Consider the following 56,048-nt stretch of genomic DNA (forward strand, 5'->3'; position numbering starts at 1 on the left):
ACGCCGGTCTGGACAACGAACTCTTCTATCTCGACAAGACGATGATGGTCTTCGGCGACGCGAAGAAGGTCGTCGAGGAGATGGTCAAGGCCGTCGACTGACGTTCGTCTTCGCGGTGAGCGCGCCGACGCGGGGTCGCCGAGGGCCCCGCGCCCGAGCGCTCACTGCAACACTCACGTCAACACTCACGTCAACACTCACTGCAGCAATCACTGCCACGCGCGCTACAATGCGCGCTTCGCTTTGCCCTCGGAATCCGCGCCATGACGCTTGGCATCGTCGCCGCCCTGCATGAAGAAATTGCCGACCTGCTCGCCGAGATGGCGCCTGGCGCGCGCGTGGAGCATGTCGGCATGCGCGACTACCACGTGGGCCGGCTGCACGGCCAGGGCTGCGTCATCGTGCTCGCGCGCGTGGGCAAGGTCGCGGCCGCCGCCACGGCCACCGCGCTGATTCATCGCTTCGGCGTCGAGCAGATCGTCTTCACCGGCGTGGCCGGCGGACTGGCCCACGGACTGAATGTCGGCGACGTCGTCGTGGCCGACTCGCTCGTGCAACACGACATGGATGCCAGTCCCCTCTTCCCCCGTCACGAAATCCCGCTGCTCGGACGCGCCGCGTTTTCCGCCGACGTGGCGCTGCGCGACGCCCTCGCGAAGGCCGCCCGCGACTGGCTCGCGCAGCACATGGCGAGCGAGGTGCGCCCGGAGTGGCTGTCCGCCTTGCATCTCGGCGCAGCGCGCGTGCATGTCGGGCAGATCGCCAGCGGCGACCGCTTCGTGTCGAGCGCGCAGGAGGTGGCGCGTCTGCGCGAGGCCCTGCCGAATGCGCTGGCGGTGGAAATGGAAGGCGCGGCGGTGGCGCAGGTGTGCCACGAGTACGGCGTGCCGTTCGCCGTGATGCGCACGCTCTCGGATGCCGCCGACGACACCGCGCACGTCGACTTCCCTCGCTTCCTGCGCGACGTCGCGAGCCACTACTCGCACGGCATTCTCCGCCAGTTTCTGAGCGCGCGATAGCCGCCATGGCCCGCCACGGCGGGCGATGACGTCGAATACACCAGATACGCCAGATAACGAGGGCGCCCCGGAGGCCCCAAGGACCGGCCAACGACCGGTCTTGCCCTGCGGGCGGCGCCCCTCTCGCGAAGGCGTTATGCCCCAGGCGCGCCGTGCGCCGGTTTGCCGTCGGCGTCTGCGCGCCTGCGCACCGGTCCGGCGATCAGATCGAAGCGAAACAGGCGGCATTCGAGCGCGCCGTTGTACAGCGGCGTGCGGCGCGACTCGCGCAGGCGCATCTGCCCCGGCAGGCTCATGTCGGCGGTGAGCAGATACGCGCTCCAGCCCGTGAAACGCTGCTTGAGCACGTCGCCGAAGGCGCGGAAGAATTCGGCGTCGACACCGTCCGGCTGCTTGCGCTGGAAGCCGCCGCGGTTGCCGTGCATGTCGGGCGAGTCGCGCTCGTCGTCACGCCCGTCACGCCCGTCGCGATCGCGCGATGCGCGGCGCCCGCGCACCTCGATGCGCTCGCCGTATGGCGGATTCGCCACGACGATGCCCGGCCGGTCCACCGGCGGCGACATATCGCGCGCATCGACCTGCTTCAGACCGATGTCGCCCACGCCCGCGCGCTCCAGGTTGGCGCGCGCCTTGGCCAGCATGTCGCCCGAGATGTCGCTGCCGAAGATCGTCGGCGGCGCGCCACGCACGCGCGCGTCGCGCTGGGCGTCCATCGCCTGCACCTTCAGGCTCTGCCAGGCGGTGATGTCGTAGCCCCTGAGCTTTTCGAAACCGAAGCGCCGCCCGGCGCCGGCGGGCACGCCCAGCGCGATTTGCGCCGCTTCGGCAAGAAACGTGCCGCTGCCGCACATCGGGTCGTACAGCACCATGCCGGCAGCCGTATCCGCGCGCCAGCCCGCCAGGCGCAGAATGCCCGCCGCGAGGTTCTCGCGCAGCGGTGCCGCCCCCTTGTCCAGACGCCAGCCGCGCTTGAAGAGCGCTTCGCCGGACGTGTCGAGATAGAGCGTGACGTCGGTCGCCGTCAGGAAAGCGAACACGCGCACGTCCGGCTGCGCCGTGTCGATGTTCGGACGCGCGCCGGTCTTCTCGCGCAGACGATCGCAAACGGCGTCCTTGATGCGCAGCGTGACGAACTCGAGGCTGCGCACGGGCGCCTTCACGCCGGTGACGTCCACGCGCAGCGTCTGCTGATACGAGAACCAGTCTTCCCAGCGCTGGGCGAGCGCGAAGGCGTAGATGTCCTGTTCGGTGCGATAGCCCTGCTGTGCCACGCGCAGCAGCACGCGACTGGCAATGCGCGAATGCAGGTTGGCTGCCATGCCGGCTGCCCACGGCCCGGCGAAGTGCACGCCGCCCGGAACCTGCTGGCCGACCGACACCGGGGCAAGGCGGCCCAGCTCTGCCAGCTCGGCGGCGAGCGCCTCTTCCAGCCCACGGGGGCACGGCGCGAAGAATTCGAAGGAAGCCATTTCGATGCGTACAGCCGGCGCGCAACGCGCCGGCAGAGGGAATAAACCGCTATTGTACGCGTGCCGAGGTGGCCGACGTCAGGGGTGCGCCGCCCGGACAGGCGGCGAGCTTGTGCAGCAGCATCTCCACAATCGCCTCGGGCGTCTCGCGGATGTCGATGGTCAGCGCGTCCTGCGGCTCTTCGAGGGTATTGAACTGGCTCTGCAGCAGTGCGGGGTCGAAGAAATGGCCCGAGCGCGAGGCAAGGCGCTCGCCGATCACTTCGGGCGCCCCCTTCAGATAGACAAACACGACGTCGCCGTCGTGCTCGCCAAGGACATCGCGATAGCGGGCGCGCAGCGCCGAACACGCGAACACATGATGACGTCCCGCCAGGCGGCGCGCGACGATGGCCTCGCGAATGGCGGCCAGCCACGGGGCGCGGTCCTCGTCGTTGAGTGCCTCGCCGCGACGCATCTTCTCGATGTTCGCTGCACTGTGAAAGGAATCCGCGTCGGAAAACCCGCAGCCCAGCCGGTCGGCCAGCATCTGCCCGACCGTGCTCTTGCCGCTGCCCGATACGCCCATTACCACGACGATCATGGCTCGTCTCCTTGTAACCTGCTGACTCGCGTCAGTGTGTTGCCGGTGTTGCACGCCCTGCATCGCTGCCTCACACCACCGTTGCGAGGGCCAGCGTCAGCAGCAGCGCCACCACGGAAATGATCGTCTCGCAAACCGTCCAGGTCTTGAACGTCTGCGGCACGGTCATGTTGAAGTACTCCTTGACCAGCCAGAAGCCACCGTCGTTCACGTGCGACAGGATGAGCGAGCCCGCGCCCGTGGCGAGCACCATCAGCTCCGGCTTGACGGTTGCGCCGGCGGCCGCCGCGATCGGCGCGACGATGCCGCACGCGGTCGTCATCGCCACCGTGGCCGAGCCCGTCGCGATACGAATGAGCACCGCCACCAGCCAGCCGAGCAGCAGCGGCGAGAGGTTCGCATGCGTGGCCACGTCGACGATCGCCTTCGACACGCCGCTGTCCATCAGGATACGCCCGAAACCGCCGCCCGCGCCCACCACCAGCGTGATCGTGGCGATCGGGGCGAGACATTCGTTCGTGAACTTGAGAATCTGATCGCGGTTGAAGCCGCGCTGCTTGCCGAACGTGAAGAAGCTCACGAGCGTGGCGATGAGCAGCGCCATCACCGAGTTGCCGATCAGGCGCAGGAAGTCGTTGGCGAACGACTTCGGCGCGAAGAACAGATCGGCCCAGCTGCCCACGAGCATCAGGATCACCGGCAGCAGAATGGTGAACAGCGTGATGCCGAAACCCGGCAGCGCTTCCGTCTTGCGATCGGCTTCGACGAACTGTGCCAGCAGGGGGTTGTCCGGGTTCGGCACGACATAGCGCGCCATGAGCTTGGCGAAGAGCGGGCCGGCGATCGCGGCGGTGGGAATGCCCACGATCAGCGCGTACATGATGGTGTGACCAATGTCGGCGTTGTAGGCGGTCACGGCCAGCAGCGCCGCCGGGTGCGGCGGGATCAGGCCATGCACGACCGACAGGCCGGCGACCATCGGAATGCCCACGAGCACCATCGACGTGCCGGTGCGCTTGGCCACGTTGAACGCGATCGGGATGAGCAGCACGAAGCCGACCTCGAAGAACACCGGCAGACCGACGATGAACGCGATCACGACCATCGCCCAGTGCACGTTCTTTTCACCGAAGAAGCCGATGAGCGTTCGCGCGATGCGCTCGGCCCCGCCGGACTCGGCCATCATCTTGCCGAGCATCGTACCCAGGCCCACCACCAGCGCGATGTGCCCCAGCGTGTTGCCCACGCCCGTCTCGAAAGCCTTGACGATGCCGCCCATCGGCATGCCCACCGCCAGCCCGAGCACGAGCGAGACGACGATCAGCGTGATGAACGGATTCAGTTTGAAGCGCGCGATCAGCAAGATCAGCGCAATTACCGCGACAAGCGCGTACACCAGCAGCAAGTTGCCCTGCACCGCGACCATGGGGGTCTCCTCGTTTGGCTAGATGGGCGGATGCCCGATGGGCCTTGTGGGCCCGATTATTGAAATCCTGTTATTCGATGAATCCTGCGTGGTGTCGGCGGCACGCGCTTCTGCGGCCCCTTGCCTGCACCTTGCCTGCACCTTTCCCGAACCTCTCCGATACGGCTTCCCGGCGCTCGCTCACCCGCGCGGCAACGCGCTCGCCGTGCGCGCCAGACGCGTAATGCCGTCCCAGTCCTTCGCGTCGACGAGCGCCTTGGGCGTGAGCCACGAACCGCCCACGCAGACCACGTTCGGCTGTGCGAGATACGACGGCGCCGACTCCGCGCTGATGCCGCCCGTCGGGCAGAAGCGCACCTGGCGGAACGGTCCGTACAGCGCCTTGAGCATCGGCACGCCGCCCGAGGGCTCGGCCGGGAAGAACTTCACGGTGTCGTAGCCGTCGGCCAGCGCCGTGAGGATGTCCGAGGGCGTGACCACGCCCGGCAGCAGCGGCAGGCCCGCGGCCCTGGCGGCCGCGCCAAGCGCGCTCGTGTAGCCGGGCGAGACGCCGAAGCGCGCGCCGGCGGCCACGGCCTGCGCCATTTCCTCGGGGCGCGTGAGCGTGCCCACGCCGACGATCAACTCGTCCGACAGACCCGCCACGTGACGGATCACGTCCATGGCCGCCGGCGTGCGCAGCGTGATCTCGAGCACCCGCACGCCGCCGGCGAGCAAGGCGCGCGAGACTTGTTCGCCCTGCTCGACGTTGTCGAACTGAAGCACCGGGACCACGGGGCCGGCACGAACGATGTCATTGATGTCCATTACGTTTTCCTTGAATGCATGAGCGCGGCGCCAATGCGGCCTGCACGTCACTCGATACCGAAGAACACGGAAGCGCCCGCCTCTGCCGCGCCGACCGCCGCGCGCATGTGGCCGAAGAGCAGCCGCCCGGTGTCGTCGCCGGAGGCCGGCACCGGCGCGATCTCGCGCGAGGCCCAGTCCTGCGGCGCCACCTCGGCGTGCAACATGCCGGCGTTCGCGTCGAGCACGATCAGATCGCCATCGCGCACGCGGGCGAGCGGCCCGCCGCCGGCCGCCTCGGGCGACACGTGAATCACGGCGGGCACCTTGCCCGATGCGCCCGACATGCGGCCGTCGGTCACGAGCGCCACGGCAAAGCCTTCGTCCTGCAAGACGCCGAGCAGCGGGGTGAGGCGATGCAGCTCGGGCATGCCATTGGCGCGCGGACCCTGGCCGCGCAGCACCACGACCACGTCGCGACGCAGCTCGCCTGCATCGAACGCGGCCTGAACCGCTTCCTGCGAAGCAAATACGCGTGCCGTTGCGGCCACGCGCCGATGTTCCGGCTTGACCGCCGACACCTTGATGACGCCGCGTCCCAGATTGCCGTGCATGAGCCGCAGTCCGCCGTCGGGGGCGAACGGCTCGGCATGGCCGCGCAGGACGTCACGATCACCACTGTAGGCGCTCCCGGCGCGCCACGCCAGCCCCTGTGGCGAAAGCCACGGCTCCTCGCGGTAGCGGGCAAGTCCCGGGCCGGCCACGGTCTGCACGTCGCCATGCAGCAGGCCGGCGTCGAGCAGCTCGCCGATCAGGAACGCCATGCCGCCGGCGGCGTGGAAGTGATTCACGTCGGCCTTGCCGTTCGGGTAGACGCGCGCCATGAGCGGCACCACGGCAGAGAGCGCATCGAAGTCGTCCCAGTCGATGAGCACGCCCGCCGCGCGGGCCATTGCCACGAGGTGCAGCGTGTGGTTGGTCGAGCCGCCCGTGGCGAGCAGGCCGACGATGCCGTTGACCACCGAGCGCTCGTCGACCACATGGCCGATAGGGGTGTATTCGCGCGTGTCGGCGCCGATGGCGAGCACTCGCGCGAGTGCAGCGTCGGTGAGGGCGTCGCGCAGCGGCATGTGCGGATGGACGAACGCCGCGCCCGGCAGGTGCAGGCCCATGATCTCCATGAGCAGCTGGTTGCTGTTGGCCGTGCCGTAGAACGTGCAGGTGCCCGCACCGTGGTAAGCCTGCGATTCGGCTTCGAGCAGCGCGTCGCGCCCGACCTGGCCGGTCGCGTACTGCTGGCGGATCTTCGCCTTTTCGTCGTTCGACAGCCCGCTCGACATGGGGCCCGCGGGGACGAAGATCGTCGGCAGATGGCCGAACTGCAACGCGCCGATCACGAGTCCCGGCACGATCTTGTCGCACACGCCGAGCATGAGCGCGGCATCGAACATGTTGTGCGAGAGCGCCACGGACGTGCTCATCGCAATGACCTCGCGCGAGAACAGCGACAGTTCCATGCCGGCGTTGCCTTGCGTGACGCCGTCGCACATGGCCGGCACGCCGCCGGCCACCTGCACCGTGGCGCCCAGCTTGCGCGCCGCTTCGCGCAGCCGTGTGGGGTACTGCTCGTAAGGCTGATGCGCCGAGAGCATGTCGTTATAGGCGGTCACCACGCCGACGTTGGGCCGGCGCTGCTCGCGCAGCACCAGTTTGTCGTTGGCCGGCATGGCGGCGAAGCCGTGCGCCAGATTGGCGCAGGACAGCGCACCGCGCTGCGGAAACCGGCCGGCACTCGCCGCGATCCGGGCCAGATAGGCGGCGCGCGTGTCGCGGCTGCGCGCGGCAATGCGCGCGGTGACGGCCCGGACGGCCGGATGCAGGGGCTTCGTGGAGTCAGACGTCATGCCGGAAGACGGATTGCGACGCACCCAGGAGGGGTACGATTGGGAGCGGAGTTTAGTAGAAATTCTACATCCCATCAATCGGAAGTACGCCGCATCCGGGGTTTTACTGATTACTTTCCGACAGTTAACTGTATTTGTGCCACATTGAGAAATAACCGCCCATAATGCGAAATGTCGTATTTTTGTAGTTTTTGTACATCTCGCCAGTCGTCCGAGGCGTGCCCGGCGAAAAGCCAAGCGCGCCGTGGCGCGGATGCCGGGTGCTATAGTGGGCGCCTGACAAGCCGACTCGCCGCGCCCCCGGGGCAACATGGGGCAAGGCGTCGAGGCAACACGGGGAATGGCGCGAGGCAGCGACGGCCGCGCGCCTGTTTTTGTTGGTGCCTGCCATGCTGAACCGAATCGAAGCCATGCTGACCCAATTGCGCCCATCCGAGCGCAAGCTTGCGACCTACGTGCTGGACGCCCCGCGCGAAGTCGTCGATCTGTCGATGAACGAACTCGCCGAGCGCGCCAACGTCAGCCAGCCCACGATCGCCCGCTTCTGCCAGGCGGTGGGGTGCAGCGGCTATCGCGAATTCAAGATCCGGCTCGCGCAAGGCATTGCGCAGGGCGTGCCGTTCGTGCATCGCGACGTGCGTCCCGACGAGCCGGTACCGGGCATCGCGAGCAAGGTGCTCGATCGCACCATCGGCAGCCTCATGCAGGTGCGCAACAATCTGTCGCCCGACAGCATCGGGCAGGCCATCGCACTGCTTGCCGCCGCCACGCGCATCGAGTTCTATGGCGCGGGGGCGTCGGGCATTGCGGCGCAGGATATGCAGCACAAGTTCTTCCGCCTCGGCATTCCAGCCGTGGCGTACAACGATCCGCACGTCTACGGCATGTCGTCCGCACTGCTGCGCGAGGGCGACGTGGTCGTGGCCATCTCGAACACCGGACGCACGCAGGACCTGCTCGAAGCGGTGCAGCTCGCGCGCGCCGCGGGCGCGAGCGTGATCGCCATTACACACAGCAACTCCCCGCTCGCGCGCATGGCGAGCGTGGCGCTCTTCGCCGATGTCGACGAGGACACCGACGTGTACTCGCCGCTGACCTCGCGCATCGCGCATCTCGCGATCGGCGACGTGCTGGCCGTGGGCATGGCGCTGCGGCTGGGCGAGCGGCTGCCCAAACAGCTCGCCCGGGCGAAGGAGGTCATCAATCGCCGCCGTATGGCGAGCGACGGCCGTTAGACGTCAAGCCTTGGACGTCGGGGGAACCCGCCGCGCGCGCTCCCCCCACGCTTGAGCGTCTCAACGCTGCTGCGCCTGCGGGTTCACCACGTTGCGCAGCGGCTGGCCCGTGAGCGCGGCAATCAGATTGTCCGCGGCACACGCCGCCATCGCATGGCGCGTCTCGTGGGTGGCCGAGCCAATATGCGGCAGCGCCACCACGTTATGCATCTTCAGCAACGGCGAATCCACCGAAACCGGTTCACGCTCGAACACATCGAGTCCCGCGGCGCGCAGATGCCCCGAGGCCAGAGCGTCGATCAGCGCGGACTCGTCGATCACCTTGCCGCGCGCCGCGTTGATGAAGATCGCCCCGCGCTTCATCTGCGCGAATTCCCTCGCACCGATCAGGCGCTCGGTGGCCGGCGACAGCGGCACCAGCGTCACCACGAAATCGGCCTGCGCGAGCAGCTCCGGCAGCGCGCGGTATTGCGCCCCGTAGGCCTTCTCGGCCGCCTCGTTGCGCGTGCGGTTGCTGTAGAGCACCTGCATGCCGAAGCCGAGCGCGGCGCGGCGGGCGACGGCGCCGCCGATGCGCCCCATGCCGACGATGCCGAGCGTCTTGCCTTGCACGTCGGTGCCGAAGTACGCCTCACCGAGGCTGCCCTTCCATCCGCCCGCCTTGACGAGTTCGGCCAGCTCGACCACGCGCCGCGCGCTCGCGAGGATCAACGCGAACACGGTGTCGGCGGTGGTCTCGGTCAGCACGTCGGGCGTATTCATCAACACGATGCCCCGACGCGTGAGATCGGGCACGTCGAACTGATCGTAGCCGACCGAGATGGTGGCCCATGCCTTCAGTTTCGGGGCCGCGTCGAGCATCTCGGGCGTGACGTTCACGCCGACGCCGATGGCCCCGTCCGCACGCCCGAGCGCCGCGTCGAACGCGGCCCGGTTGGCGTCGTTCACGCCATTGAACTCGGTAAGCTCGAACGCCTCGGCCAGACGCGCGCGCACCTCGGCCGGCACGCCCTTGTACAACACCACCTGGGGACGACTCATTGCTGCAGACTCCTTGGTTTGCCGCCGTCCGGCCACGCCGGCAGCGGGCATCACGAACGCTTCACGAACGATTCGGGAGCGCTTCGGGAACGAAAGAAACGGGCTCAGCGCTGCGCGGCGCGCGCCTGCGCAAAAGCCCGTTCGAGAAAGTCGAGACGATCCTGCCCCCAGTACGGCTCGCCCTCGAACACGAACCACGGCGCGCCGAACACGCCGGCGTTCATCGCGTCTTCGGTATTCGCATCGTAGGCGGCCTGCACGCTCGCACCGCTCGATGCGGCCACGAGCGACTTGCCGTCGAACGACAGGCCGTCCGCAATGGTCTGCAAGGTGGCGTCGTCGGCAATATTGCGCTCCTCCACCCACAGCGCCTTCGAGATCGCGGCGGCCAGATCGAGCGCGCGCCCGGTGCCATGCGCGAGTTGCGCGGCGATGATCAGGCGCGCGGCCGGGTCACCCGCCACGGGAAAGAACTTCGGCTGAAGATTGAGCGGCATGCCCAGATACCTGGACCAGCGCGCGAGCTCCACCAGACGATAGGCCTGCCGCTGCGGCGCGCGCTTGGCCAGCGGCAGCCCGCCCGAACTCGAAAAAATGCGCCCGAGATCGACGGGCTTGAGCTGGATCTGTACGTCGAAACGACGCGCCAGTTCGACGAAGCGCGCGTGCCCCATGTAGACGTAGGGCGACGGCGGCGCCAGAAAGTAATCGCAGGTCAGACTCACGGCATACTCCTCAGGGCAGGACGTTTCGCGACGCGCAACGGCGCGCCGCGGCAGATTCTTATGCTGGACGACGGGCATGACGCCCGTTCAGGCACGCATTCGATCGCAGGCGCGCAGGCGCCCCGGATCGGGAGGCGCAGGACGGGCTCAGGACGATCAGAACGGCTTGACGACCGCGAGAATCGCCGCGCCGAGTAGTCCCAGCACCGGAAATTCGTTGAAGTAACGATACCAGCGGTGCGAACGGGTGTTGCGACCGGTTTCGAACTTGCGCAGCAGGCGGCCGCACGCATGGTGGTAGCCGAGCAGCAGCACGACGATGAGCAGCTTGGCGTGCAGCCAGCCGCCGTGTCGGCCGATGCCGTAATACAGCCAGAGGATCAGTCCGAAAGCGAGTGCCGGTACGGCGAGGATCGTCATGAAGCGGTACAGCTTGCGTGCCATGAGCAGCAGGCGCTGCGTGGCGGCGGCGTCGCTCTCCATCGCGAGATTGACGAAGATGCGCGGCAGATAGAACAGGCCGGCGAACCACGAGGCAACGAAAACGATGTGCAGCGCTTTGATCCAGAGCATCGGCAGGCAGGCGGTCCGGCGACGGACCGTCGAATATTTTGAACAGCAAACAATGTACAACAATCCGCCGCCTCGCGACGCCCGCCGGCCGCCCCCGGCGGGACGCACCCCTGCGGCAAATCGACGCGAGGCGCGCCGGAGCCCCCGTCGGGGGGCGTGCCGCGGCGCCTCTCTGCCTGCGTCATTCCTCCTCTTGCGGTCCGTCCGCTCCTGTCTCGCCCCGGTCTCGTCGCATAAAACACGACATGAGCGACGCCCCGGTCCGGCTGTGCCAGAATACGGGCCATATCCGTTGACTTGCCCCGCGCCGGCGCCATGTGCCGCGCCTCTGGCCTCCGCATGAGAATTCTTGGTATCGACCCCGGCTTGCGCGTCACCGGCTTCGGCGTGCTCGAAAAGCACGGCAGCCGCCTGCAATATGTGACGAGCGGCGTCATCCGCACGGGCGAAGGCACGCTGCCTGCCCGGCTGCGCATCATCTTCGAGAGCGTGGCGGAGCTGGTCGAAACCTACCGTCCCGATCAGGCCGCCATCGAAAAGGTGTTCGTCAACGTCAACCCGCAGTCCACGCTGCTGCTCGGGCAGGCGCGCGGCGCCGCGATTACCGCGCTGTCGGTCGGCGGGCTCGAGGTCTTCGAATACACGCCGATGCAGCTCAAGCAGGCCGTGGTCGGCTACGGACGCGCCCGCAAGGAGCAGGTGCAGGAGATGGTCACCCGCCTGCTCACGCTGAGCGGCACGCCCGGCAAGGACGCCTCCGATGCGCTCGGCGTGGCCATTTGCCACGCGCACAGCGGCGAGATGCTCGTGTCGCTGGCCGAGGCCGGTCCCGTGCGCTCGCCCGCTCTCGCGGCGAAGGGCCTGCGCATGCGGCGCGGACGCCTGGTCGGCTGACGAGCCGCCGCGGGCCCGCACGACGCGCCGCGAAATCCCGCCGGCCCGCCCGGGCAAGCGACGCCTGAAGCGCTACAATGCAGCCATGATCGAAACCGATAAACTCGCCGCCGAGCGCATTATCGCGCCAACGCCCGCCTCGCCCAACGAAGAAGCCTTCGAGCGCGCACTGCGCCCCAAGCTGCTCGACGAATACGTCGGCCAGCGCAAGGTGCGCGACCAGCTGGAAATCTTCATCGAGGCGGCCCGCAAGCGCTCGGAGCCGCTCGACCACGTGCTGCTGTTCGGGCCGCCGGGCCTGGGCAAGACCACGCTCGCGCACATCGTTGCGCGCGAGATGGGCGTGCACCTGCGCCAGACCTCGGGCCCGGTGCTCGAGCGCCCGGGCGATCTCGCGGCGCTGCTCACCAATCTTGAAGCCAACGACGTCCTGTTCATCGACGAAATCCATCGGCTCTCGCCGGTCGTCGAGGAAATCCTGTACCCGGCGCTCGAGGACTATCAGATCGACATCATGATCGGCGAGGGACCGGCGGCGCGCAGCGTCAAGCTCGATCTGCAGCCGTTCACGCTCGTTGGCGCGACCACGCGTGCGGGTATGCTCACCAATCCGCTGCGCGACCGTTTCGGGATCGTGGCACGCCTGGAGTTTTACTCCGCCGACGAGCTGGCGGGCATCGTGCGTCGCTCGGCCGGTCTGCTCAATGCCTCGATCGCCGACGACGGCGCGCACGAAATTGCACGCCGCGCGCGCGGCACCCCGCGCATCGCCAACCGCCTGCTGCGGCGCGTGCGCGACTACGCCGAAGTGAAGGCCGACGGACGCATCACGGCGGCGGTCGCCGACGCGGCCCTGCGCATGCTCGACGTCGACCCGGTCGGCTTCGACGTGATGGATCGCAAGCTTCTCGAAGCGGTGCTGCACAAGTTCGACGGCGGCCCGGTCGGCGTGGACAACCTTGCCGCCGCGATCGGCGAGGAGCGCGACACCATCGAGGACGTGATCGAGCCGTATCTGATTCAGCAAGGTTTTCTGCAGCGCACGCCGCGCGGCCGCGTAGCGACGCTCGCCGCGTATCGCCACTTCGGTCTGGCCGCGCCGGGCAACGCACCCGAGAGCGGCTCGCTCTGGGCGTCCGACGTCAACGGCGGGTAAGCCGCGCGGATCGGGGCTCGCGCCTCTCGCCATCGCCTCTCGCCATCGTCACTCGGTACGGATCGACGCATGTCTTCGCACGACGACCTCCCCACGCCGCCCCCTGCCACGCCGCTGCGGCCGGCCGGCCCGGTCGTGGGCGTGTCGGGGCGCATACGCCATGCGATCGCCATGCGGCTCGTGAGCCTGACGTCCGGTCCAGGCGCCCCGCGCCTGAACTACGACACGCCGCCGGGCGACCCCGGCCTGTTCGGCCCCGGCGCCGCGTGCTGGCATGTGCATGGCGACTTCATGTCGATGATGATCGGCGGGGTCAGCGCCCTGCTGCTGCAGTCGCTCCATCCGCTCGCCATGGCCGGCGTCTGGGACCACTCCACCTTCCGCCAGGACGTGATCGGCCGGCTGCGCCGCACCGCCACGTTCATCGGCGGCACCACATTCGGCAACACCGCCGATGCCGAAGCACTGCTCGAGCGCGTGCGCCGCATCCATCTCCAGGTGAAGGGCACCGCGCCTGACGGGCGTCCATACGCGGCGTATGACCCCGACCTGCTCACCTGGGTGCATGTCGCCGAGACGTCGAGCTTTCTTCGCAGCTATCTGGTCTACAAGGACCCGACGTTCGCGCGCGGCGAACAGGATCGCTACTACGCGGAAGTCGCGCGTATTGCGATCGCGCTTGGCGCGCGCGACGTGCCGACGAGCGTCGCGCAGATCGACGAGTATCTGGCAGCCATGCGTTCATCGCTGCAGACGAGCGAGCGCACGGACGAAGTCGTTCGCGTGCTGCGCAATCTGCCCGCGCCGTTCGCCGGTGCTCGCATGTTCAGTGGATTGTTGTTCAGCGCCGGCGTCGATCTGCTGCCGGAGTGGTCGCAGGCCATGCTCGGGTTCGCCGACGGTGCGGCCATGCGTCGCCTGACGGTTCGTGCGGCCGTGCGGCATACGGCGCGACTCGCCCGCTGGGCCATGCGAAACAGCGTGGCGCATCGCGCGCGACGCCGGGCGCTTGCCACCCCCGATGCCGCCAACGTGCAGCCGTCGCTGGAACGCTGAACCGGCGGCGCGCCGCGCGCGGTGAAACGCTCAATGCTTGCCGCCGGAGCCGGCCGGCGTTACACCACGCGCGGATCGACGCGATCCGTCACCGCTGCAGCGTTCGCTTGCGCCGCCCCTTCCGCTGCCCCGGGCTTGTCGTTGCTCTCGTCGCGCACGGCGTGATCCAGATGCGAGACGTCTGCCCAGCTCAGAACTTGCCAGCGCTCGCCGTCGCAGGCCAGACGATTCACGCTCGCGTTGAGCAGCGGATACGAGCGCGGCTCGCTCAACGGCAAGCCGGTCGCGAAGCGGTAGCAGCAGTCGAGTACGCCGCCGTGCGCGACGAGTGCGAGATGCTGCCCCGCGTAGTCGCGCAACAGTTGCGAAACGAACTCGGTGATGCGGGTGTAGAAGGCGCGCGTCGATTCCCCGCCGGGGATCGTGAAGTCCGGATCGCGGCTCTGCCAGCGCGCGTAGTCCTGCGGGAACTCGGCCTCGATCTCGTCGGGCACGCGCGTCTCGAACACGCCGTAATGCCGCTCACGCAGATTCGCGGTGCGTACCAGCGGCAGGCCGCAGGCACGCGCCACCGGCTCGGCGGTCTGCACCGCACGCCGCAGATCGCTCGTGAGCACATGGTCGAACACGCGCCCATGGGCGGCCACGTCGCGCGCAATGCGCTCGCCCAGCCGCGCCGCCTGACGCTCCCCTTCGGCCGACAGCGGAATGTCCGTATGCCCCTGAATGCGCTTGACGCGGTTCCAGTCGGTCTCGCCGTGGCGAATCAGCGTGAAGGTGGTCGTCGTGCGGTTCATCGATGCAATGGCAGTGTGCGATTGAGAGTGGCGCGCCGGGCGTCAGGCCACCTTCGGATTGAGCGTGTAGGTGCCCGTCACGGTGGCGCTGGCCAGCACGTGCGGCTTGATTGCAGCGAGCACGTCGTCGCCGCCGAAACGGCCTTCGAGCGGCACGCGCGCGATGTCGAGCGCATAGACCGTGAAGTGATAGTGGTGGACGATCGTGTCGTTCCACGGCGGGCACGGGCCGTCGTAGCCGTAGTAGTCGCCCTTCATGGCTTCGTCGCCCGCGAACCACGCGGTGTAGTCGTTCACGCCGTGACGCATGCCGTCGAGCGCGTCGGGCCCGAACTTGCCGCGCGGCGTGACATGATTGCTGTGGCTGGCCGCGGGAATTTCCGAGACCGACGCCGGCACGTCCACCAGCACCCAGTGATAGAAGTCGACGCGCGGCAGGTCGGCCGGCACTTCGCGCCCCTCCTTGTTGACGTCGTCGCCGCGGCTCGGCACGTCGCTGTCGGTGCAGATCACGACGAACGAGCGCGTGCCCGCCGGCACGTCCGACCAGGCCAGATGCGGGTTCTTGTTCTGCGACAGCGCCACGTGCGACTGCGCATCGGGTTTGCCAAAGGCGAACTGTGCATCCATCGCCGCGTTGTCGGCAAACGAGTCACTCCAGACTTTCATCGTTTTCTCCCGTGCTTGTCATTGCGAAACCCGTTGACGGTATCACACCGATGCGAATCGCGTGCAGTCCGGCGGCCGCCCCGCAGCCAATTGCGGCGATTTCAGACGATTCCGAGCAATTTTCGAGATGCCTCCGGGGCGTCCCAGGGCCGCGCCTGCCGCGCCTGCCGCGCGGTCGCATCGATCGCATCGATCGCATCGGTCCGACGCCGCGACGCCCCATGCACGGCAGGGCCGGTGTCCCGCACGAGCGCATGGGTATGGCGCAGAGGGTGCGCGTGGCGTGCACGGCTGGACGTGCGCCGGCGAGGGCGCAATGCGCGACGATGGGTGGCGCCGCGCGAGTTCGCAGCCGTCCGAATCCTCCGGGGAAGCCGCGTTGAGCCGGCCCGGAGCGCTCCAGGCCGCTGGCCCCTTCAGGCGCTTCGAGGCGGATCCCCCCGGTTCAGGCGGACCCGGCGTGCTCAGGCCGGCTCTGCAGCCAGAAAGTCACCGGGCCGTCGTTGACCAGCGAGACACGCATGTGCGCGCCGAATTCGCCCGTCTCCACGATCGGGTGGCGCTCGCGCGCCTGGGCGACGAAGTGGTCGAAAAGACGCTTGCCGTGTGCGGGACTCGCCGCCGGCGTAAAGCTCGGTCGCGTGCCGCTGTTGGTATCGGCCGCCAGTGTGAACTGCGAGACGAGCAGCAAGCCGCCGGCCGCGCCGTTGCCGTCGAGGTTCGACACGCTGCGGTTCATCTTGCCCGCCTCGTCGGAGAACACCCGATAGCCGAGCAGTTTCGCGAGCAATTTGTCGGCGCTCGCTTCAGTGTCGCCGCGCTCGGCGCACACCAGCGCAAGCAGCCCGGGGCCGATGGCGCCGACGGTGCGGCCATCGACCGTCACCGCGGCTTCGAGCACGCGTTGAATGAGCGCGATCATGGCGTGATGCGCGGGAACGGCGCGACGCGCACGCTCAGGCGAGCGTCACGCGGGCAAAGCGGCGCTTGCCGACCTGCACGACGTAAGTCCCGGCCTCGATCTTCGCCCCCTTGTCGGACACCGTCTCGCCATCGACGCGCACACCGCCTTGCTCGATGTTGCGGTTGGCCTCCGAGGTCGACGGCACCAGACCGGCTTGCTTGAGCAACTGGGCAATGCCCAGCGGCGCACCGTCGAGCGAGACTTCCGGAATGTCGTCCGGCACGCCGCCGCGCGCGCGCGCGTTGAAGTCCTCGAGCGCGCGCTCGGCGTCGGCCGGCGAGTGGAAGCGCGCCACGATCTCCTGCGCGAGCAGGACCTTCACGTCGCGCGGGTTGCGCCCGCCCTCGACGTCCTTGCGCAACTGCGCGATCTGTTCGAGCGAGCGGAACGACAGCAGCTCGTAGTAACGCCACATCAGCTCGTCCGAGATGCTCATGAGCTTGCCGAACATCTCGCTCGGCTTCTCGCTGATGCCGACGTAGTTGCCCTTGGACTTCGACATCTTCTCGACGCCGTCGAGCCCTTCGAGCAGCGGCATCGTGAGAATGCACTGCGGCTCCTGACCGTACTGCTTCTGCAGCTCGCGGCCCACGAGCAGGTTGAACTTCTGGTCGGTGCCGCCCAGCTCGAGGTCCGACTCCAGGGCGACCGAGTCGTAGCCCTGCATGAGCGGGTACAGAAACTCGTGGATGGCGATGGGCACACCGCCCTGGAAGCGCTTGGTGAAGTCCTCGCGCTCGAGCATGCGCGCCATGGTGTAGCGCGAGGCGAGCTTGATCATGCCGTCCGCGCCCAGCTTCATCGACCACTCGCTGTTGTAGCGGATCTCGGTCTTGCTGCGGTCGAGCACCAGCGCGGCCTGCTCGAAATAGGTCTTCGCGTTTGCTTCGATCTGCTCGCGCGTGAGCGGCGGACGCGTGCTGTTGCGGCCCGACGGATCACCGATCAGCGAGGTGAAATCGCCGATCAGGAAAATGACCGTGTGGCCCAGGTCCTGGAGCTGGCGCATCTTGTTGAGCACCACGGTGTGGCCGATGTGGATGTCGGGCGCGGTCGGATCGAGGCCGAGCTTGATGCGAAGCGGTTTGCCGGTGGCCTCGCTGCGCGCGAGCTTCTGCAGGAACTCCTCTTCCACTAGCAACTCGTCGCAACCGCGCTTGGCGATCGCCAGTGCGGCCCGCGTGGCGTCGGTCACAGGGTACTGCTTATCCGAGGTGAGTGCGTGTTCACTTGTCATAACATCATTGTCCGGACTGGATCGGGGGTTCCCCCTAATCAGTCAGTAAAGGCGGAGACGGCGATGCGTCTGCTATAATCGCCGCTCAATTCTCGGCTCGGGCCGAAGCGACGCCGGGTTGCCCCGGAAAATCCGACAGGCAATCGCGAAGCGTGTCGCTCCGCCCGGGCTTTTTTGTAAGTTGCGCAGAATTTTACGTGATGTGGCCCAAACTCCGTGATTTTTTTGCGCGTGAACTGCTGACCCTGATCGATCCCACGCAGCCGAAGCACCGCCGAAGAAAGGTGCAAATCGTGGCGACGGTCGGCTCGGCGCTGACGTTGGGAATGGTGACCGCTTTCGGCGTGGCGCCCATGGTGCCGGAATCGGCGCGCAACGGTGCGAGCGTGACGCTGCCGCTCACCTTTCCCGACCTGGCCCGACAGATCCAGCAGCTCGACGCGCAATCCCAGACCTATATCCATCAAGTGGCAATGCGCCGCGGCGAGACGCTGGGCGACATGCTCTCGCGGCTGTCGATCCAGGACCCCACCGCCGAACGCTTCATCCGCGAGAATGCCGTTGCGCGCCGCCTGATCGGCGTGCCCGCCGGTCAGGTCGTGCAGGCCGAGACCGACGACGACGGCAAGCTCGTCTCGCTCTCCACCGTCCTGTCCACCGGCAGCGCCACGGCGCAGCAGCTCGTCATCGACCGCAACGACGACGGGCGTCTGCGCGCGCGCATGGAGCAGCTTGCGAACGACACCGAATGGGCCATGCGCTCGGGCGCCATCACGGGCAACTTCTTCACCGCGATGGACGACGCCGGCGTGCCCGATGCGGTCGTCGCGCAGATGGTCAACATCTTCTCCGGCGTGATCAACTTCCAGCGCGACGTGCGCCGCGGCGATCGCTTCCGCCTCGTCTATGAGGTGATCAAGCAGCAGGACCGCACGGTTCGCACCGGACGCGTGCTCGCCATCGAGTTCATCAACCAGGGCAAGACGCATCAGGCCATCTGGTACGCCGATCCGCAGGGCTCGCCCGAAGGCGCGTATTACGGCTTCGACGGCCGCAACCTGAAGCAGGCATTCCTGCGCACGCCGGTCGAGTTCTCGCGCATTTCGTCGGCGTTCGGCGGCCGTGAGCATCCGTTCCAGCATCAATGGAAGAAGCACGAGGGCGTGGATCTGGCCGCGCCCATCGGCACGCGCGTGTTCGCGGCCGGCGACGGCGTCGTCACGTTCGTTGGCAAGCAGAACGGCTACGGCAACCTGATCGAGATCGAGCACGCCGGCAACTACCAGACACGCTACGCGCACCTCTCCGGCTTCGGCCCGGGGGTGAAGCCGGGCACGCGCGTCACGCAGGGCCAGGTCATCGGCTTCGTCGGCCAGACGGGCTGGGCGACCGGGCCGCACCTGCACTACGAGTTGCGCCTGAACGGGGTGCCGCGCAATCCGTTCGCGACCGACGTCGCCGCCGTCGCGCCGCTCTCGGGCGCCCGCCTGAAGCTGTTCGACATGTACGCGGAAAATCTGCTCAAGCGCATCGACCTGATGCGCACCGTCCAAGTCGCCGAGCGCGATTGAGGTATGCTAGGGGCCGCACGGCGCGGGCTCAGCGAGCGATTGGCTCGCGAGCCCGGGCGGTGCGGCAGCCGATCGGGGCACTTCGTCGTGTCGCCGTTTTGTTGTGTCGCCGTGCCGCCGTGCCGCCGTGCCGCCGTGTCGTCGCCCCGCCGCCGCTATTCGCGCTATCCCTTCGCCCGCGCTTCGCTCATGACTGACCTTTCCGCTCAAGACGCCCGCTCGGGCGCCACCGCGCCCTCCCCGCCGTCCTCGCCGTCGTCCCATTACATCGGCCTGATGTCCGGCACCAGCCTCGATGGCGTGGATGGCGTGCTCGTGGCTTCGCCCGGCGGGCAAGTGCTGGCCGAAGCGTACATTGCGTTTGCGCAGCCGCTGCGCGAGACGCTGATGGTGCTGCAAGCCCCGTCCGACAATGAGCTTCATCGCGAAGCGCTGGCCGCGAATGCGTTGGCTCGACACTATGCCGAATGCGTGGGCGAGCTGCTCGCCAAGGCTGGCTTGCCGGCGTCCGCGGTGACCGCCATCGGCGCGCATGGCCAGACGATCCGTCATCGCCCCGGCGAGTTCGACGGCGTGGGCTATACCCGCCAGCTCAACGCCCCCGCACTGCTCGCCGAACTGACCGGCATCGACGTTGTCGCGGACTTGCGCAGCCGCGACGTCGCGGCCGGCGGCCAAGGCGCGCCGCTCGTGCCGGCCTACCATCAGGCGCGCTTCGCCGAGGCCGGCGAGACGCGCGTGGTCTGCAACCTCGGCGGCATCAGCAACGTCACGATCCTGCCGGCAGCCGCCACGGGCCGACCGGTGTCGGGCTTCGACTGCGGCCCGGGCAATGCCCTGCTCGACGGCTGGGCCGCGCGCCATCTCGGCAAGCCCTATGACGACGGCGGCGCATGGAGCGCAAGCGGACGCGTGGACGAGGCGCTGCTCGCCGCCCTGTTGAGCGAGCCGTATTTCACGCAGACGCCGCCCAAGAGCACCGGACGCGACCTGTTCCACGCCGCGTGGCTCGACGGCAAGCTAGCCGCATTTCCCAACGTCGCCCCCGTTGACGTGCAAGCCACACTCGTCGCGCTCACGGCGCAGTGCGTGGCCAACGACGTGCTGGGTCATGCCTCGGACTGCAGGAGCTTCTACGCCTGCGGCGGCGGCACGCGCAATGCCGCGCTCATGCAGGCGATTGCCGAACGCCTGCCCGGCGTCAGCGTCGCGACGACGCAAGCGCTTGGCGTGCCCCCGCATCAGGTCGAGGCACTGGCGTTCGCCTGGCTCGCCGAGCGCTGTCTCGCGCGCGAACCGGGGAATCTTCCGTCGGTCACCGGCGCGAAGGGCCCGCGCATTCTGGGCGCCATCTATCCCCGCTGACATCCCGTGACCGTGGCGCGACCAGCACCGCGCCACGTTTTGAACGGACAAAAATTTTGAACGGACAAAAAAATACCCCTCCGGGGAGGGGTATTGCGGGATATTGCCTGCATGCCCGCGCGCCTCGTCGCCGATGCGCCCCCGGCATTGCCTCCCGTCAGTCCTGTTCGCTCAGACCGAGAACGACGAGCCGCAGCCACACGTCGTGGTCGCGTTCGGGTTCTTGATCACGAACTGGGCGCCGTTGATATCTTCCTTGTAGTCGATCTCGGCGCCGACGAGGTATTGATAGCTCATCGAGTCGATCAGCAGCGACACGCCGTTCTTGTCGAGCACGGTGTCGTCTTCGTTGACGTCTTCATCGAAGGTGAAACCGTACTGAAAGCCGGAGCACCCGCCGCCCTGCACGAAAACGCGCAGTTTGAGCTCGGGGTTGCCTTCCTCGTCGATCAGTTGCTTGACCTTGTCCGCGGCGCTGTCGGTAAAGACCAGGAACGCGGGCATTTCCGTGACGGCGGCCTCAAGCGGTGCGTTCATCGCAAATCTCCAAAAATCGTTTCGGTACCATTCTAGTCCCTAATCCCAAATCGTGCCGGGTGCCGAAAAATCAAGGGCTTAGAAATGATAAATACCGTTACGGCAGTACGGGAATATGGGTGAGGCCCGTATTCTCCGGCAAGCCGAACATCAGGTTCATACACTGCACGCCCTGACCGGACGCGCCCTTGACCAGGTTGTCCTCGACCACGAGGATGACCAGCGTGTCTTCATTGCCCGGACGATGCACTGCCACGCGCACGTAGTTCGAGGCGCGCACCCAGCGCGTCTCGGGCATCGAACCGGCCGGCAGCACGTCCACGAACGGCTCGCCGGCGTAGTACGTCTCGAACAGCGCCTGGAAGTCGGTGTCGCGCGCTTCGGGAAGGATCGTCGCGTAGAGCGTCGAATGAATGCCGCGGATGGTCGGCAACAGGTGCGGCACGAACGTCAGGCCCACCTCGTAGCCGGCGATCGCCTCGAGCCCCTGCTTGATTTCCGGATGGTGACGGTGCCCCTTCACGCCGTATGCCTTGAAGTTGTCGGCCGTCTCCGCGAGGATCAGCGACGTCTCGCCCTTGCGGCCGGCGCCGCTCGCGCCCGACTTCGCGTCGGCGATCAGATGCTTCGGGTCGACGAGCTTGCGCCCCCCCGCGAACAGCGGTGCATAGCCGAGCTGAACGGACGTCGGATAGCAACCCGGCAGCCCGATCACGCGCGCGCTCTTGATCTGCTCGCGATTGATTTCGGGCAGGCCGTAGACGGCTTCTTCGAGAATGTCCGGGCAGGCGTGCGGCATGCCGTACCACTTCTCGAACGTGGCCGTGTCCTTCAGGCGGAAGTCGGCCGCCAGATCGATCACGCGCACACCGGCGGCGAGCAGCTCGCGCGCCTGCGACATGGCCACGCCGTGGGGCGTGGCGAAGAACACCACGTCGCAGTCGGTCAGACGGGCATCGTCGGGCGTGACGAACGCCAGATCGACACGGCCTCGCAGGTTCGGATACATGTCGGCGACCGGCGTACCCGCTTCCTTGCGCGAGGTAATCGCCGTCAACTTCACTTCCGGATGCTGCGCGAGCAGACGGAGGAGCTCCACACCCGTATAGCCGGTGCCGCCTACGATACCTACCTTGACCATGTCCCACCCCTTTGAATCGGAACCGCGATTCTATCAAGCTTCCACGACACGTGTGACGCGGCGCCACGCCGGCCGTCGGGCGGCGCCGCGCGCGTGAGCGTGGCGCCGTAAATGAAAAAAGGCCGCGCGAGGCGGCCTTTCCTGCATCTGCTTGCGGCAGATGCGAACAAGCACTCGTGCGATTAACGCTTCGAGAATTGCTTGCGTCGGCGGGCCTTGTGCAGACCAACCTTCTTACGTTCGACTTCACGGGCATCGCGCGTGACGAAGCCAGCGGTCGACAGCGTCGGCTTGAGCGTCGCGTCGTAGTCGATCAGTGCGCGGGTGATGCCGTGACGAACCGCACCGGCCTGACCCGTTTCACCGCCGCCCGAGACGTTGACCTTGATGTCGAACGTTTCGGCGTGGTTGGTCAGCTCGAGCGGCTGACGGACGATCATCAGCGACGTTTCACGAGCAAAGTACTCTTTGATCGGCTTGCCATTGACGACGATGTCGCCCTTGCCAGCCTTGATGAACACACGAGCGACGGCGCTCTTGCGACGGCCGGTGCCGTAATTCCAATCGTTTTTGAACATGGCGTGGCCCTTAGATCTCGAGCGACTTCGGTTGCTGCGCTTCGTGCGGATGGTTGCCGTCGGCGTAAACCTTCAGCTTCTTGATCATCGCATAGCCCAGCGGACCCTTCGGCAGCATGCCCTTCACGGCCTTCTCGAGCGCACGGCCCGGGAAACGCTCCTGCATCTTGCCAAACGTGGTTTCGTAGATACCGCCCGGATAACCGGTGTGGCGGTAGTACTTCTTGTCAGTTTGCTTTGCGCCCGTGACTTTCAGCTTGGCAGCGTTGACGATGATGATGTAGTCACCAGTATCAACGTGCGGCGTGAATTCAGGCTTGTGCTTGCCGCGCAGACGGCGTGCCACTTCGCTGGCGACACGGCCGAGGACTTTGTCCGTCGCGTCAATCACAAACCATTCGCGCGTCACCTCTGCCGGCTTAGCGGAAAACGTCTTCATGATCGATCCAAAAAAAATACTGTTTGCCCCATAGACACCAACTTCCTGCTTGTCTGCCGGCCGCGTCCTGGCAACACTTCGGTCGCATGGCGCAGTCCTGTGCTTGCAGGCTCTCCCTGATGCATTTTCCGTGGGCATTTCCGGAAAATGCCGTTGATTATACAGAAAAAAGCTGTCGCTCGGTAAACGCCGTTTCCGGCAACGCAAAAAAAAACCCGAACCTCGAGGGTCCGGGTTAAATCCACCAAAGGAGGAGGGTGGAGGAGACACTTGCAGCGTTGCTGTGAAGCACAACAACCAATGACTGAAGTGTAGCAAACGTCATGGTGCAATGCAAGAAAATTTATAGTGCGAAATACAACACCATAATATGAAATTCAAAACGAAAACCACCAGAACAGAAAAATCGTTAAAATTCAATGACTTGATAGCATTCAACGTCTCGGCATCGATCTCCAACTAGCGGGATCGACCTGAATTTAGGGTTTCTCCTCCTGAAAACCCGATCAAAAAAGCGCCAATATTGCGACGCAGCAACCCGCACCGAAAACGTCGGCGCCCTCGGTTGCGGGACGGTACGCACGATTGCGGAAGCCGCTACAATTTTTGCTTGAACGAGAAATCGGGGTTTCGAGATATGGAATGCAAGGTTAGCTGGATGGGCCAGGACGGCATGGCTTTCGTCGCGCAGACGGGCAGCGGTCACATTGTCGCGATGGACGGGGCGCCGGAGGGCGGCGGGCACAATCAGGCGCCACGTCCGATGGAAATGCTGCTGGTCGGCACCGGCGGCTGCACGGCATACGACGTGGTACTGATCCTGAAGAAGAGCCGTGCCGAGGTAAAGGGGTGCAGCGTGACGCTCAAGGCCGAGCGCGCCAGCGAAGATCCGAAGGTGTTCACCAAGATCCATTTCCATTTCACCGTCACGGGGCGCAACCTGAACCCCGCCACGGTCGAGCGCGCGGTGACCCTGTCGCATGACAAGTACTGCTCGGCGTCGATCATGCTCGCGAAGACGGCGGAGCTCACGCACAGCGTGGAAATCGTCGAAGGCTGATCGCGGCTCGCGCCGCAGATGCGCAAAAGGCTCCCTCGCGGGAGCCTTTTGCATTCATCGGGATGCAGAGCCGGCCGATAAGCCGGATTCTGTGAGCGCGACTTGCGCCGCGCCTGACAATCATTCCTCTAGGCGACGCATCACTGCGCCGCTCAAGCTTCCTACCCGCAGGCTCCCGGGGGCCCCGTTGCCGGCATGCACACGAGGCGCATGCCGCTCACCTGCCTATTTGGAATTGCTCCGGGTGGAGGTTACCGTGCCGTGTGCGTTGCCGCACGCCGCGGTGCGCTCTTACCGCACCGTTTCACCCTTACCTGATCCGCCTGGCTTGCGCCAGGGGCCATCGGCGGTCTGCTCTCTGTTGCCCTGTTCCGCGTCTCACGACGGATGGCCGTTAGCCATCACCCTGCCCTGTGGAGTCCGGACTTTCCTCCCCCTTCCCGAGGGAAGGCGGCGATTGTCTGGCCGACTCTGCGGGCCGAAGTGTATCACGCGTGCCGGCGTCGACGCCGCAACGCTCACGCCCCCACTGACGCCCCGCCCTCCGGCGGCGCCCGCCGCCGCTACGGCTTCCGGCGCCTCCCGGTGCGAAACACCGTCGTATCGAGATAAAAGCCCGGATCGGCGTTGGCAGCCCACCATCCGGGAATGCCCAACACCGGCAGCGGCGCGAAGTCGCGTGTGGCGAGCGGCGCGACCGCGAGCGTCGGGGCGATCCGGTCGTCGAGCCAGCGGCGCCGCTGCGGCGGGGCCCAGCCGAAATAGTCGGCCGGCACGTCGACGATCCACGCGTGCGCGGTGATCGACTTGTACGGTGCGATCAGCTTCTCCAGCAAGGCGTGCCCGAACGGCTGGACTTCGCAGGCGAGGCCCCAGTGGGCGCGGCGTTCGACGAACAACGTGTGCCAGTCGAAAGCGCGCAGCGCCGCCCCGAGCGACGAGTCGCTGCATGCGAAGATGACGGCGTTTTCGTCGAAAAGCGTAGCGGCGTCGCGCGTGGCCCCGCGAGTCGGCTGTACGCCTCGCGCAGCGAGGGCCGCCGCCTGGCGCGCATTGAGCGCCGCTTTGCCGCGCGGATACGTCAGCCAGATGAGTGCGTTGAAGAAATCGTGCAAATTGAGGCGCGTCGGCACGCCCCCCGTCGCGGCAATGAACGCCTCGTAGGCGGTGCCGGCCGGCAGTGCCTCTTGCGCGACGAAACGAAGCGGGCGTCCCTGCCCGCTCGTGAGTCCGGCAGCGGCGGCCTGCGCGGCCAGTGCCTCGCGCCAGTCGGACGCGGCGAGCGCGTGCTGCCCGAGCGCCGACACCGCGGCGAACCACGGTGCGGCCCAGTCGATCTGCGGCAACCCCGCCGTCATGGCAACACCACCGGCGCTCGGCGCCTCGTTGCCCTGCCGCCTGAGCGGCCTGCCGCGACATACGGCAATCTGGCGCGCGCCACTCAGCCCTTGAGCTTCCAGCCGATGACTTCGCCGCCGCGCAGCGGCACGACCGTTGCGTCACCCATCGGCAGTTCAGCCGGCAACTCCCACGCCTCGCGCACGAGCGTGATCTTGTCGGTGTTGCGTGGCAGCGCGTAGAAGTCCGGGCCGTGGAAGCTCGCGAAGCCCTCCAGCTTGTCGAGCGCGCCGGCCTTGTCGAACGCTTCCGCATACAGCTCGATCGCGTGCAGCGCCGTGTAGCAACCGGCGCAGCCGCAGGCGGCTTCCTTCACGCCACGGGCGTGCGGCGCGCTGTCCGTGCCCAGGAAGAACCGGCGGCTGCCCGAGGTGGCCGCCTTGACCAGCGCCTCGCGATGCGTCTCGCGCTTGAGCACGGGCAGGCAGTAATAGTGCGGGCGAATGCCGCCGGTGAAGATCGCGTTGCGGTTGTACAGCAGGTGATGCGCGGTGATGGTCGCGGCGATCGGACCGTCGGCCTGAGCGACGTACTCGGCCGCGTCCTTCGTGGTGATGTGCTCGAAAACGACCTTCAGAGCCGGGTAATCGCGGCGCAGTGGCGTCATGACGCGGTCGATGAAGACCTTTTCGCGATCGAAGATATCGATGTCCGCGCTCGTCACCTCACCGTGCACCAGCAGCGGCATGCCGACTTCCTGCATCGCTTCGAGCGCGCCGCGGCACTTCGCGAGGTCGGTCACACCCGCGTCGGAGTTCGTCGTGGCCCCGGCCGGGTAGAGCTTCACGCCGTGCACGAAGCCCGACGCCTTGGCGCGGCGGATCTCGTCGCCCGGCGTGTTGTCGGTCAGGTATAGCGTCATCAACGGCTCGAACGTGTTGCCGGCCGGGCGCGCGGCGAGGATGCGCTCGCGATAGGCGGCGGCCTGCTCGGTCGTGGTGACCGGCGGCTTGAGGTTCGGCATGATGATCGCGCGGCCGAACTGGCGGGCGCTGTCGGGCAGCACACTCCTGAGCACGTCGCCATCGCGTACGTGCAGATGCCAGTCATCGGGGCGGGTGATGGTCAGTTGGGTCGTCATGGGCGTTTTCCGGGGCTTGGGGGGACGGCTGGCCCATGAAGGCCGCGGCGGCGCGAGATGACGCGTGCGCGCGACGGACTTTTTGGGCGGGAATGTACGTACACAGGGGCCGATGCTATGCTTGTGCAACCCCATATTGTAACGGTTGCGGCGCTCCGACACGACGTGCGCAGCCCATCATCGATTTGCCCGTCCCATGTGCCAACTGCTCGGAATGAATTGCGCGGAACCGACCGACATCACGTTTTCATTTACCGGTTTTGCGGCGCGCGGGGGCGGCACGGACCACCATGCCGACGGCTGGGGTATCGCGTTCTTCGAGGACAAGGCCTGCCGGCTTTTCATCGATCACCAGGCGGCGGCGAACTCGCCCATTGCCGAGTTGGTGAAGAAGTACCCGATCAAGTCGAAGAACGTCATCGCCCACATCCGCAAGGCGACGCAGGGCGTCGTCGAGCTGGAGAACTGCCACCCGTTCCAGCGCGAACTGTGGGGCCGCCACTGGATCTTCGCCCACAACGGCGATCTGCACGATTACGACCCGTTTCTCTCCGGCGTCTACCAACCGGTCGGTACGACCGACAGCGAGCGCGCGTTCTGCGACATCATGCAGGGCCTGCGCAAGCGCTTCCCCGGTTCACAGCCGCCGCTCGACGAGCTTTTCCACGCGGTGGAAGACATCACCCGCACGATCACGCGCCACGGCGTGTTCAATTTCGTGCTGTCCAACGGACAGGCGCTCATCGCCCATTGCTCCACGCGACTGCATTTCATCGCGCGGCAGTGGCCGTTTACGAAGGCGCATCTGATCGACGCCGACTGGGAAATCGATTTCGCGAAGTTCACGACGCCGGCCGATCGCGTGGCCGTCATTGCGACCGTGCCGCTTACCGACAACGAAACCTGGACGACCTTCGAGCCGGGCGAGCTGATCCTGTTCGAAAAGGGCGCGCCGTCGCTGCGCACCATCGTGCCGATCCCTGAGGCCGTGCGCCTTCGCAACGCGCAGAACACGGCCTGTCAGTAAGGACCAGGAAGCGCCTGCCGCCGCGCGCGACCGATGGCGCTGGCGGCGCCGGCAGGCGCCCACAAAAAAAGCGTGCCCGAGGGCACGCTTTTTCGTTCCGGCGCGATGTGCGGCGTGATATGCGGCGTGACGTGTTCGATGTCACGCCCGCCGGCGTCGATCAGTGCAGGATCTTGGCCAGGAAATCCTTGGCGCGATCCGACTTCGGGTTCGCGAAGAACTCTTCCTTCTTGTCGTCTTCGACGATCAGGCCCTGGTCCATGAAGATCACGCGGTTCGCGACCTTCTTGGCGAAGCCCATTTCGTGCGTGACCACCATCATGGTCATGCCTTCCTGAGCCAGTTCGACCATCACGTCGAGCACTTCGTTGATCATTTCCGGATCGAGGGCCGACGTCGGCTCGTCGAACAACATGGCGATCGGGTCCATGCACAGGGCGCGGGCGATAGCCACGCGCTGCTGCTGACCGCCCGAGAGCTGTCCCGGGAACTTGTGCGCATGCGCCTTGAGGCCCACGCGCTCGAGCAGCTTGAGGCCCTTCTCGGTGGCCTCGTCCTTGCGCCGGCCGAGCACCTTGACCTGCGCGAGCGTCAGGTTCTCGGTAATCGACAGGTGCGGGAACAGCTCGAAGTGCTGGAACACCATGCCCACGCGCGAGCGGAGCTTGGCCAGGTTCGTCTTCGGGTCGGCGACCGAGGTGCCGTCGACGATGATCTCGCCTTGCTGGATCGGCTCCAGACCGTTGACGGTCTTGATGAGCGTGGACTTGCCCGAACCCGACGGGCCGCACACCACCACGACTTCACCCTTCTTGACTTCAGTGGAGCAGTCCGTGAGCACCTGGAACTGGCCGTACCACTTGGAGACGTTTTTCAGGGTAATCATTTCGCCAACCTCTTTTGAAGACGTTTAACCAACATCGAAACCGTGAAGCAGATCACGAAGTAGACCGCTCCGGCAAACACAATCATCGCAGGCAGAGTGCCGTCACGCTGGCCCACCTGGTACGCCATGCCGAAGAAGTCGGCCAAGGCGATCGCGTACACGAGCGACGTATCCTGGAACAGAATGATGCCCTGCGTGAGCAGCAACGGCACCATGTTGCGGAACGCCTGCGGCAGCACCACGAGGCCCATCGCCTGCCAGTACGACATGCCCAGCGCGAAGGCGGCGGACATCTGGCCGCGCGACACGCTCTGGATACCGGCGCGGATGATCTCCGAATAATACGCCGCTTCGAACAGCGAAAAGGCCACCAGTGCCGAGACCATCCGGATATCCCAGGTCGGCGGCACGTCGAGCAGCGAGCGCAGCACCTGCGGCACGATCAGGAAGAACCACAGCAGCACCATCAGCAGCGGGATCGAGCGGAATACGTTCACGTACAGGTCCGCGAACCACTTCAGGACCGTCACCCCCGACAGGCGCATCATTGCGAGCAGCGTGCCCCAGATGATGCCGACGATCACGGCGAGCACCGTGATCTGCAGCGTGGTGACCATGCCCTTGACGAGCAGCGGCATCGCGTCGATCGCGCCGCCCCAAGCGAAAATCTCACCCATTATTTGCCCCCGATGTAGCCCGGCAGGCGGGTCTTCGATTCGAGCCAACGCATGAGCATGAGCACGACGATGTTGATGAGCATGTACGCGATCGTCACGGCGATGAACGATTCGTAGCTATGCGCCGTGTAGTCGATGAGCTGCTTGCCCTGACCGGTCAGCTCGAGCAGGTTCACCGTCGAGATCACGGCCGAATTCTTGAAGATGTTGACGAACTCCGAGGTGATCGGCGGAATCACCACGCGAAACGCCACCGGCAGCAGCACGAAGCGATACGTCTGCGGCAGCGTGAGTCCCATGGCCAGACCGGCATTCTTCTGGCCCCTGGGCAGCGAATTGATACCGGAACGCACCTGTTCACACACCCGGGCGGCCGTGAAGAGCCCCAGGCCGACCACACCGGTGAGCAGCGAGACGTTCGAGGGATTGAGCGAGAACAGCCACTGGCGCACGCCTTCGGGCAGAAAGTCGGGGGCTACGTAGTACCAGAAGAACAACTGCACCAGCAACGGGATGTTCCGGAACAGCTCGACGTAAGCCGTCGCGAAGCCGGAGATCCACTTGTTGGGGACGGTGCGCATCACGCCGAGCACGGAGCCGACGATGAGCGCGATGATCCAGCCGCCGAGGCCCACCTCAAGCGTGAGCTTGAAGCCCGAGACCAGCCACCCGAAGTAGGTGGTGTCCTCGCCGGTGGCCACCGGCTGGAAGAAGAAACTGAAATCGAGACCGAGAGCCATGATCTCCCCTTTTTCTACTTGTCTTGCTTAAAAAGAAGCGGAAGGATCGACTCCTTCCGCTTCAGCATTACGCACCGATAATGTTCAGCGATCCGTCAAGCCGATGTCGGCTTACTTGGCGCCCTGAACGTCGGCATTGTCGTTCGGCGACTTCCAGAGGGCTGCCATTTCGGCCGACGGCGGGAAGTCCATGTTCGTGCCGCCCAGCGCCGGGATCGGCGACTGGAACCACTTCTTGTAGTCGGCCTGTGCCTTGCCCGACTTCTGGTAGTCCGCGACCGCCTTGTCGACCAGCTTCTTGAAGGCCGGATCGTCCTTGCGCATCATGCAGCCGTAGGCTTCATACGATTGCGGCTTGCCAACGATGCTGTAGTCCTTGGCATCCTTGAACTTGGCGCGCTCGCCGGCGAGCAGGGCGTCATCCATCATGAACGCCACGGCGCGGCCCGAGTGCAGCGTAATGGCTGCCTCGCCGTGATCCTTGGCGCTGATGATGTTCATGCCCATGTTTTCCTTCTGGTTCATCTCGCGCAGCAGACGCTCCGAGGTCGTACCCGCCGTGGTCACGACGTTCTTGCCCTTGAGGTCGGCAAAATCCTTCACGCCCGAGCTGTTCTTCGTCAGCAAACGCGTGCCGATGATGAAGAACGTGTTCGAGAACGCAGCCTGCTTCTGGCGCTCGGCATTGTTCGTGGTCGAACCGCACTCGATGTCGATGGTGCCGTTCTGCACCAGCGGAATACGGTTTTGCGACGTGATCGGGGTCTGCTTGACGTCCAGCTTCGGCAGGTTCAGCTCTTTCTTGACTTCCGCCACGATGGCCATCGCGACGTCGTTGGCATAGCCCACGACATTGTGCTGGTTATCGTAGAACGAGAACGGGATCGACGATTCGCGGTTACCCAGCGAAATAACGCCGCTGTCCTTGATCTTCTTGAGCGTACCGCTTTCCTGAGCCTGCGCAGCACCTGCCATCAGGCCCACACAGCACATCGCCAATGCAATTTTCGAGAGGGTCATTCCTTGGTCTCCTTGGCACAAAACGAATGCATTCTAGCACTGCAATTGCCTATTTTTTTATTCTCGAATGCTCGGAACGTCCGCCTTTTTTGACGTAAATCGCCCCGAACATTCGGTTTTACGCATTAATGCGTATTACTACTTAGTGCCGCAGCGCCCACGATCAGGGGTACAGGCCACGCATTTCACGGGCCTGAAGAATCCGGCTGCACGCCACGATGAACGCCGCCGTGCGCAGCGACACCTTGTGCTCCTGGGCCACGTGCCACACGCCGTCGAACGCTTCGCGCATGATGCGCTCCAGACGGTGGTTGATTTCTTCCTCGGTCCAGAAGAAGCTCGAGAAGTCCTGCACCCATTCGAAGTACGACACGGTCACGCCGCCGGCGTTGGCGACCACGTCCGGCACCACGAGGATGTTCTTGCTGCGCAGGATGTCGTCGGCCGCCGTCGTCGTCGGGCCGTTCGCGCCTTCGACCACGACCTTTGCGCGGATCTTGTCGGCGTTCTTCTCGGTGATCTGGTTTTCCAGCGCCGCCGGAATCAGGAACTCGCAGTCGAGCGACCAGAACTCCTCGTCCTTGATCGATTCGGCCGCCGCGAAACCGCCCACGCCGCCGGTCTCGGCCACATGCTTGAGCAGGTTCGGCACGTCCAGGCCGTCCGACTTGTAAATCGTGCCAGTGTGGTCCTGCACGCCGATGACGTGTGCGCCGGCCTCATGGAACAGACGTGCGGCGATACCGCCCACGTTGCCGAAGCCCTGCACGATCACGCGCGCGCCGCGCACGTCCATGCCCAGGCGGCGGGCCGCTTCGCAGCTCACCACGAACACGCCGCGGCCGGTGGCCTCGCGCCGGCCGAGCGAGCCGCCCAGCGAGATCGGCTTGCCAGTCACGACACCGGTGGCGGTGGAACCCTCGTTCATCGAGTAGGTGTCCATCATCCACGCCATGATCTGTTCATTGGTGTTGACGTCCGGCGCCGGAATGTCCTTCGTCGGGCCGATGATGATGTTGATCTCACTGGTGTAGCGGCGCGTGAGGCGCTCGAGCTCGCCGCGCGAGAGCTTGCGCGGGTCCACACGGATACCGCCCTTGGCGCCGCCGTAAGGCACGTTCACGGCTGCGTTCTTGACCGACATCCACGCCGACAGGGCCATCACTTCGGAGAGCGTGACGTCCTGGTGAAAGCGCACGCCGCCCTTGCCGGGGCCGCGCGAGGTGTTGTGCTGCACGCGGTAGCCCTCGAAGTGCGCGATGGTGCCGTTGTCGAGCTCGATCGGGCAATCGACGATCAGGATGCGCTTCGGGCGCTTGAGGGTTTCGACCCAGCGCGAGAGCGAGCCCAGGTAGGGCGTGACGCGATCGACCTGCTGAAGGTAGTTGCCCCACGGGCCGAGGTCGTCGGCCTGAAGGTAGGAAGGCAAGGCATGTGACGTTTGAGACATCTCTGGATTCTCCGGCTTCAATCAGTGCCCGCACGCAGGCACGACACGAATGGCTCGCACTTTACAAATAACCGTCGAAAACAATCCAATGCCGAAAAAACATGCAACTATGCAATTCCTGCATAGTTTCCTCATTTCACCGGTTCGTCACGCGAATGGCGGCGAACGCGCGCCAACGCTGGCACCGGGGTCTGTCAACCAATGGGAATTCCCTGAGGAGCCCCTACTACGCTCCCGGTTTTTTTCCCGGCTTTCCTCCCCTTCCCCTTTCGACCCTTTCGCCCCTTTCGCCCCTATTACCCCTTTTCTCCCCTTTCCCCCCCTTTTCACCCCTTGACCTGATCGCGCACCGCCTGCCAGAACGCCTCGACGGCATCGCGCTTGGCGCGCTCGCGCCGGTGGCTCGCGTCGGTGTACGCGAGCCGGTCGCGGTACAGGCGGATTTCCATGTCCAGATGCCAAGGCGCGCCCGCCTTGCCGGGCGGGGCGAGGTCCACCAGTTCGCCGCGCGCAATCGAGTCGACCACGGCGCTCTGCGGCAGGAATGCCACGCCATGCCCGGCGAGCACCATCGCCTTGAGGGCCTCGGCCATGTCGGTCTCGTAGACCTTGTCCAGATGTGGCGGGTTCGCCGTGTCGCCCACGAGCAGATCCGCCATGCGTCCGAGGTAGGCGTTGGACGTATAGGCGAGATAGGGCACCGGCGCTTCGGGCGTGCCCGGCAGCCTGAAGCGGGCGCGCTTTTGCGGCGTGGGTGCGCTGTACGGGCTGAAGCGCTCGCTGCCGAGCACCACCATCTCGTAGCGCGAGGCGTCGAGCTGCAGCGGCTGGCTCGGGTGGTAGTAGCACATCAGCAGATCGCAGCCGCCATCCGTGAGCGACATGGCCGCATCATGCACGTTCAACGCGCGCAAGCGGCTGCGCAAGAGGCCCAGACGCTTTTCCAGCGTCTTGAGCCAGCGCGGGAAGAAGGTCATCGAGAGCGTGTGCGGCACGGCGAAGTCCAGCACCGAGTGGTCCGCCGAGCGCTGCTCGCGCAGCAGCGCCCGCGCTTCCTGCGCCTGGGCGAGCAGTGCGAGCGCCTGCTCGTAGAAGACGTCCCCCGCCGGGGTCAGGCGCGTGGGGTAGCTGGAACGGTCGATCAGTTCGCTGCCCAACCACGCCTCGAGTGCCTGGATGCGGCGCGAGAATGCCGGCTGCGTCACATGGCGCAGCTCGGCCGAACGGCTGAAACTGTTCGTCTTGGCGAGCGACACGAAGTCCTCGAGCCACTTGATTTCCATGCGGTGCTCCCGCGTCGGCGATGTCAGCGCGCTAGTCTACTCAATCGGCGGCGCGGATGACAAACGTGCTCCCGGAGATGCCCGCGCACGGGGCTGCCAGGCCGCTCAGGACACGACCGTGGCGAAGTGCGACGCCTCGGCGTCTCCCTCGCCGCCACGCCGTTGCTGCTGCAGCGCCCACATCTGCGCGTACAGGCCCTCGGCGCGCAGCAGTTCGTCGTGCGTGCCGCGCTCCACGATGCGCCCCTTGTCGAGCACGATGATCTGCGCGGCGTGCACCACCGTCGAGAGGCGGTGTGCGATGACCAGCGTCGTGCGCTCGCGCGCGATGTTGCGCAACTCCGCCTGAATCGCCTGCTCCGAGCGCGAATCGAGCGCCGAGGTCGCTTCGTCGAAAATCAGAATGTGCGGATTCTTGAGGATGGTCCGCGCGATCGCCACGCGCTGCTTCTCGCCGCCGGAGAGTTTCAGGCCGCGCTCGCCGACCATCGACTCGTACCCCGCGGGCAGGCTTTCGATGAAATCGTGGATATGCGCGGCGCGCGCGGCCGCGATCACCTCGTCGCGCGAGGCCGACGGATTGCCGTAGGCGATGTTGTAGTAAATCGTGTCGTTGAACAGCACCGTGTCCTGCGGCACGATGCCGATGGCCGCGCGCAGCGAGTCCTGCGTGACCTCGCGGATGTCCTGGCCGTCGATCGTGATGCGACCAGCGGGCACGCCGGGAAAGCCCACGTCGTAGAAGCGAAACAGCAGGCGCGAGAGCGTGGACTTGCCCGAGCCGCTGTGGCCCACGACGGCCGTGGTCGTGCCCGCCCCAACCGTGAAATCGACGTCGTGCAGAATCTGGCGTGTCGGCTCGTAGCCGAAGTTCACATGCTCGAAGCGCACCGTCCCGCCGCTGCATGCGAGCGAGCGGGCGCCGGGCGGGTCGGCCACTTCGCGATTGACGTCGAGCAGCGTGAACATGCGGTCCATGTCCGTCATGGCCTGCTTGAGTTCGCGGTAGATCACACCGAGGAAGTTCAGCGGAATATAGAGCTGGAGCATGAACGTGTTGACGAGCACCAGGTCGCCCAGCGTCATGCGTCCGCTCATCACGCCCTGCGTGGCGTGCCACAGAATCAGGATGAGGCCGGCGGCGATGATCGCCTGCTGGCCGAAGTTGAGCACCGAGAGCGAATTCTGCGAACGGATGGCCGCCGCGCGGTAGCGCTTCAGGTTCTCGTCGTAGCGCTGCGTCTCGAACGCCTCGTTGCCGAAGTACTTCACCGTCTCGTAATTGATGAGCGAATCGATGGCGCGCGCGTTGGCCTTCGAATCGAGTTCGTTCATCGTTCGGCGAAAGTGCGTGCGCCACTCCGTGACCTTGACCGTGAACGTGATGTAGAGCACCAGCGCGCCGAGCGTGACAATTGCGTAGAACGCGTCGTAGCGCGCCACGAAGAAGCCGAGCACCAGCGCCACTTCGATCACCGTGGGCAGGATGCTGTAGAGCGAGTACGAGATCATCGACTGGATGCCTCGCGTGCCGCGCTCGATGTCGCGGCTCATGCCGCCGGTCTGCCGCTCGAGGTGAAAGCGCAGCGAGAGCGCGTGGAGATGCCGGAACACCTTGAGCGCGATCTGCCGCACGGCGCTTTCCGTCACCTTCGAGAACAGGATTTCGCGCAGCTCGGTGAAAAGCGACGTGGACAGCCGCACGAGCCCATAGGCGATCACCAGCAGGCCAAGGCCGCCCACCACGATCAGGCTCGGGTCGGCCGACGCCCGCGCGGCGGCCGAGAGCGCCGCCACCGGCCCGAGGGCGTCGACAATGTGCTTCATGAGGATGGGCACGCCCAGGTTGGCCACCTTGGCGAGCACGAGGCACGACAGCGCGAGCGCGACGCGTGCGCGAAATTCCAGCAGATACGGCAGCAGCGACTTGATGACCTGCCAGTCGCCGCGGGCCGGCCGGGCATGGTTCCGAGAACCGGAGGCCGCCGGCGCGGGTTCGGCCGCAGTGAAACGTCTCATGATGAAGTGGGGGGGCGGCGTCCGGCTCGCGCGAGGGCTTTCCGCTAAAATCGTCGATGGCGTATTTTCGCAGAACCCGGCGTCTCATGCTGAGCCGGCGCCGGGTGAGCTCCCGCCTCGGCGGGCTGCGCAGCGGCCCTCCGAGGCCCGCGCCAGTCCGGCCGTCGGGTATGACGCGCGCTTCGCCGTGTTTCCCGGCCCGCCGGACTTTTCCGGCTCCCCCCGGCTCACGCAAGGAATTTCATGAGTACCCCGACCCCTGCCCTCACGGCCCTGCCCGAAGAAAAACAACTGGCGTTGCGCGTGATGCCGATGCCCGCCGACGCCAACGCCCACGGCGACGTCTTCGGCGGCTGGATCATGTCGCAAGTCGACATCGCCGGCTCCATTCCGGCGGCCCAGCGCGCCAACGGCCGGGTAGCCACCATCGCCGTCAACTCGTTCCTGTTCAAGGAGCCGGTCTTCGTCGGCGATCTGCTGAGCTTTTACGCGACCATCGTGAAGACGGGAAACACGTCGATCACCGTCTACGTCGAGGCATATGCGCAGCGCATGCGCCTGTCGCACGAGATCGTCAAAGTCACCGAGGCGATGGTCACCTACGTGGCCACCGACGAGGACCGCCGCCCGCGCCCGCTGCCCAAGCTCGACGCACCGGCGTGAGCGCGCTGGCATGCCGGCCCGGCCGAGCGGCGGGCGGGCTCACGAAAACTGGCTGAAATCCGGTTTTCGCTTCTCGAAGAAGGCCGTGAACGCCTCGCGCGCCTCGGGCGAGATCAGCCGCTTGCCGAACTCCAGCGCTTCCTCGCGGATGCGCTCCTGCACGTCGCGCGCGCTGTCGCCCTTCATCAACTGCTTGGTCGCGCGCAGCGACGCGGCCGGCATGGCGGCCAGCTGTGCGGCCCGTCCGGCCGCATAGTCGGCGAGCTCGGCGGCCGGCACGATGCGATTGACGAAACCCATGGCCACCGCCTCACTCACGTCGAACGGCTCGCCGAACAGCAGCTTCTCGGCGGCGCGCTGATACCCCGCCACGCGCGGCAGCAACCAGCTCGACGCTGCTTCGGGACACAGCGCCAGTTGCGAGAACGGCAGCGAGAACCGCGCCGTCTCGGCAGCGTAGACGACATCGCAGTGCAGCAGCAGCGTCGTGCCCACGCCCACGGCGTTGCCGGCCACGGCGGCCACGATCGGCTTGCTCGCCTGGCTGATGGCGCGCAGGAACTGGAACACGGGGGCGTCCTCGTCCTTCGGCGGATGCTTGAGGAAGTCCTCGAGGTCGTTGCCCGCGGAGAATGCCTCGGGCTGCCCCTGGATCAGGATCACGCGCAGCGAGGCGTCGGCCTCCGCCTCGTTGATGCCGTCGGCCAGCGCCTGGTACATCGCGGCGGTAATTGCGTTTTTCTTGTGCGCGCGGTTGAAGGTCAGCACCTGCACCGCGCCCTGGCGCTGCACCAATACGTCTTCCATCTCGTTTGTCTCCTTGGGGGAACGCCCCGCCGCCGGCCCATGCGCCGCCTGCGGTATGAAAAAACGCCGGGGGCGGCTGCGCATTCGCACGGCCACACCCCGGCGCCTCGGATCGTCAGTGCCGGGTGCCAGCACAGCACCACGGCATCGTGGGATGCATGATCGCGCTTGCTCCCGAGCGGTGACCGGCTTACATGCGCTCGAGAATCCCCGCCGCGCCCATGCCGGTGCCCACGCACATCGTGACCATGCCGTACTTCAGGTTGTGACGGCGCAGCGCGTGCACCACGGTCGCCGCGCGAATCGCCCCGGTGGCGCCAAGCGGGTGACCCAGCGCAATGGCGCCGCCCATCGGGTTGACCTTGCTCGTGTCCAGGTCGAGATCCTTGATGACGGCCAGCGCCTGTGCGGCAAACGCTTCGTTCAGCTCGATCCAGTCCATCTGGTCCTGCGTCAGCCCCGCGGCGCGCAGCGCGGCCGGAATGGCCTCCTTGGGGCCGATGCCCATGATCTCGGGCGGCACGCCGCGCACGGCGAACGACACGAAGCGCGCGAGCGGCGTAAGGTTGAATTGCTTGAGGATCTTCTCGCTCACGACGAGCAGCGCGCCGGCGCCGTCCGACGTCTGCGAGCTGTTGCCCGCCGTGACCGAACCCTTGTTCGCGAACACCGGACGCAGCTTGGCCAGGCCTTCGATCGACGTATCGGGGCGCGGCCCCTCGTCGAGCGAGAGCGTGCGCGTCTTGACCGCAACCTCGCCCGTCGCGAGGTTCGGGAAACGCTCGACGATCTCGATGGGCGTGATCTCGTTCGCGAACTCGCCGGCCTGCTGCGCCTTGATGGCCTTCTGGTGCGAGGCCAGCGCAAAGGCGTCCTGCGCTTCGCGCGACACGCCCCACTGCTGCGCGACCTTCTCGGCGGTCAGCCCCATGCCATAGGCAATGCCCACGTTCTCGTCGCGCTCGAAGATCGACGGCGAGAGCGAGGGCGTGTTGCCCATCATCGGCACCATGCTCATGCTCTCGACGCCGCCCGCGATCATCGCGTCGGCTTCACCCACGCGGATGCGGTCGGCGGCCATGGCCAGCGCCGTGAGGCCCGAGGCGCAGAAGCGGTTGACGGTCACGCCGCCCACCGTGTTGGGCAGCCCGGAGAGCAGCGCGCCGATGCGCGCCACGTTCAGGCCCTGCTGCGCTTCGGGAATGGCGCAGCCGATGATCGCATCCTCGATCACTTTCGGATCGAGATCGGGCACCTGCGCGAGCGTGCTCTTCAGGATGGTCGCGAGCAGGTCGTCCGGACGCGTGTTCTTGTAGCTGCCCTTCGGTGCCTTGCCGATCGGCGCGCGGGTGGCGGCAACGATGTAGGCGTCTTGCAGTTGTTTGCTCATGTCAGTCTCCGATCGGCTTAGTTGCGCACCGGCTTGCCGGTTTGCAGCATGCCCATGATGCGTTCCTGGGTCTTCGACGTGCCCAGCAGGTCGATGAAGGCGCGACGCTCGAGCGCCAGCAGCCATTCTTCGTTCACGAGGCTGCCCGCTTCGACGTCGCCGCCGCACACGGCTTCGGCGATGCGCGAGGCGATCAGGAAGTCGTGCGCCGAGATGAAGTTGCCGTCGCGCATGTTCACGAGCTGGGCCTTGATCGTCGAGATGCCCGAGCGGCCCGCCACCGGAATGCCGGCCGGCTTGAGCGGCGGCCGATAGCCGGCCATGGCCAGCGCGCGCGCCTCGTTGCGGGCGACCGACAACAGTTCGTGCACGTTGTAGACGATCGTGTCCGACGGTTTGAGGTAGCCCATCTCGCGTGCGTCGAGCGCGGAGCTCGAGACCTTCGCCATGGCCGCATTGGTAAACGACTTCGTCACGAACTGGAGGTATTGCACGCTGCCGGCTGCCTGCGCGGCCTCGGCCGCGCGAATGGCGGCTTCCTTCAGGCCGCCGCCGCCCGGCACGAGGCCCACGCCGACCTCCACCAGACCGATGTAGCTCTCGAGCGCGGCCACGCGCTTGGCGCTATGGAGCAACAACTCGCAGCCGCCGCCCAGCGCAATACCGGACACCGCCGAGACGACCGGCACCTGCGCATACTTCACGCGCATCATGCCGTCCTGGAATTTCTTGATGAAGGGCTCGATGCCCTTCGCACCGCCCATCATGAACGCCGGCATCGCGGCGGCCAGATCGGCGCCGGCCGAGAACGGACCGCCCGGCGCGCCGAGCTGCAGCGACGTCGGCTGCCACACCACCACCGCGCGGTACTGCTGCTCGGCCAGATCGATGGCGCGCGTCAGACCATCGATGACGTCCGGGCCGATCGTGTTCATTTTCGACTTGAACGAGACGATGAGCACGTCGTCCTGGCCCGGCGTGTCGTCGACCCACACGCGCACGGCGTCGTTCTCCTCGATGGTCTTGCCGAACTTGCGCGGATCGTTGCCCGCTTCGCCCACGAGCGAAGCCGGGAACACCTGGCGCTGGTACACCGGCAGCGTGCTGCGCGGCACGAAGGCGTCTTTCGCCGGCGCATAAGCGCCCTGTGCGGTATGCACACCACCGGCTTCGGCGACCTTGCCGCTGGTGACCCACTTGGGCAGCGGCGCGCTCGACAGGGCCTTGCCCGCGTCGATGTCTTCCTGCACCCACTGGGCGACGTCCTTCCAGCCGGCGGCCTGCCAGTCCTCGAACGGCCCCGTGCTCCAGCCGAAACCCCAGCGGATCGCAAAGTCGACGTCGCGCGCGCTCTCGGCAATCTGCTCGAGATACACGCCGATGTAGTGAAACACGTCGCGGAACACCGCCCACAGGAACTGCGCCTGCGGGTGGGTCGATTCGCGCAGCAGGCGCAGCCGCTCGGCCGGCGCCTTCTTCAACATGCGTACCACCATTTCGTCGGCCTTCTTGCCCGACTCGACGTATTCGCCCGACTGCGGGTCAAGTACCTTGATGACCTTGCCTTCCTTCTTGTAGAAGCCCGCCCCCGTTTTCTGCCCCAGCGCGCCCTTCTCCACGAGCGCCTTGAGCACCGGCGGGGTGGCGTAGGTCGGGTAGAACGGGTCGTCCTTGAGATTGTCCTGCATCGTCTTGATGACATGGGCCATCGTATCGAGACCGACCACGTCGGCCGTGCGGAACGTGGCCGACTTGGCGCGGCCGAGCTTGCTGCCGGTCAGGTCGTCGACGACGTCGAACGCAATGCCGTACTTCTGCGCCTCGGCGAACACCGCCAGGATCGAGAAGATGCCCACGCGGTTCGCGATGAAGTTCGGCGTATCCTTTGCGCGCACCACGCCTTTGCCGAGCGTGGACGTGAGGAACGTTTCGAGCTGATCGAGGATCGCCGGCTCGGTGGCCGCCGTCGGGATCAGTTCGACCAGATGCATGTAGCGCGGCGGGTTGAAGAAATGCACGCCGCAAAAGCGCGCCTTCAGGTCGGCGTCGAAGCCCTCCGAGAGTTCGGTGATCGACAGCCCCGACGTGTTCGAGGCGAAGATCGCATGCGCGGCCAGGTGCGGCGCGACCTTCTTGTACAGGTCGTGCTTCCAGTCCATGCGCTCGGCGATGGCTTCGATCACCACGTCGCATTCGCCCAGCCGGGCGAGGTCGTCCTCATAGTTGGCCGCCTCGATGTACTGCGCATCGGCCTTGTCGGCGAACGGCGCCGGGCTCAGCTTCTTGAGGCCTTCGATGGCGCGCGTGACGATGCCGTTCTTCGGGCCTTCCTTGGCCGGCAGATCGAACAGCACGACGGGCACTTTCGCATTGACCAGATGGGCGGCGATCTGCGCGCCCATCACGCCGGCGCCGAGCACGGCGACCTTGCGGACGACCAGGGGTTTGTTGGTTTGGCTCACGGTAATCTCCTCCGCTCTCAGAACAGGTCGACGTCGATATCCATCAGCGTCTTCGCGCCGGCACGGGCCATGCGGATTTGCGACGCGGTCTCCGGCAGCAGCTTGGCGAAGTAAAAGCGCGCCGTGGCGAGCTTCGATTCGTAGAACTTGTCGCCGCTGCCTTGCTTGTCGAGCGCAATGCGGGCCATGCGCGCCCAGAAGTACGCGAACACGAGATGGCCGACCACGCGCTGATACGGCACGCTCGCCGCGCCCACCTCGTCCGGATTGGCCATCGCCTTCATGCCGATTTCCATCGTCAGCTTCTGGACCTTGTCGCCGATGTCCGCGAGCGGGTTGACGAACTCCTGCATCTCTTCCTTCACGCCTTCGGCCTCGACGAAGTCCTGCACGATCTTGCCGAACTTCTTGAGCTTCGCGCCCATGTCGCCGAGCACCTTGCGGCCGAGCAGGTCGAGCGCCTGGATCGAGTTGGTGCCCTCGTAGATCATGTTGATGCGCGCGTCGCGCACGTACTGCTCCATGCCCCACTCGGAAATGAAGCCGTGGCCACCGTAGATCTGCAGCGCGTGGTTCGTGCACTCAAACGCGTTATCGGTCAGGAACGCCTTGATGATGGGCGTGAGCAGTGCGACGAGATCGGCGGCCTCCTTGCGCTGCGCTTCGTCGGCATGCGAGAGCTCCTTGTCGATGTGCAGCGCGGTCCAGTACGAGAACGCGCGGCCGCCTTCGACATAGGCCTTCTGCGTGAGCAGCATGCGGCGCACGTCGGGGTGCACGATGATCGGGTCTGCGGGCTTGTCCGGCGCCTTGGGGCCGGTGAGAGAGCGCATCTGGATGCGCTCCTTCGCATAGGCGAGCGAGTTCTGATAAGCGACTTCGGTGAGGCCGAGCCCCTGCATGCCCACGCCCTGGCGTGCGGCGTTCATCATCACGAACATGGCGTTCAGGCCCTTGTTCGGCTCGCCCACGAGCCAGCCCTTCGCGCCGTCGAGATTCATCACGCAGGTGGCATTGCCGTGAATGCCCATCTTGTGCTCGATCGAGCCGCACTTGATGCCGTTGCGCTCGCCCGGTGCGCCGTTCGCGTCCGGGATGAACTTCGGCACGACGAACAGCGAGATGCCCTTCGTTCCCGGCGGCGCATCGGGCAGACGCGCCAGCACCAGGTGAATGATGTTCGCGGCCATGTCGTGCTCGCCGGCCGAGATGAAGATTTTCGTGCCCGAGATGCTGTACGAACCATCGCCGTTCGGCTCGGCCTTCGTGCGCAGCATGCCCAGGTCGGTGCCACAGTGCGGTTCGGTCAGGCACATCGTGCCGGTCCATTCGCCCGAGACGATCTTCGGCAGATAGGTCGCCTGTTGCTCCGGCGTGCCGTGCGCGTGCAGGCACTCGTAGGCGCCGTGCGAGAGGCCCGGATACATCGTCCAGGCCTGATTGGCCGAGTTGAGCATTTCGTACAGGGCGTTGTTCACGACCTGCGGCAGACCCTGACCGCCGAACTCCGGATCGCACGCAAGGGCGGGCCAGCCGGCTTCGACGTATTGCTGGTAGGCGGCCTTGAAGCCCGTGGGCGTGCTCACCACGCCGTCGCCTTCGTACTTGCAGCCTTCGCGATCGCCCACCTGGTTGAGCGGGAAGATCACTTCGCTACAGAACTTGCCGGCTTCTTCGAGCACCTGATTGATGGTGTCGGCATCGATGTCCGCGTGTTTCGGCAATGCCTTCAATTCGTTTTCCACGCCCAGCAGTTCGTGCAGAACGAATTGCATGTCGCGCAGCGGCGCGTTGTACTGTCCCATGACCTACTCCTCCGAACAAATCGAATCGAATCGCGGACGGCTCGCGCCTTACCCGCGCTGATAAGACGAAATCAGTTTTTCCAGTGCCACCCGGGTCATCTCCACGGCGCCCGCCTCCCGCAGGAAGCGCGCATCGTGATGCAGGCCGAGCGTCAGGCTGTACATCTCGAAGAGCATCAGACGCGGATCGGTATCCGCACGCAGATGCCCCTCCTCCTTCGCCTGCGTGATCGCGCGCAGCAGGGCCGAGCGCCACAGCCGCACACTCTTCACCAGAGCTTCGCGCACCGGACTGGCCGCGCGATCGTCGTATTCGACGGCGCCGCTGATGTAGATGCAGCCCGTCGTGACTTCGCGAATGCGCTTGTCCATCCAGCGATCCACCAGCGCCCTGAGTCGCGGCAGCCCGCGCGGCGCCTCCATGCTGGGCGCGAACACCTCCTGCTCGAAGCGCCGCTGGTATTCGCGCAGCACCTCGATCTGCAAGTCCTCGCGCGAACCGAAATGCGCGAAGACGCCGCTCTTGCTCATTTGCATGCGATCGGCCAGCAAGCCGATCGTCAGCCCTTCGAGTCCGTCCCGCCCCGCCAATTCGAGCGCGGCATTGAGGATCGCGGCACGTGTCTGTTCACCCTTTCGCATGTGTATGGCATCGCTTTGGTTATCCGTTCTCCGATGCTAACCAAAAAATCGAACGGCCGTCCTATTATTGGGGGACGCCCATGGGCGAACAAGGAATTTATTAGATCGGAATACCTAATCGATTTCGGGCGATACGCTGCGCCCGAGCGGCCGCGGCGCGCCGCCCGGCGGGCTCGGACGCACACAGGGCAGGCACGTTCTGTGGCAGTCCGACGGCCATCTGACGGCCATCTGACGGCAATAGGCGAGGTCGGGGCGCCCGCCGCGCGGGCGAGGGGTTCGGCGGCTCGCGCCAGCGGCCGCAGGCACGCCGATTCAGTCGTATTTCCAGCGCGTGAGGACTTTCATCGCCAGCCGATACAGGCGATAGGCCAGCCATTGGTGAAAGCGCCGCCAGCGCGAGCGCTCGCCGTAGCGGGCGGGATCGATCAGGCGCGCGTCGGCGAACGCCCGCCGGATGTGGTCTCGCAACTGGATGACCACGGGGTCGTCGAGCACGACCACGTTGGCCTCGTGATTGAGGAAGAGCGACAGCGCGTCGAGATTGGAGGAGCCCACCGTCGCCCAGACGTCGTCGACCACGGCAACCTTGCCGTGCAGTTGGCGCATATCGTACTCGCCGATACGCACGCCGGCGTCGAGCAGCTTGGCGTAGAGCCAGGGCACCGCCGTATCGAGCAGCCGGAATTCCTTGCGGCCGATGAGCAGATGCACCGCCACGCCGCGGCGCGCGGCCTGCGTGAGCGCACGCCGCAGGCGCCGGCCCGGCACGAAATACGGGTTCGCGAGCCAGACCTCGTGGCGCGCGCGCCCCAGCGCCATCAGATAGGCCTTTTCGACGGCGCGGCGATTGTGCAGGTTATCCCGTGCGACGAACGCCGCCTGGCCGGCGTAGGGCGCGTGCAGGCGCCCGCGCAATCCGTGGTGCCGATGCCGGAACGGCGTGCCCAGATAGCCCGGCGCGAGACGCAGCCACTGAATATGGAACGCGATGGCGATCTCGGCAACGATCGGGCCGCGGCATTGCACGGCGAAGTCCCAGCGCGGGTCGTCCATGCGCACGCCGCCCCCGCCGTTGTAGTCGTCGATGATGTTGATGCCGCCCACGAACGCCACCGCATGATCGATGACCGCGAGCTTGCGGTGCGTGCGCGAAAAACCGAACCTGCCAAACAGATGCGGGTTGTAGATGCGATGCATCACGCCGGCTTCGCGCCAGTCGTTGAAGTACGCAAGACGCCGGCTCGTGCCGATGCCGTCGGTGATCACGCGCACGGCGACTCCCCGTTGCGCGGCGCGCTGCAGGGCGGCCGAGACATTCTGGCCGGCATCGTCCGCTTCGAAGATGTACGTCTCGAGCGCGACCTCGCGCGTGGCGTTGTCGATGGCGTCGATGAGCGCGGTGAAGTATTCCTGACCGAGATAGAGCAGCGTCAGGTGATTGTCGTGCGTGAACGGCAGGTATTTGCTCATCGGCGCGCGATGCGGCGGCTAGCGCACGCGCGAAGGCAACTGCAGGATGGCGTCGCCGTTCGATGGCGAGAAGCACCGGGCGGCGGCCGCCTCCCAGGGCATCCACGCATAGGCGACGTGCTCGCGCGGCGCGAGCGTGACGGGCGTGTTCTCGGGCACGCACAGCCCGAACCAGTGCTCGGTGTTGCGCGTGACGCCCGGCGCATAGCGATGCGCCCATCGCTCGTAGATGTTGTATTGAATCTGGTGGCGCCAGTCGGTGAGCGCACTGGCGGGGACGGCCCCGCCGGCGCCGACGCGAATGCCGGTCTCCTCGAACACTTCACGCGTCGCCGTCTCGGCCAGCGGCTCGTCGATGCGATCCTTGCTGCCGGTCACGGACTGCCAGAAGCCCGGCGCATCCGCGCGCTCGATGAGCAGCACGTCGAGCGACGGCGTATAGATCACGACGAGGACGGATTCGGGAATCTTGAACGGCTTCATGCGGGCAGCGATGACTCGATCGGAATCGGCTTGGGTGCCTCATTGTAATGGGCAAATGCGCGGCGTCGATGCCGTGATGCGAGGTATCACGGCGAATCGTCGGCAAAAGAAAAACCCCCTTGCCTTCCGGCACAGGGGGTCGGGAATGCGGTGCGCCGGCCTTGGGGAAGACCGGCGCCAGGGCATTCGTCAGGCCTTCGGCGCTTCCGGCTGACGCAGACGGATGTGCAGCTCGCGCAGTTGACGCTCGTCCACGGGCGACGGGGCCTGCGTGAGCAGATCCTGCGCGCGTTGCGTCTTCGGGAAGGCGATCACGTCGCGGATCGAATCGGCGCCGGCCATCATCGTGATGATGCGGTCCAGACCGAACGCGATGCCGCCATGCGGCGGCGCGCCATACTGCAGCGCGTCGAGCAGGAAGCCGAACTTCGCACGGGCTTCTTCCTCGCCGAGCTTGAGCGCACGGAACACCTTGCTCTGCACGTCTTCCTGGAAGATACGGACCGAACCGCCGCCGATTTCCCAGCCGTTGAGCACCATGTCGTAGGCCTTCGCCAGGCACTTGCCCGGATCGGACTCGAGATAATCGATGTGCTCGTCCTTCGGGCTCGTGAACGGGTGGTGGCACGCCACCCAGCGGGCGTCTTCCTCGTCGTACTCGAACATCGGGAAGTCGACGACCCACAGCGGACGCCAGCCCGCTTCGAACAGGCCGTGGCTCTTGCCGAACTCCGAGTGACCGATCTTCAGGCGCAGTGCGCCGATACCGTCGTTGACGATCTTCGCCTTGTCCGCGCCGAAGAAGATGATGTCGCCGTCCTGCGCGCCGGTGCGCTCGAGAATCGAGGCGATGGCGGCGTCGTGCAGGTTCTTCACGATCGGGCTTTGCAGACCGTCGCGGCCCTTGGCCACTTCATTGACCTTGATCCAGGCCAGGCCCTTCGCGCCGTAGATCTTCACGAATTCGGTGTACGCGTCGATCTCGCTGCGCGAGATCTCGGCGCCGCCCGGCACGCGCAGCGCGACCACGCGGCCGCCTTCGGTCGTGGCCGGCACGGAGAACACCTTGAAGTCCACGTCGGCCATCACGTCGGTCAACTCGGTGAATTCGAGCTTCACGCGCAGGTCCGGCTTGTCCGAGCCGAAGCGGCGCATGGCTTCGGCGTACTCCATGACCGGCACCTTGGCGTCGAGCTCGACGCCGATGGCTTCCTTGAACACATGACGGATCATGTTCTCGAACAGATCGCGAATTTCCTGCTCGGAGAGGAACGAGGTTTCGCAGTCGATCTGCGTGAACTCCGGCTGACGGTCGGCACGCAGGTCTTCGTCGCGGAAGCACTTGGTGATCTGGTAGTAGCGGTCGAAGCCGGCGACCATCAGCAGTTGCTTGAAGAGTTGCGGCGACTGCGGCAGCGCGAAGAACTGGCCCGCGTTCACACGCGAGGGCACCAGGTAGTCGCGCGCGCCTTCCGGCGTGCTCTTGGTGAGCATCGGGGTCTCGATGTCGATGAAGCCTTGCGCGTCGAGATACTTGCGCACTTCCATCGCCACCTTGTAGCGCAGGCGCAGGTTGTATTGCATCTGCGGGCGGCGCAGATCCAGCACACGATGCGTCAGGCGCGTGGTCTCCGACAGGTTCTCGTCGTCGAGCTGGAACGGGGGCGTCACCGAGGCGTTGAGCACCTGGAGTTCGTGGCACAGCACTTCGATCTTGCCGCTCGTGAGGTTGGCGTTCTCGGTGCCCGCCGGGCGGGCGCGCACGAGACCCGTGGCCTGCACGCAGAATTCATTGCGCAGGCCTTCAGCGGCCTTGAACATCTCCGCGCGGTCCGGATCGCACACGACCTGCACCAGACCTTCGCGATCGCGCAGGTCGATGAAGATGACCCCGCCGTGATCACGGCGGCGATTGACCCAGCCACAAAGCTTGACCGTTTGGCCCAGTTGTTGCTCGGTCACCAGACCGCAGTAGGAGGTACGCATGGACATTTTGCTGTTCCGATTTTCAAGAAATGACGCCGGTGAATCCCGGTGGCTCACAGGAGCGGGCCGGGACGTTGCTGGCGCGGGTTGTGGGCGGGCGCCACCACGCCCATCGATACGATGTACTTGAGGGCGGCGTCGACGCTCATGTCGAGCTCGACGACGTCGCTCGCCCGCATCATCAGGAAGAAGCCCGAGGTCGGGTTGGGCGTCGTCGGCACGTAGACGCTTACGTACTCGCCCTGCAAGTGATTGACCACGTCGCCGCCCGGCGCGCCGGTCAGGAAAGCGATGGTCCAGGAATCCGCGTGCGGGTACCGCACGAGCAGCGCCTTGCGAAACGCGTTGCCGCTGCTCGACAGCAGCGTATCGGAGACCTGCTTGACGCTGCCATAGAGCGGTCCGACGATGGGAATGCGCGTGAGCACGGCCTCCCACCAGCCGACCAGCTTCTGGCCAATGAAATTATGCGCCAGAAGACCGACGACGAACACGAAGGCCAGCGTGACCACCACGCCGAAGCCCGGCACGCGCATGCCGATGAGGCGCGACGGCTGCCATTCGTCGGGCAGCAGGAGCAGCGTCTGGTCCATCGTGCCGATGATCAGGCCCAACACCCACAGCGTGATCGCGAGGGGCACCAGCACCAGCAGGCCGGTGAGGAAAATCGTCTTCAACGCGGGTTTTTTGACGCTCATGGCAGGACTCGCGAATGTGGGCGGGGCTAGGGAATTCGGCGCGAACGTGCGCGCCGGGTCAACTGGCCGGACGCGCCGGCCAATCCATTGTCGGCAGGCTCAGTGACAGGCGCAACCGCCGCCGCACGAGGCCGCCGAGGCACTCGACGACTCGCCGCCGGCCGACGACGCGCTCTCGCCCGAAGGCGCCGAGGCCGACGCGGCCGATGCCGCCGCCGGGCCGGACGCCGTAGCGCTTGCGCCGCCCGAACCGCCGCGGAAGTCGGTCACATACCACCCGGACCCCTTGAGCTGGAACCCGGCAGCCGTCACCTGCTTGCGAAACGAGTCCTTGCCGCATTCCGGGCATTGGGTGAGCGGGTCATCGCTCATTTTTTGCAGCACATCCTTGGCGAAACCGCATGTTTCGCAACGATAGGCATAGATAGGCATGATTCTTTCTTCTTTCCGACGGAAAAAGACACGCAAAGCCTTGAATTATAACCGCTTCACAAGGCTTTCGGGATTTGTCCGGAGAATATGGGGGCGCGGGCGGGCGAGATCAAGAGATGGCGTCGGTGCGGCGATCGCCGCAATCGTCGGGAATGCCGCGCGACGGCCCGCCCAAGATGTGGCGAAGGACGGCGCCGGCCGCCCTTTCGCCTTCATGCCCGCCGACGGCCGACGTGCGAGTGGCGGACCCCGTCATATTAGCGGGCACTCACTTTCCGCCTGAAGACCTCAAATCGTCGAGATCTGCTGCTCCGGCTCACGCTGCGACGCCGGCTGCACGAGGGAGCCGACGACCATCCCCGTGATCGAGGCCAGCAGGCCGGCCAGTTGCGGCGGCACCAGCGCGTCGGGCGCGAACATTTCACAGCCGATCCACACGAGCAGGCCGGCGAACACGGCCAGCGTGCCGCCCAGCGAGCTCGAACGCTTCCAGTACAGGCCGAACGCGAGCGGGACGAAGCAGCACACGAGCGTGACCTTGTACGCGCTCTCCACCATCTGGAAGATCGACGCCTTCGAATTGAGCGCGTAGACGAGCACCAGCGCGGTAAAGCACAGGACCACGATCCGCATCAGGCGCAGCAGGTGCTTGTCGTCGATGCGACCGGGCAGCATCGGGCGGATGATGTTCTCCGCGAACGTCACCGACGGCGCGAGCAGCGTGGCCGAGGCGCAGCTCTTGATCGCCGAGAGCAGTGCCCCGAAGAACATCACCTGCGCGAGCACCGGCACGCTGGTGAGCACCAACTGCGGCAGAATCTGCTGCGGATCGGAGCCGATGTACTTCTGCACCATCGACGGCGCAATGAGCAGCGCCGAGTACGCCAGGAAGATCGGAATGAACGTGAAGAAGAAGTACAGCACACCGCCCGTCACCGAGCCGGCGACCGCCACGTTCTCGGACTTGGACGACATGACGCGCTGGAACACGTCCTGCTGGGGAATCGAGCCGAACATCATGGTAATGCCCGCGGCGATGAACGCGAGCACGTCGGCCGGGTTCATTTCCGGCAGAAACACGAACTTGCCGGCCTCCGAGGCGTGGGCGATCACGGCGCTCGCGCCGCCCGGCACCATGCCCGAGACTTCCACGGCGATGTACACCAGCCCCACGACGATGATGATCATCTGGATGAAGTCGGTCACGGCCACCGAGATCATGCCGCCGAGCAGCGTATAGGCGAGCACCGAGATGGCGCCGATGATCATGCCGGTCGGCTCCGACATCGCGCCGCCCGACACCGTGTGGAACACGAGGCCGAGCGCCTTGATCTGCGCGCCGACCCAACCGAGGTACGAGATCACGATCGCAATACTCGTCACCACTTCGACCGTGCGGTTGTACTTGAGCTTGTAGAAGTCGCCGATCGTCATGAGGTTCATGCGATACAGCTTGCGGGCGAAAAACATGCCCACGAGCACCAGGCACATCGACGAGCCGAACGGATCGGCGACCACGCCGCGCAGACCTTCGCCGATGAACGTGGCCGGAATGCCGAGCACGGCTTCCGAGCCGAACCACGTGGCAAACACGACGGCGATGACCATGCCGTAGGGCAAGCGGCGGCCGGCGACGGTGAAATCCTTGGTATTGCGGACCTTGAGGGCGGCCAGCAGCCCGATGGCCACCGAAATGACCCAATACAGAATGACAAACCAGATCAGCATAACGCGGCCCCAGCCAAGCCCCAGGGCGGCGAGCGCGGCGAGGCAACGCTAACGGCGAGGGCGTGATCCGGCCGCATGAGGGCCGCCGCGCGAGCTAACCGAGCCAACGTTACCGAGCCATGGGCCGCAGCCTTCCGGGCAACAGAAAATCAGGTCGTGCATGACGGGGCTGATGCGATTCAGCGCTCGGGGGCGCCCGTTTTTGCCACCTGGCGAAAAAATTTTCGGCCGATTATAGCGGCGTGGGCGGCGCGCGGGGAAAAAATCACAATTCCGATGCCAGATCGTGGCAAATATCGGGAAATACCCAGGCGCTTGATGAGGTTGCGCGCAGTTGGCCGCAAAGCTGCGGCGCCGTCGCGCTCGCCCCTTGCAGGCGTCCCCAAGGCGCAGGCGGGCGTCACCGCCGCCGCCACACCATCCAGTGCTCGGCGCCGGCGAAGACCGGCACCGAATCGGTGACAAGCCGGTCGACCTCGCAGACGAAGTCCTTGCCGAGCAAGGTCTCGAGCGCCTGCGGGGCGATCCCGAACGGCGGACCTTTCGGCGTCTCGCGCAGGAAAAAGAAGCCGGCAAGGCGAGCACCCGACGGCAGCAGCCGGGCCATGCGCACCGCGTAGTCCTGCCACATCGTGCGCGGCAATGCGCACAGAAATGCGCGCTCATAGACCATGTCGAGCGCGAACGGCGGCGTGTAGGTGAAAAAGTCCGCCTGTTCGACCAGCGCCGCACGCGGACCCAACTGCGCCCTGGCGGCGGCCACGGCTGCCGGGGCGAAGTCGATGGCGCGAACCGGCCAGCCCTGGGCGTCGAGCCAGGCGGCTTCATACGCGGCGCCGCAGCCCGGGATCAGCGTCGCGCGCGGCGCGGGCTCGCCCGCCACGAAGTCGCGCAATGCCTGCGGCACGCCGGCGGCGTCCCAGGGCATGAAGGCGTTGGCGAAGCGCTCGTTCCAGAACTCCGCGCGCGACGGATCTCGCGTCGCAAAAGCAGGGGCGGCCGCTGGCGGGCATCCGGCGGCCCCAGCAGCCCCAGCGGCGGAATTGGCCGAGCCGGCGGGAACGCCCGACGCGGCGCCCGCAGGACGGTCCTCGTCCCTGGGAGCCGCAAGCGGCGTGTGGAACTTGTGCAAGACAGCCATCGACGACACCTTCCGACGAAAAATCGGCCGACAGAGCCGGCCGACGCATGATTGCAAATTCGATTGCCGTCCGGTCGCAGGCAAGCCGGACGGGCCGCAGCGCCCGCACGCGAGCGGCGGGTTCAGCTGTACAACCAGACGAACGCCATCAGCACGCCGATGGCGATGCCGCCCACGAGACAGAAGGCGCCGGTGAGCAGGCGGTTGGTGCGGCGTTGCTCCTGGAGCAGCGCAAGCAGCAACGTGTCGTCCTTCGGGCGGACATGCGAGGCCAGTGCCTGATGGATGAGCCGCGGCAGCTGCGGCATCGTCTTGCTCCATTGCGGCACTTCGGCCTTGAGGCGCTCCAGCCAGCCGCGCGGCCCGATCTGCTCGGCCATCCAGCGCTCGAGGAACGGCTTGGCCGTCTTCCACAGATCGAGATCCGGATCGAGCTGGCGTCCCAGCCCTTCGATGTTGAGCAGCGTCTTTTGCAGCAGCACGAGCTGCGGCTGAATTTCCACATTGAAGCGGCGCGACGTCTGGAACAGGCGCATGAGCACCAGTCCCAGCGAGATTTCCTTGAGCGGACGATCGAAGTACGGCTCGCACACCGCGCGAATGGCCCCTTCGAGCTCCTCCACGCGCGTATCGGGCGGCACCCAGCCGGACTCCAGGTGCAGCGACGCCACCCGGTGATAGTCGCGACGGAAAAACGCGAGGAAATTCTGCGCGAGATAGTTCTTGTCGAACTCGGAGAGCGCCCCGACGATACCGCAGTCGAGCGCGATGTAGCGTCCGAACGTGTCGGCATCTAGGCTCACCAGAATGTTGCCCGGATGCATGTCGGCGTGGAAGAATCCGTCGCGCAGGAACTGCGTGAAGAAGATCTCCACGCCTTCGCGCGCGAGCTTCTTCAGGTCGACGCCCGCCTCGCGCAGCACGTCGATCTGACTGATCGGCACGCCGCGCATGCGCTCCATCACGAGCACGGAGCTGGAACTGAATTCCCAATAGATCTCCGGCACCATCAGCATGCCCGAATCGATGAAGTTGCGGCGCAGTTGTGCCGCGTTGGCGGCCTCGCGCATCAGGTCGAGTTCGTCGTGCAGGTACTTGTCGAACTCCGCGACGACTTCGCGCGGCTTCAGGCGCTTGCCGTCCGGCCACAGACGCTCCACCCAACCGGCGAGATCGCGCATGAGCGCCAGATCGCTGTCGATCACGCCGAGCATGTTCGGACGCAGCACCTTGACCGCGACTTCCTTGCCCGCGTGCTCGCCGTCGCGAATGCGTGCGAAGTGCACCTGCGCGATGGACGCGCTCGCGACCGGCGTGCGCTCGAACTCCACGAAGACTTCCTCGAGCGGACGCCCCAGCGACTTCTCGATGCTCGCGCGCGCCACCTCGGGGTCGAACGGCGGCACCTGATCCTGCAGGCGTGCCAGTTCGAGCGCGATGTCGGGCGGCATCAGGTCGCGGCGCGTCGAGAGCACCTGGCCGAACTTGACGAAGATCGGGCCCAGCGACTCGAGCGCGAGTCGCAGGCGTTCGCCGCGCGGCGCGCGCAGCCCGCTGCGGCCGAACGACAGCACGCGCAACAGCGCCCGCGTGAAGGGGTGGGGAATGCTCGAGAGCACCAGCTCGTCGAGCCCGTATCGATAGCAGACGAAGAAGATCTTGATCAGACGCAGGAGGCGCATCGGTCAGCGGCCTCCCTTGCCGCGCTCGAGACCCGCGCCCGGCTGCGGCGCGGTGCGCACGCCACGCGTGCGCTCGAGCTTCTCGATGCGCTTCTCCAGTCGGGCGAGGTCGTCGCGCAGCGTGCCGATATCGGCGCGCATCGCGTCGAGCCGCGCACGCGCCACGAGCATCGGGTTCTCTTCCACGAGGTAGTCGGCCAGCGAACGGGCCATTGTCTCGCCCGTGCGGCGCGCGCCGGCCACCGCCGCCTTGCCCGTCTCGGTGACGCGATGCGCGGCGGCGTCGCCGATGATCCGGCTCAGGTCTTCGGCGACTTCCCAGCGCAGATGCTGCGCGAGATACGACACCGTGTTGGCGAACTCGGCGTCGCCCTCGATCTTGACGTGGCGCATGACGGCGGCCTGCCCGCCGCTCGCGAAGTCGGCCAGCGCTGCCGGCGGCACCGAGATGCTGACGTCGCAGGGGACGGCCCCGTCGGCGGCGGCAAGAAAACCGTCCTCGCCCACACGCAGGCGCAGATCGATCGCGGACATCGCCAGCCGGGCGGACGCGCCGATGTGTTGGCGCAAACGATCGCGAGCCCACGGTTCGCGGGCAAGCAGATGATTCACGGTGGCGGCAAAGGCTTTGGCGGCTACGGTCATGAGCTTGGCGGCCGGCCGGCGCGGGGCGCCGGTCGCACCGAAAGACGCCGCCCGGCATGCACAGGCGGACGGCAGAAACAAAAGAGCCCGCGCTTGCGGCGCGGGCTCTCATTGTAAGGCAGGTTACGGCAAAAACGTCGCCAGCTTAGCTGAGTTGCTGAATCCCGGCGAGCACCCAGCCACCGTTACCGGTCACCGGCTTGGTCAGGTTCCACACTTCGTTGAACGGCTCGGCTGGCGCACCCTCGGCTTCGCGGATCAGCCCCGAGAAGCGAACGCTCGCCATGTATTCGGTGGCCGACTGCTCGATGCCGAGCAGTTCGGCGTCGAGTTGCACGACGTCGGTACGGTTGGTCGCCTTGCCGCGCTCTTCGAGATCCATCTTGATTTCCGCGAACATCTGCGGCGTGGTGAACTCGTTGATGTCGGCCTGATCGCCCTTGTCCCAGGCGGCCTGCAGGCGGTTGAAGTACACCTTCGCGCTGCGCAGGAAGCCCTCGGTATCGAAGTCGGCCGGCACGCCGAACGGCCCCGTAGCGGCGGCACCGGCGGCGCCCGCCGCCGCGGCTTGCGGCAGCGACGACAGTTGCGCCGGTGCGGCGGTCTGCGACGGCTGGGCCGACGGCTGGCTCTCCCACGACTGGCGCAGCGAGCCGTTCGACGCGTCGTTGCCGGCGCCGGCGTAGGCCGGGGTCTGCGACTTGTTGCCGCGCAGGCGGCGGATGAGCCACATCACGGCAAAGGCGATCAGCGCAATCACGATGATGTTGGCCATCATGCTCGCGAACGCCCCGCCCAGACCGAAGTGCGACAGCAGTGCGGCGATCCCCAGACCGGCAGCCAGACCGGCGATCGGTCCGAGCCAGCGGTTGGCGGGCTTGGCAGCGGCGGCTGCACCTGCGGCGCCTGCGCCGGCAGCGGCCGGGGCGGCCTGTTGCGGCGCGGCGCCCGGCGTCTGGGCCGGTTGCTGCGGCGTGGCCTGACGTTGCGTCACGGTGTTGGACTGCTTGCCGATGCTCCGGCCGCCGCCAACGCGTTTGGCGTCTGCGTCCGCGATCGTCATGCCGACCGCCACTACGCCGGCCACAACGCCCAACAACAGCTTGTTTTTCAGGAACTGGAACATCGTTCTGGTCTCTCCGTGGAGTTGTAGGTTGCTGTCTAGTGACAGACGTCGACCCGATTGGTTCAGTGAAATTTCACGTATCGAAACCAAGCGACCGACGTGCGCGATTGTTCCACAGAAAAATTAGGCTGCACTTAGAGAAACGCCCCGGCACGGAGATCTTCCGCCAGCCGGGGCGCGGTCCATCGCGGCGGTGCCGCGCGGCGAATCCCTATGGGCTCAGAACTTGCGTCCGATGTGCAGGGCGACCACGCCTGCCGTCATGTTGTGATACTCCACGCGCTCCAGACCCACGTCTTCCATCATCGTCTTGAGCGTTTCCTGGTCCGGGTGCATGCGGATCGACTCGGCCAGGTAGCGGTAGCTGTCGGCGTCGCCGGCAATACGCGATCCCAGCCACGGCAGCACCTTGAAGGAGTAGGCGTCGTAAGCCTTTTCCAACGGCTGCCAGACCTTCGAGAACTCCAGCACCATGACCTTGCCGCCCGGCTTGATCACGCGGCGCATTTCCGCGAGCGCCACGTCCTTGTGAGTCATGTTGCGCAGGCCGAACGCCACGGTCACCACGTCGAAATAGTCGGACGGGAACGGCAGCTTCTCGGCGTCGCACAGCAGCGCCGGCGTCACGATGCCGGCGTCGAGCAGGCGGTCGCGGCCCACGCGCAGCATCGACTCGTTGATGTCGGTGAGCCAGACTTCGCCGCTCGGGCCGGCCGCGCGCGCAAACGCCTTGGACAGATCTCCCGTGCCGCCCGCGATGTCGAGCACCTTGAAGCCCGGGCGCACGGCCGCGCGGCCGATCGTGAAGGCTTTCCACACACGGTGCAGGCCGCCCGACATCAGGTCGTTCATGATGTCGTACTTGCTCGCGACCGAATGGAACACCTCGGCGACCTTGCCGGCCTTTTCCTTCTCGTCGACGGTTTCGTAACCGAAGTGGGTCTGTTCACCCATTGCAATCTCCCAGATCATGTGTGCGGTGCGCCCCACCGGGAGCGCGCCGCCGGGGCCTCAATGGTGGTGGCAGCCGTGGCCGCTGGCCGGCGAGGGCATCGGCGTGTCGCGCTCGACGCCCGCCG

53 protein-coding genes and 1 other RNA gene (1 of these 54 running past the window's edge) are annotated in these 56,048 nt (G+C 66.1%); 11 read left to right on the forward strand and 43 right to left on the reverse strand.

Annotation, left to right across the window (positions count from 1 at the left end):
* Positions 1–101 (forward strand): NAD(P)(+) transhydrogenase (Re/Si-specific) subunit beta (locus CDN36_RS15760; RefSeq protein WP_287497276.1); only part of this gene is annotated, 101 nt, incomplete at its 5' end.
* 162 nt (positions 102–263) lie between these two features.
* On the forward strand, positions 264–1,019 hold the full coding sequence (locus tag CDN36_RS15765; protein ID WP_150553599.1) for a 5'-methylthioadenosine/adenosylhomocysteine nucleosidase: 756 nt from the start codon (positions 264–266) through the stop codon (positions 1,017–1,019).
* A gap of 134 nt (positions 1,020–1,153) precedes the next feature.
* Here CDN36_RS15765 and CDN36_RS15770 read toward each other — a convergent pair whose 3' ends face one another.
* The 5 genes from CDN36_RS15770 to edd all read right to left on the reverse strand — a co-directional run bounded on the left by CDN36_RS15770 (position 1,154) and on the right by edd (position 7,187).
* Complete coding sequence (locus CDN36_RS15770; protein ID WP_287497230.1) at positions 1,154–2,488, reverse strand: THUMP domain-containing class I SAM-dependent RNA methyltransferase; 1,335 nt, start codon at positions 2,486–2,488, stop codon at positions 1,154–1,156.
* 49 nt (positions 2,489–2,537) lie between these two features.
* A complete protein-coding gene (locus CDN36_RS15775) occupies positions 2,538–3,071 on the reverse strand; it encodes a gluconokinase (RefSeq protein ID WP_287497231.1) in 534 nt (177 codons plus the stop codon).
* 70 nt (positions 3,072–3,141) lie between these two features.
* Positions 3,142–4,497, reverse strand: coding sequence for a GntP family permease (locus CDN36_RS15780; RefSeq protein WP_150553602.1), 1,356 nt, complete (start codon positions 4,495–4,497; stop codon positions 3,142–3,144).
* 180 nt (positions 4,498–4,677) lie between these two features.
* Positions 4,678–5,304 (reverse strand): bifunctional 4-hydroxy-2-oxoglutarate aldolase/2-dehydro-3-deoxy-phosphogluconate aldolase, encoded by a 627-nt coding sequence (gene eda, locus CDN36_RS15785; protein WP_150553603.1) that lies wholly within the window; start codon positions 5,302–5,304, stop codon positions 4,678–4,680.
* A gap of 47 nt (positions 5,305–5,351) precedes the next feature.
* A complete protein-coding gene (edd, locus tag CDN36_RS15790) occupies positions 5,352–7,187 on the reverse strand; it encodes a phosphogluconate dehydratase (protein ID WP_287497232.1) in 1,836 nt (611 codons plus the stop codon).
* Positions 7,188–7,576: 389 nt separating this feature from the next.
* Here edd and CDN36_RS15795 point away from each other — a divergent pair, with 389 nt between their 5' ends.
* Positions 7,577–8,422, forward strand: a complete 846-nt coding sequence (locus CDN36_RS15795) for a MurR/RpiR family transcriptional regulator (RefSeq protein WP_150553605.1) — start codon at positions 7,577–7,579, stop codon at positions 8,420–8,422.
* Positions 8,423–8,482: 60 nt separating this feature from the next.
* Here CDN36_RS15795 and CDN36_RS15800 read toward each other — a convergent pair whose 3' ends face one another.
* From CDN36_RS15800 to CDN36_RS15810, 3 genes are all read right to left on the reverse strand, one after another.
* A complete protein-coding gene (locus tag CDN36_RS15800) occupies positions 8,483–9,463 on the reverse strand; it encodes a 2-hydroxyacid dehydrogenase (protein ID WP_287497233.1) in 981 nt (326 codons plus the stop codon).
* 104 nt (positions 9,464–9,567) lie between these two features.
* Entirely contained in the window at positions 9,568–10,188 is a 621-nt protein-coding gene (locus tag CDN36_RS15805) for a 2-hydroxychromene-2-carboxylate isomerase (RefSeq protein WP_150553607.1), read from the reverse strand.
* Between the two features lie 156 nt (positions 10,189–10,344).
* On the reverse strand, positions 10,345–10,761 hold the full coding sequence (locus CDN36_RS15810; protein ID WP_150553608.1) for a CopD family protein: 417 nt from the start codon (positions 10,759–10,761) through the stop codon (positions 10,345–10,347).
* Between the two features lie 339 nt (positions 10,762–11,100).
* Here CDN36_RS15810 and ruvC point away from each other — a divergent pair, with 339 nt between their 5' ends.
* The 3 genes from ruvC (at position 11,101) to CDN36_RS15825 (ending at position 13,867) form a co-directional block, all read left to right on the forward strand.
* Positions 11,101–11,655, forward strand: a complete 555-nt coding sequence (ruvC, locus tag CDN36_RS15815; RefSeq protein ID WP_150553609.1) for a crossover junction endodeoxyribonuclease RuvC — start codon at positions 11,101–11,103, stop codon at positions 11,653–11,655.
* Between the two features lie 85 nt (positions 11,656–11,740).
* Positions 11,741–12,811, forward strand: coding sequence for a Holliday junction branch migration DNA helicase RuvB (ruvB, locus tag CDN36_RS15820; protein WP_287497234.1), 1,071 nt, complete (start codon positions 11,741–11,743; stop codon positions 12,809–12,811).
* Positions 12,812–12,880: 69 nt separating this feature from the next.
* Positions 12,881–13,867 carry an oxygenase MpaB family protein gene (locus tag CDN36_RS15825; RefSeq protein WP_502920378.1) on the forward strand — a complete coding sequence of 329 codons (987 nt, stop codon included), beginning with the start codon at positions 12,881–12,883 and terminating at the stop codon, positions 13,865–13,867.
* A gap of 59 nt (positions 13,868–13,926) precedes the next feature.
* Here CDN36_RS15825 and CDN36_RS15830 read toward each other — a convergent pair whose 3' ends face one another.
* From CDN36_RS15830 to tyrS, 4 genes are all read right to left on the reverse strand, one after another.
* Positions 13,927–14,664: a histidine phosphatase family protein gene (locus CDN36_RS15830; RefSeq protein WP_287497235.1), complete on the reverse strand. Its 738-nt coding sequence runs from the start codon at positions 14,662–14,664 to the stop codon at positions 13,927–13,929.
* A 42-nt stretch (positions 14,665–14,706) separates the two neighbouring features.
* Positions 14,707–15,333, reverse strand: a complete 627-nt coding sequence (locus CDN36_RS15835) for a YbhB/YbcL family Raf kinase inhibitor-like protein (protein ID WP_150553613.1) — start codon at positions 15,331–15,333, stop codon at positions 14,707–14,709.
* A 445-nt stretch (positions 15,334–15,778) separates the two neighbouring features.
* Positions 15,779–16,255, reverse strand: a complete 477-nt coding sequence (gene dtd / locus CDN36_RS15840; protein ID WP_150553614.1) for a D-aminoacyl-tRNA deacylase — start codon at positions 16,253–16,255, stop codon at positions 15,779–15,781.
* A gap of 34 nt (positions 16,256–16,289) precedes the next feature.
* On the reverse strand, positions 16,290–17,534 hold the full coding sequence (gene tyrS / locus CDN36_RS15845) for a tyrosine--tRNA ligase (RefSeq protein WP_150553615.1): 1,245 nt from the start codon (positions 17,532–17,534) through the stop codon (positions 16,290–16,292).
* Between the two features lie 200 nt (positions 17,535–17,734).
* Here tyrS and CDN36_RS15850 point away from each other — a divergent pair, with 200 nt between their 5' ends.
* Both CDN36_RS15850 and CDN36_RS15855 read left to right on the forward strand, forming a co-directional pair.
* The gene (locus CDN36_RS15850; RefSeq protein ID WP_150553616.1) at positions 17,735–19,105 is read left to right on the forward strand and encodes a M23 family metallopeptidase; all 1,371 of its coding nucleotides are present in this window, start codon (positions 17,735–17,737) and stop codon (positions 19,103–19,105) included.
* Positions 19,106–19,294: 189 nt separating this feature from the next.
* Positions 19,295–20,470, forward strand: coding sequence for an anhydro-N-acetylmuramic acid kinase (locus tag CDN36_RS15855; RefSeq protein WP_287497236.1), 1,176 nt, complete (start codon positions 19,295–19,297; stop codon positions 20,468–20,470).
* 171 nt (positions 20,471–20,641) lie between these two features.
* On the opposite strand, the gene erpA is transcribed toward CDN36_RS15855, so the two are convergent.
* The 4 genes from erpA to rplM all read right to left on the reverse strand — a co-directional run bounded on the left by erpA (position 20,642) and on the right by rplM (position 23,165).
* Positions 20,642–21,007, reverse strand: coding sequence for an iron-sulfur cluster insertion protein ErpA (gene erpA, locus CDN36_RS15860; protein WP_023597499.1), 366 nt, complete (start codon positions 21,005–21,007; stop codon positions 20,642–20,644).
* A gap of 97 nt (positions 21,008–21,104) precedes the next feature.
* Positions 21,105–22,148, reverse strand: a complete 1,044-nt coding sequence (argC, locus tag CDN36_RS15865; protein ID WP_150553618.1) for an N-acetyl-gamma-glutamyl-phosphate reductase — start codon at positions 22,146–22,148, stop codon at positions 21,105–21,107.
* Between the two features lie 182 nt (positions 22,149–22,330).
* A complete protein-coding gene (rpsI, locus tag CDN36_RS15870) occupies positions 22,331–22,726 on the reverse strand; it encodes a 30S ribosomal protein S9 (protein WP_010805092.1) in 396 nt (131 codons plus the stop codon).
* Between the two features lie 10 nt (positions 22,727–22,736).
* The gene (gene rplM / locus CDN36_RS15875; RefSeq protein ID WP_010805091.1) at positions 22,737–23,165 is read right to left on the reverse strand and encodes a 50S ribosomal protein L13; all 429 of its coding nucleotides are present in this window, start codon (positions 23,163–23,165) and stop codon (positions 22,737–22,739) included.
* Positions 23,166–23,802: 637 nt separating this feature from the next.
* Between rplM and CDN36_RS15880 the strand changes: the two genes are divergently transcribed.
* Positions 23,803–24,225: an OsmC family protein gene (locus CDN36_RS15880; RefSeq protein ID WP_150553619.1), complete on the forward strand. Its 423-nt coding sequence runs from the start codon at positions 23,803–23,805 to the stop codon at positions 24,223–24,225.
* Positions 24,226–24,287: 62 nt separating this feature from the next.
* Here the strand turns inward: CDN36_RS15880 and rnpB are convergent.
* From rnpB to pyrC, 3 genes are all read right to left on the reverse strand, one after another.
* Positions 24,288–24,698, reverse strand: an RNA gene (gene rnpB, locus CDN36_RS15885) — RNase P RNA component class A.
* 90 nt (positions 24,699–24,788) lie between these two features.
* Positions 24,789–25,583: a DUF3025 domain-containing protein gene (locus CDN36_RS15890; RefSeq protein WP_287497237.1), complete on the reverse strand. Its 795-nt coding sequence runs from the start codon at positions 25,581–25,583 to the stop codon at positions 24,789–24,791.
* Positions 25,584–25,666: 83 nt separating this feature from the next.
* Positions 25,667–26,704: a dihydroorotase gene (gene pyrC, locus CDN36_RS15895; protein WP_150553621.1), complete on the reverse strand. Its 1,038-nt coding sequence runs from the start codon at positions 26,702–26,704 to the stop codon at positions 25,667–25,669.
* A 196-nt stretch (positions 26,705–26,900) separates the two neighbouring features.
* On the opposite strand from pyrC, the gene CDN36_RS15900 reads away from it, so the two are divergent.
* Positions 26,901–27,731: a class II glutamine amidotransferase gene (locus tag CDN36_RS15900; RefSeq protein WP_287497238.1), complete on the forward strand. Its 831-nt coding sequence runs from the start codon at positions 26,901–26,903 to the stop codon at positions 27,729–27,731.
* A gap of 160 nt (positions 27,732–27,891) precedes the next feature.
* On the opposite strand, the gene CDN36_RS15905 is transcribed toward CDN36_RS15900, so the two are convergent.
* The 7 genes from CDN36_RS15905 to CDN36_RS15935 form a co-directional block, all read right to left on the reverse strand.
* The gene (locus CDN36_RS15905) at positions 27,892–28,617 is read right to left on the reverse strand and encodes an amino acid ABC transporter ATP-binding protein (RefSeq protein ID WP_150553623.1); all 726 of its coding nucleotides are present in this window, start codon (positions 28,615–28,617) and stop codon (positions 27,892–27,894) included.
* Positions 28,614–29,294: a glutamate/aspartate ABC transporter permease GltK gene (gene gltK, locus CDN36_RS15910; protein WP_150553624.1), complete on the reverse strand. Its 681-nt coding sequence runs from the start codon at positions 29,292–29,294 to the stop codon at positions 28,614–28,616. The genes CDN36_RS15905 and gltK overlap by 4 nt, the downstream gene beginning before the upstream one ends.
* Positions 29,294–30,034, reverse strand: a complete 741-nt coding sequence (locus CDN36_RS15915; RefSeq protein ID WP_150553625.1) for an amino acid ABC transporter permease — start codon at positions 30,032–30,034, stop codon at positions 29,294–29,296. The genes gltK and CDN36_RS15915 overlap by 1 nt, the downstream gene beginning before the upstream one ends.
* Before the next feature lie 111 nt (positions 30,035–30,145).
* Positions 30,146–31,054, reverse strand: a complete 909-nt coding sequence (locus CDN36_RS15920; protein ID WP_150553626.1) for a glutamate/aspartate ABC transporter substrate-binding protein — start codon at positions 31,052–31,054, stop codon at positions 30,146–30,148.
* A gap of 163 nt (positions 31,055–31,217) precedes the next feature.
* The gene (locus CDN36_RS15925) at positions 31,218–32,504 is read right to left on the reverse strand and encodes a Glu/Leu/Phe/Val family dehydrogenase (RefSeq protein WP_150553627.1); all 1,287 of its coding nucleotides are present in this window, start codon (positions 32,502–32,504) and stop codon (positions 31,218–31,220) included.
* A 326-nt stretch (positions 32,505–32,830) separates the two neighbouring features.
* Positions 32,831–33,787 (reverse strand): LysR family transcriptional regulator, encoded by a 957-nt coding sequence (locus CDN36_RS15930; RefSeq protein ID WP_150553628.1) that lies wholly within the window; start codon positions 33,785–33,787, stop codon positions 32,831–32,833.
* Between the two features lie 105 nt (positions 33,788–33,892).
* Positions 33,893–35,806 carry an ABCB family ABC transporter ATP-binding protein/permease gene (locus CDN36_RS15935; protein WP_287497239.1) on the reverse strand — a complete coding sequence of 638 codons (1,914 nt, stop codon included), beginning with the start codon at positions 35,804–35,806 and terminating at the stop codon, positions 33,893–33,895.
* Between the two features lie 243 nt (positions 35,807–36,049).
* Here CDN36_RS15935 and CDN36_RS15940 point away from each other — a divergent pair, with 243 nt between their 5' ends.
* Positions 36,050–36,469: an acyl-CoA thioesterase gene (locus CDN36_RS15940; protein ID WP_150553630.1), complete on the forward strand. Its 420-nt coding sequence runs from the start codon at positions 36,050–36,052 to the stop codon at positions 36,467–36,469.
* Positions 36,470–36,508: 39 nt separating this feature from the next.
* Here CDN36_RS15940 and CDN36_RS15945 read toward each other — a convergent pair whose 3' ends face one another.
* The 17 genes from CDN36_RS15945 to CDN36_RS16025 all read right to left on the reverse strand — a co-directional run.
* Positions 36,509–37,276 carry an enoyl-CoA hydratase gene (locus tag CDN36_RS15945; RefSeq protein ID WP_287497240.1) on the reverse strand — a complete coding sequence of 256 codons (768 nt, stop codon included), beginning with the start codon at positions 37,274–37,276 and terminating at the stop codon, positions 36,509–36,511.
* A 190-nt stretch (positions 37,277–37,466) separates the two neighbouring features.
* Entirely contained in the window at positions 37,467–38,666 is a 1,200-nt protein-coding gene (locus CDN36_RS15950) for an acetyl-CoA C-acyltransferase (protein WP_150553632.1), read from the reverse strand.
* Positions 38,667–38,683: 17 nt separating this feature from the next.
* On the reverse strand, positions 38,684–41,128 hold the full coding sequence (locus CDN36_RS15955; protein ID WP_150553633.1) for a 3-hydroxyacyl-CoA dehydrogenase/enoyl-CoA hydratase family protein: 2,445 nt from the start codon (positions 41,126–41,128) through the stop codon (positions 38,684–38,686).
* A gap of 17 nt (positions 41,129–41,145) precedes the next feature.
* Positions 41,146–42,933 carry an acyl-CoA dehydrogenase C-terminal domain-containing protein gene (locus tag CDN36_RS15960; RefSeq protein WP_150553634.1) on the reverse strand — a complete coding sequence of 596 codons (1,788 nt, stop codon included), beginning with the start codon at positions 42,931–42,933 and terminating at the stop codon, positions 41,146–41,148.
* 48 nt (positions 42,934–42,981) lie between these two features.
* The gene (locus CDN36_RS15965) at positions 42,982–43,575 is read right to left on the reverse strand and encodes a TetR/AcrR family transcriptional regulator (protein ID WP_150553635.1); all 594 of its coding nucleotides are present in this window, start codon (positions 43,573–43,575) and stop codon (positions 42,982–42,984) included.
* Positions 43,576–43,890: 315 nt separating this feature from the next.
* Entirely contained in the window at positions 43,891–45,048 is a 1,158-nt protein-coding gene (gene clsB, locus CDN36_RS15970) for a cardiolipin synthase ClsB (protein ID WP_150553636.1), read from the reverse strand.
* Between the two features lie 18 nt (positions 45,049–45,066).
* Positions 45,067–45,531: a dihydroneopterin triphosphate diphosphatase gene (nudB, locus tag CDN36_RS15975; RefSeq protein WP_150553637.1), complete on the reverse strand. Its 465-nt coding sequence runs from the start codon at positions 45,529–45,531 to the stop codon at positions 45,067–45,069.
* 189 nt (positions 45,532–45,720) lie between these two features.
* Entirely contained in the window at positions 45,721–47,523 is a 1,803-nt protein-coding gene (gene aspS, locus CDN36_RS15980; RefSeq protein WP_287497241.1) for an aspartate--tRNA ligase, read from the reverse strand.
* A gap of 47 nt (positions 47,524–47,570) precedes the next feature.
* Positions 47,571–48,215, reverse strand: coding sequence for a DUF502 domain-containing protein (locus tag CDN36_RS15985; RefSeq protein WP_039408262.1), 645 nt, complete (start codon positions 48,213–48,215; stop codon positions 47,571–47,573).
* Positions 48,216–48,314: 99 nt separating this feature from the next.
* Complete coding sequence (locus CDN36_RS15990) at positions 48,315–48,647, reverse strand: FmdB family zinc ribbon protein (RefSeq protein ID WP_287497242.1); 333 nt, start codon at positions 48,645–48,647, stop codon at positions 48,315–48,317.
* Positions 48,648–48,935: 288 nt separating this feature from the next.
* Complete coding sequence (locus CDN36_RS15995) at positions 48,936–50,375, reverse strand: high affinity choline transporter 1 (RefSeq protein ID WP_287497243.1); 1,440 nt, start codon at positions 50,373–50,375, stop codon at positions 48,936–48,938.
* Positions 50,376–50,775: 400 nt separating this feature from the next.
* Positions 50,776–51,516, reverse strand: coding sequence for a methyltransferase domain-containing protein (locus tag CDN36_RS16000; protein WP_287497244.1), 741 nt, complete (start codon positions 51,514–51,516; stop codon positions 50,776–50,778).
* A gap of 122 nt (positions 51,517–51,638) precedes the next feature.
* On the reverse strand, positions 51,639–53,198 hold the full coding sequence (gene ubiB, locus CDN36_RS16005) for a ubiquinone biosynthesis regulatory protein kinase UbiB (RefSeq protein WP_287497245.1): 1,560 nt from the start codon (positions 53,196–53,198) through the stop codon (positions 51,639–51,641).
* 3 nt (positions 53,199–53,201) lie between these two features.
* Positions 53,202–53,843, reverse strand: coding sequence for a ubiquinone biosynthesis accessory factor UbiJ (locus tag CDN36_RS16010; protein ID WP_287497246.1), 642 nt, complete (start codon positions 53,841–53,843; stop codon positions 53,202–53,204).
* A 145-nt stretch (positions 53,844–53,988) separates the two neighbouring features.
* Entirely contained in the window at positions 53,989–54,969 is a 981-nt protein-coding gene (locus CDN36_RS16015; RefSeq protein ID WP_150553643.1) for a Tim44 domain-containing protein, read from the reverse strand.
* A 219-nt stretch (positions 54,970–55,188) separates the two neighbouring features.
* Complete coding sequence (ubiE, locus tag CDN36_RS16020) at positions 55,189–55,923, reverse strand: bifunctional demethylmenaquinone methyltransferase/2-methoxy-6-polyprenyl-1,4-benzoquinol methylase UbiE (protein ID WP_150553644.1); 735 nt, start codon at positions 55,921–55,923, stop codon at positions 55,189–55,191.
* 57 nt (positions 55,924–55,980) lie between these two features.
* Positions 55,981–56,048, reverse strand: the 3' portion of a protein-coding gene (locus CDN36_RS16025) for a gamma-butyrobetaine hydroxylase family protein (protein WP_287497247.1). Its footprint extends 349 nt past the window's final position; 68 of the gene's 417 nt are visible here — the last part of the coding sequence; its start codon lies beyond the right edge, outside the window; the stop codon is at positions 55,981–55,983.

The sequence above is a fragment of the Pandoraea sp. CB10b_02 genome, assembly GCF_002216225.1.
GTDB classification, from domain to species: domain Bacteria; phylum Pseudomonadota; class Gammaproteobacteria; order Burkholderiales; family Burkholderiaceae; genus Pandoraea; species Pandoraea nosoerga.

What these genes read in the sequence shown, in the direction of transcription:
- CDN36_RS15890 (WP_287497237.1), bottom strand. Translation starts at nt 25,583, where the DNA reads ATGACGGCGGGGTTGCCGCAGATCGACTGGGCCGCACCGTGGTTCGCC.
- CDN36_RS15835 (WP_150553613.1), bottom strand. Translation starts at nt 15,333, where the DNA reads ATGAAAGTCTGGAGTGACTCGTTTGCCGACAACGCGGCGATGGATGCA.
- CDN36_RS15850 (WP_150553616.1), top strand. Translation starts at nt 17,735, where the DNA reads ATGTGGCCCAAACTCCGTGATTTTTTTGCGCGTGAACTGCTGACCCTG.
- CDN36_RS16000 (WP_287497244.1), bottom strand. Translation starts at nt 51,516, where the DNA reads ATGGCTGTCTTGCACAAGTTCCACACGCCGCTTGCGGCTCCCAGGGAC.
- erpA (WP_023597499.1), bottom strand. Translation starts at nt 21,007, where the DNA reads ATGAACGCACCGCTTGAGGCCGCCGTCACGGAAATGCCCGCGTTCCTG.
- aspS (WP_287497241.1), bottom strand. Translation starts at nt 47,523, where the DNA reads ATGTCCATGCGTACCTCCTACTGCGGTCTGGTGACCGAGCAACAACTG.
- CDN36_RS15985 (WP_039408262.1), bottom strand. Translation starts at nt 48,215, where the DNA reads ATGAGCGTCAAAAAACCCGCGTTGAAGACGATTTTCCTCACCGGCCTG.
- CDN36_RS15945 (WP_287497240.1), bottom strand. Translation starts at nt 37,276, where the DNA reads ATGGAAGACGTATTGGTGCAGCGCCAGGGCGCGGTGCAGGTGCTGACC.
- nudB (WP_150553637.1), bottom strand. Translation starts at nt 45,531, where the DNA reads ATGAAGCCGTTCAAGATTCCCGAATCCGTCCTCGTCGTGATCTATACG.
- dtd (WP_150553614.1), bottom strand. Translation starts at nt 16,255, where the DNA reads ATGATCGCGCTCATTCAACGCGTGCTCGAAGCCGCGGTGACGGTCGAT.
- CDN36_RS15905 (WP_150553623.1), bottom strand. Translation starts at nt 28,617, where the DNA reads ATGATTACCCTGAAAAACGTCTCCAAGTGGTACGGCCAGTTCCAGGTG.
- edd (WP_287497232.1), bottom strand. Translation starts at nt 7,187, where the DNA reads ATGACGTCTGACTCCACGAAGCCCCTGCATCCGGCCGTCCGGGCCGTC.
- CDN36_RS15810 (WP_150553608.1), bottom strand. Translation starts at nt 10,761, where the DNA reads ATGCTCTGGATCAAAGCGCTGCACATCGTTTTCGTTGCCTCGTGGTTC.
- CDN36_RS15770 (WP_287497230.1), bottom strand. Translation starts at nt 2,488, where the DNA reads ATGGCTTCCTTCGAATTCTTCGCGCCGTGCCCCCGTGGGCTGGAAGAG.
- CDN36_RS15855 (WP_287497236.1), top strand. Translation starts at nt 19,295, where the DNA reads ATGACTGACCTTTCCGCTCAAGACGCCCGCTCGGGCGCCACCGCGCCC.
- clsB (WP_150553636.1), bottom strand. Translation starts at nt 45,048, where the DNA reads ATGAGCAAATACCTGCCGTTCACGCACGACAATCACCTGACGCTGCTC.
- ruvB (WP_287497234.1), top strand. Translation starts at nt 11,741, where the DNA reads ATGATCGAAACCGATAAACTCGCCGCCGAGCGCATTATCGCGCCAACG.
- ruvC (WP_150553609.1), top strand. Translation starts at nt 11,101, where the DNA reads ATGAGAATTCTTGGTATCGACCCCGGCTTGCGCGTCACCGGCTTCGGC.
- pyrC (WP_150553621.1), bottom strand. Translation starts at nt 26,704, where the DNA reads ATGACGACCCAACTGACCATCACCCGCCCCGATGACTGGCATCTGCAC.
- CDN36_RS15900 (WP_287497238.1), top strand. Translation starts at nt 26,901, where the DNA reads ATGTGCCAACTGCTCGGAATGAATTGCGCGGAACCGACCGACATCACG.
- CDN36_RS15825 (WP_502920378.1), top strand. Translation starts at nt 12,881, where the DNA reads ATGTCTTCGCACGACGACCTCCCCACGCCGCCCCCTGCCACGCCGCTG.
- CDN36_RS16015 (WP_150553643.1), bottom strand. Translation starts at nt 54,969, where the DNA reads ATGTTCCAGTTCCTGAAAAACAAGCTGTTGTTGGGCGTTGTGGCCGGC.
- CDN36_RS15960 (WP_150553634.1), bottom strand. Translation starts at nt 42,933, where the DNA reads ATGGGACAGTACAACGCGCCGCTGCGCGACATGCAATTCGTTCTGCAC.
- eda (WP_150553603.1), bottom strand. Translation starts at nt 5,304, where the DNA reads ATGGACATCAATGACATCGTTCGTGCCGGCCCCGTGGTCCCGGTGCTT.
- CDN36_RS15880 (WP_150553619.1), top strand. Translation starts at nt 23,803, where the DNA reads ATGGAATGCAAGGTTAGCTGGATGGGCCAGGACGGCATGGCTTTCGTC.
- CDN36_RS15935 (WP_287497239.1), bottom strand. Translation starts at nt 35,806, where the DNA reads ATGAGACGTTTCACTGCGGCCGAACCCGCGCCGGCGGCCTCCGGTTCT.
- CDN36_RS15990 (WP_287497242.1), bottom strand. Translation starts at nt 48,647, where the DNA reads ATGCCTATCTATGCCTATCGTTGCGAAACATGCGGTTTCGCCAAGGAT.
- ubiB (WP_287497245.1), bottom strand. Translation starts at nt 53,198, where the DNA reads ATGCGCCTCCTGCGTCTGATCAAGATCTTCTTCGTCTGCTATCGATAC.
- CDN36_RS15965 (WP_150553635.1), bottom strand. Translation starts at nt 43,575, where the DNA reads ATGCGAAAGGGTGAACAGACACGTGCCGCGATCCTCAATGCCGCGCTC.
- CDN36_RS16010 (WP_287497246.1), bottom strand. Translation starts at nt 53,843, where the DNA reads ATGACCGTAGCCGCCAAAGCCTTTGCCGCCACCGTGAATCATCTGCTT.
- CDN36_RS15800 (WP_287497233.1), bottom strand. Translation starts at nt 9,463, where the DNA reads ATGAGTCGTCCCCAGGTGGTGTTGTACAAGGGCGTGCCGGCCGAGGTG.
- tyrS (WP_150553615.1), bottom strand. Translation starts at nt 17,534, where the DNA reads ATGACAAGTGAACACGCACTCACCTCGGATAAGCAGTACCCTGTGACC.
- CDN36_RS15775 (WP_287497231.1), bottom strand. Translation starts at nt 3,071, where the DNA reads ATGATCGTCGTGGTAATGGGCGTATCGGGCAGCGGCAAGAGCACGGTC.
- rpsI (WP_010805092.1), bottom strand. Translation starts at nt 22,726, where the DNA reads ATGTTCAAAAACGATTGGAATTACGGCACCGGCCGTCGCAAGAGCGCC.
- CDN36_RS15950 (WP_150553632.1), bottom strand. Translation starts at nt 38,666, where the DNA reads ATGAGCAAACAACTGCAAGACGCCTACATCGTTGCCGCCACCCGCGCG.
- CDN36_RS15780 (WP_150553602.1), bottom strand. Translation starts at nt 4,497, where the DNA reads ATGGTCGCGGTGCAGGGCAACTTGCTGCTGGTGTACGCGCTTGTCGCG.
- rplM (WP_010805091.1), bottom strand. Translation starts at nt 23,165, where the DNA reads ATGAAGACGTTTTCCGCTAAGCCGGCAGAGGTGACGCGCGAATGGTTT.
- argC (WP_150553618.1), bottom strand. Translation starts at nt 22,148, where the DNA reads ATGGTCAAGGTAGGTATCGTAGGCGGCACCGGCTATACGGGTGTGGAG.
- CDN36_RS15765 (WP_150553599.1), top strand. Translation starts at nt 264, where the DNA reads ATGACGCTTGGCATCGTCGCCGCCCTGCATGAAGAAATTGCCGACCTG.
- CDN36_RS15920 (WP_150553626.1), bottom strand. Translation starts at nt 31,054, where the DNA reads ATGACCCTCTCGAAAATTGCATTGGCGATGTGCTGTGTGGGCCTGATG.
- CDN36_RS15925 (WP_150553627.1), bottom strand. Translation starts at nt 32,504, where the DNA reads ATGTCTCAAACGTCACATGCCTTGCCTTCCTACCTTCAGGCCGACGAC.
- gltK (WP_150553624.1), bottom strand. Translation starts at nt 29,294, where the DNA reads ATGGGTGAGATTTTCGCTTGGGGCGGCGCGATCGACGCGATGCCGCTG.
- CDN36_RS15940 (WP_150553630.1), top strand. Translation starts at nt 36,050, where the DNA reads ATGAGTACCCCGACCCCTGCCCTCACGGCCCTGCCCGAAGAAAAACAA.
- CDN36_RS15930 (WP_150553628.1), bottom strand. Translation starts at nt 33,787, where the DNA reads ATGGAAATCAAGTGGCTCGAGGACTTCGTGTCGCTCGCCAAGACGAAC.
- ubiE (WP_150553644.1), bottom strand. Translation starts at nt 55,923, where the DNA reads ATGGGTGAACAGACCCACTTCGGTTACGAAACCGTCGACGAGAAGGAA.
- CDN36_RS15795 (WP_150553605.1), top strand. Translation starts at nt 7,577, where the DNA reads ATGCTGAACCGAATCGAAGCCATGCTGACCCAATTGCGCCCATCCGAG.
- CDN36_RS15995 (WP_287497243.1), bottom strand. Translation starts at nt 50,375, where the DNA reads ATGCTGATCTGGTTTGTCATTCTGTATTGGGTCATTTCGGTGGCCATC.
- CDN36_RS15915 (WP_150553625.1), bottom strand. Translation starts at nt 30,034, where the DNA reads ATGGCTCTCGGTCTCGATTTCAGTTTCTTCTTCCAGCCGGTGGCCACC.
- CDN36_RS15830 (WP_287497235.1), bottom strand. Translation starts at nt 14,664, where the DNA reads ATGAACCGCACGACGACCACCTTCACGCTGATTCGCCACGGCGAGACC.